General features: G+C 60.0%; 47 protein-coding genes, 1 tRNA gene and 1 pseudogene (1 of these 49 running past the window's edge). 22 read left to right on the forward strand and 27 right to left on the reverse strand.

Going from position 1 to position 57,671, the window contains the following annotated elements; genetic code table 11:
• From ACCD00_RS10255 to ACCD00_RS10280, 6 genes and pseudogenes are all read right to left on the reverse strand, one after another.
• A pseudogene (locus ACCD00_RS10255) lies at positions 1 to 97 on the reverse strand (pyrroloquinoline quinone biosynthesis protein B); the annotation flags it as partial.
• A gap of 81 nt (positions 98 to 178) precedes the next feature.
• A complete protein-coding gene (gene pqqA / locus ACCD00_RS10260) occupies positions 179 to 253 on the reverse strand; it encodes a pyrroloquinoline quinone precursor peptide PqqA (protein ID WP_003444522.1) in 75 nt (24 codons plus the stop codon).
• A 158-nt stretch (positions 254 to 411) separates the two neighbouring features.
• Positions 412 to 2,841 carry a pyrroloquinoline quinone biosynthesis protein PqqF gene (pqqF, locus tag ACCD00_RS10265; protein WP_413424134.1) on the reverse strand — a complete coding sequence of 810 codons (2,430 nt, stop codon included), beginning with the start codon at positions 2,839 to 2,841 and terminating at the stop codon, positions 412 to 414.
• A 48-nt stretch (positions 2,842 to 2,889) separates the two neighbouring features.
• Complete coding sequence (locus ACCD00_RS10270) at positions 2,890 to 3,684, reverse strand: carbon-nitrogen hydrolase family protein (protein WP_413424136.1); 795 nt, start codon at positions 3,682 to 3,684, stop codon at positions 2,890 to 2,892.
• A gap of 12 nt (positions 3,685 to 3,696) precedes the next feature.
• Positions 3,697 to 5,379 (reverse strand): flavin monoamine oxidase family protein, encoded by a 1,683-nt coding sequence (locus tag ACCD00_RS10275; protein WP_413424138.1) that lies wholly within the window; start codon positions 5,377 to 5,379, stop codon positions 3,697 to 3,699.
• A gap of 170 nt (positions 5,380 to 5,549) precedes the next feature.
• Positions 5,550 to 6,011 carry an Lrp/AsnC family transcriptional regulator gene (locus ACCD00_RS10280; RefSeq protein WP_413424140.1) on the reverse strand — a complete coding sequence of 154 codons (462 nt, stop codon included), beginning with the start codon at positions 6,009 to 6,011 and terminating at the stop codon, positions 5,550 to 5,552.
• A 185-nt stretch (positions 6,012 to 6,196) separates the two neighbouring features.
• On the opposite strand from ACCD00_RS10280, the gene ACCD00_RS10285 reads away from it, so the two are divergent.
• Together ACCD00_RS10285 and ACCD00_RS10290 are read left to right on the forward strand one after the other, a co-directional pair.
• A complete protein-coding gene (locus ACCD00_RS10285; protein WP_413424142.1) occupies positions 6,197 to 8,551 on the forward strand; it encodes a glucose/quinate/shikimate family membrane-bound PQQ-dependent dehydrogenase in 2,355 nt (784 codons plus the stop codon).
• A gap of 210 nt (positions 8,552 to 8,761) precedes the next feature.
• Positions 8,762 to 9,379, forward strand: a complete 618-nt coding sequence (locus ACCD00_RS10290; RefSeq protein ID WP_413424144.1) for a peptidase M41 — start codon at positions 8,762 to 8,764, stop codon at positions 9,377 to 9,379.
• A 164-nt stretch (positions 9,380 to 9,543) separates the two neighbouring features.
• Here ACCD00_RS10290 and ACCD00_RS10295 read toward each other — a convergent pair whose 3' ends face one another.
• The 6 genes from ACCD00_RS10295 to rpsU form a co-directional block, all read right to left on the reverse strand.
• Complete coding sequence (locus ACCD00_RS10295) at positions 9,544 to 9,840, reverse strand: DUF3077 domain-containing protein (RefSeq protein WP_413424146.1); 297 nt, start codon at positions 9,838 to 9,840, stop codon at positions 9,544 to 9,546.
• Positions 9,841 to 10,223: 383 nt separating this feature from the next.
• Positions 10,224 to 10,300, reverse strand: a tRNA-Ile gene (locus ACCD00_RS10300).
• A gap of 15 nt (positions 10,301 to 10,315) precedes the next feature.
• Entirely contained in the window at positions 10,316 to 14,062 is a 3,747-nt protein-coding gene (locus ACCD00_RS10305) for a bifunctional diguanylate cyclase/phosphodiesterase (RefSeq protein ID WP_413424148.1), read from the reverse strand.
• A gap of 124 nt (positions 14,063 to 14,186) precedes the next feature.
• A complete protein-coding gene (gene rpoD / locus ACCD00_RS10310) occupies positions 14,187 to 16,034 on the reverse strand; it encodes an RNA polymerase sigma factor RpoD (RefSeq protein ID WP_413424149.1) in 1,848 nt (615 codons plus the stop codon).
• A 67-nt stretch (positions 16,035 to 16,101) separates the two neighbouring features.
• Positions 16,102 to 18,069, reverse strand: coding sequence for a DNA primase (gene dnaG / locus ACCD00_RS10315; protein ID WP_413424151.1), 1,968 nt, complete (start codon positions 18,067 to 18,069; stop codon positions 16,102 to 16,104).
• A gap of 480 nt (positions 18,070 to 18,549) precedes the next feature.
• On the reverse strand, positions 18,550 to 18,765 hold the full coding sequence (gene rpsU, locus ACCD00_RS10320) for a 30S ribosomal protein S21 (protein ID WP_002551877.1): 216 nt from the start codon (positions 18,763 to 18,765) through the stop codon (positions 18,550 to 18,552).
• A gap of 199 nt (positions 18,766 to 18,964) precedes the next feature.
• On the opposite strand from rpsU, the gene tsaD reads away from it, so the two are divergent.
• On the forward strand, positions 18,965 to 19,990 hold the full coding sequence (gene tsaD, locus ACCD00_RS10325) for a tRNA (adenosine(37)-N6)-threonylcarbamoyltransferase complex transferase subunit TsaD (RefSeq protein WP_008017404.1): 1,026 nt from the start codon (positions 18,965 to 18,967) through the stop codon (positions 19,988 to 19,990).
• A gap of 23 nt (positions 19,991 to 20,013) precedes the next feature.
• Here the strand turns inward: tsaD and plsY are convergent, their stop codons facing one another.
• Positions 20,014 to 20,583, reverse strand: coding sequence for a glycerol-3-phosphate 1-O-acyltransferase PlsY (gene plsY / locus ACCD00_RS10330; protein WP_007993197.1), 570 nt, complete (start codon positions 20,581 to 20,583; stop codon positions 20,014 to 20,016).
• A 74-nt stretch (positions 20,584 to 20,657) separates the two neighbouring features.
• Between plsY and folB the strand changes: the two genes are divergently transcribed.
• A complete protein-coding gene (gene folB, locus ACCD00_RS10335) occupies positions 20,658 to 21,014 on the forward strand; it encodes a dihydroneopterin aldolase (RefSeq protein WP_008017405.1) in 357 nt (118 codons plus the stop codon).
• Positions 21,005 to 21,523, forward strand: a complete 519-nt coding sequence (gene folK, locus ACCD00_RS10340; protein WP_413424154.1) for a 2-amino-4-hydroxy-6-hydroxymethyldihydropteridine diphosphokinase — start codon at positions 21,005 to 21,007, stop codon at positions 21,521 to 21,523. Before folB ends, folK begins: the two co-directional genes overlap by 10 nt.
• Positions 21,524 to 21,604: 81 nt before the next feature.
• Here folK and ACCD00_RS10345 read toward each other — a convergent pair whose 3' ends face one another.
• From ACCD00_RS10345 to ACCD00_RS10395, 11 genes are all read right to left on the reverse strand, one after another.
• Positions 21,605 to 22,834, reverse strand: coding sequence for a multifunctional CCA addition/repair protein (locus tag ACCD00_RS10345; RefSeq protein WP_413424156.1), 1,230 nt, complete (start codon positions 22,832 to 22,834; stop codon positions 21,605 to 21,607).
• 63 nt (positions 22,835 to 22,897) lie between these two features.
• On the reverse strand, positions 22,898 to 24,460 hold the full coding sequence (locus ACCD00_RS10350; protein ID WP_413424158.1) for a SpoVR family protein: 1,563 nt from the start codon (positions 24,458 to 24,460) through the stop codon (positions 22,898 to 22,900).
• Positions 24,457 to 25,728, reverse strand: a complete 1,272-nt coding sequence (locus tag ACCD00_RS10355) for a YeaH/YhbH family protein (protein WP_413424160.1) — start codon at positions 25,726 to 25,728, stop codon at positions 24,457 to 24,459. Before ACCD00_RS10355 ends, ACCD00_RS10350 begins: the two co-directional genes overlap by 4 nt.
• Before the next feature lie 206 nt (positions 25,729 to 25,934).
• Positions 25,935 to 27,857 carry a PrkA family serine protein kinase gene (locus ACCD00_RS10360; RefSeq protein ID WP_008051612.1) on the reverse strand — a complete coding sequence of 641 codons (1,923 nt, stop codon included), beginning with the start codon at positions 27,855 to 27,857 and terminating at the stop codon, positions 25,935 to 25,937.
• 297 nt (positions 27,858 to 28,154) lie between these two features.
• Complete coding sequence (gene glpE, locus ACCD00_RS10365) at positions 28,155 to 28,484, reverse strand: thiosulfate sulfurtransferase GlpE (protein ID WP_413424162.1); 330 nt, start codon at positions 28,482 to 28,484, stop codon at positions 28,155 to 28,157.
• Between the two features lie 33 nt (positions 28,485 to 28,517).
• The gene (locus ACCD00_RS10370; RefSeq protein WP_413424164.1) at positions 28,518 to 29,399 is read right to left on the reverse strand and encodes a symmetrical bis(5'-nucleosyl)-tetraphosphatase; all 882 of its coding nucleotides are present in this window, start codon (positions 29,397 to 29,399) and stop codon (positions 28,518 to 28,520) included.
• Complete coding sequence (apaG, locus tag ACCD00_RS10375; protein ID WP_413424166.1) at positions 29,399 to 29,779, reverse strand: Co2+/Mg2+ efflux protein ApaG; 381 nt, start codon at positions 29,777 to 29,779, stop codon at positions 29,399 to 29,401. Before apaG ends, ACCD00_RS10370 begins: the two co-directional genes overlap by 1 nt.
• Positions 29,780 to 29,894: 115 nt before the next feature.
• Complete coding sequence (rsmA, locus tag ACCD00_RS10380) at positions 29,895 to 30,713, reverse strand: 16S rRNA (adenine(1518)-N(6)/adenine(1519)-N(6))-dimethyltransferase RsmA (RefSeq protein ID WP_413424168.1); 819 nt, start codon at positions 30,711 to 30,713, stop codon at positions 29,895 to 29,897.
• Entirely contained in the window at positions 30,710 to 31,699 is a 990-nt protein-coding gene (pdxA, locus tag ACCD00_RS10385; protein ID WP_413424170.1) for a 4-hydroxythreonine-4-phosphate dehydrogenase PdxA, read from the reverse strand. Before pdxA ends, rsmA begins: the two co-directional genes overlap by 4 nt.
• Entirely contained in the window at positions 31,696 to 33,012 is a 1,317-nt protein-coding gene (surA, locus tag ACCD00_RS10390) for a peptidylprolyl isomerase SurA (protein WP_413424172.1), read from the reverse strand. Before surA ends, pdxA begins: the two co-directional genes overlap by 4 nt.
• The gene (locus ACCD00_RS10395; protein ID WP_413424174.1) at positions 32,993 to 35,791 is read right to left on the reverse strand and encodes an LPS-assembly protein LptD; all 2,799 of its coding nucleotides are present in this window, start codon (positions 35,789 to 35,791) and stop codon (positions 32,993 to 32,995) included. The genes surA and ACCD00_RS10395 overlap by 20 nt, the downstream gene beginning before the upstream one ends.
• A 130-nt stretch (positions 35,792 to 35,921) precedes the next feature.
• Here ACCD00_RS10395 and ACCD00_RS10400 point away from each other — a divergent pair, with 130 nt between their 5' ends.
• From ACCD00_RS10400 to ACCD00_RS10410, 3 genes are read left to right on the forward strand one after another with little or no spacing between them, the layout of a single operon-like run.
• The gene (locus tag ACCD00_RS10400; protein ID WP_413424176.1) at positions 35,922 to 36,941 is read left to right on the forward strand and encodes an aminoglycoside phosphotransferase family protein; all 1,020 of its coding nucleotides are present in this window, start codon (positions 35,922 to 35,924) and stop codon (positions 36,939 to 36,941) included.
• Entirely contained in the window at positions 36,938 to 37,609 is a 672-nt protein-coding gene (murU, locus tag ACCD00_RS10405) for an N-acetylmuramate alpha-1-phosphate uridylyltransferase MurU (RefSeq protein ID WP_413424178.1), read from the forward strand. The genes ACCD00_RS10400 and murU overlap by 4 nt, the downstream gene beginning before the upstream one ends.
• A 1-nt stretch (position 37,610) precedes the next feature.
• Positions 37,611 to 38,378: a TerB family tellurite resistance protein gene (locus tag ACCD00_RS10410; protein WP_413424180.1), complete on the forward strand. Its 768-nt coding sequence runs from the start codon at positions 37,611 to 37,613 to the stop codon at positions 38,376 to 38,378.
• A gap of 39 nt (positions 38,379 to 38,417) precedes the next feature.
• Here ACCD00_RS10410 and ACCD00_RS10415 read toward each other — a convergent pair whose 3' ends face one another.
• A complete protein-coding gene (locus ACCD00_RS10415; protein ID WP_413424182.1) occupies positions 38,418 to 39,407 on the reverse strand; it encodes an alpha/beta hydrolase family protein in 990 nt (329 codons plus the stop codon).
• Positions 39,408 to 39,480: 73 nt separating this feature from the next.
• Between ACCD00_RS10415 and ACCD00_RS10420 the strand changes: the two genes are divergently transcribed.
• From ACCD00_RS10420 to trpE, 10 genes are all read left to right on the forward strand, one after another.
• The gene (locus ACCD00_RS10420) at positions 39,481 to 41,877 is read left to right on the forward strand and encodes a PAS domain S-box protein (RefSeq protein ID WP_413424184.1); all 2,397 of its coding nucleotides are present in this window, start codon (positions 39,481 to 39,483) and stop codon (positions 41,875 to 41,877) included.
• A gap of 46 nt (positions 41,878 to 41,923) precedes the next feature.
• The gene (locus ACCD00_RS10425; RefSeq protein ID WP_413424186.1) at positions 41,924 to 42,577 is read left to right on the forward strand and encodes a response regulator; all 654 of its coding nucleotides are present in this window, start codon (positions 41,924 to 41,926) and stop codon (positions 42,575 to 42,577) included.
• Positions 42,578 to 42,920: 343 nt separating this feature from the next.
• On the forward strand, positions 42,921 to 44,045 hold the full coding sequence (locus ACCD00_RS10430; RefSeq protein ID WP_413424188.1) for an ABC transporter ATP-binding protein: 1,125 nt from the start codon (positions 42,921 to 42,923) through the stop codon (positions 44,043 to 44,045).
• A gap of 48 nt (positions 44,046 to 44,093) precedes the next feature.
• On the forward strand, positions 44,094 to 45,137 hold the full coding sequence (locus ACCD00_RS10435; RefSeq protein ID WP_413424190.1) for an ABC transporter substrate-binding protein: 1,044 nt from the start codon (positions 44,094 to 44,096) through the stop codon (positions 45,135 to 45,137).
• 182 nt (positions 45,138 to 45,319) lie between these two features.
• Positions 45,320 to 46,567 (forward strand): ABC transporter permease, encoded by a 1,248-nt coding sequence (locus ACCD00_RS10440; protein WP_057396328.1) that lies wholly within the window; start codon positions 45,320 to 45,322, stop codon positions 46,565 to 46,567.
• Positions 46,568 to 46,579: 12 nt separating this feature from the next.
• Entirely contained in the window at positions 46,580 to 47,404 is an 825-nt protein-coding gene (locus ACCD00_RS10445; protein WP_008017428.1) for an ABC transporter permease, read from the forward strand.
• A 242-nt stretch (positions 47,405 to 47,646) separates the two neighbouring features.
• Positions 47,647 to 48,795, forward strand: coding sequence for an iron-containing alcohol dehydrogenase (locus ACCD00_RS10450; protein WP_413424193.1), 1,149 nt, complete (start codon positions 47,647 to 47,649; stop codon positions 48,793 to 48,795).
• Between the two features lie 90 nt (positions 48,796 to 48,885).
• Positions 48,886 to 49,560, forward strand: a complete 675-nt coding sequence (gene rpe, locus ACCD00_RS10455; RefSeq protein ID WP_413424195.1) for a ribulose-phosphate 3-epimerase — start codon at positions 48,886 to 48,888, stop codon at positions 49,558 to 49,560.
• Positions 49,557 to 50,375 (forward strand): phosphoglycolate phosphatase, encoded by an 819-nt coding sequence (locus ACCD00_RS10460; RefSeq protein ID WP_413424197.1) that lies wholly within the window; start codon positions 49,557 to 49,559, stop codon positions 50,373 to 50,375. Before rpe ends, ACCD00_RS10460 begins: the two co-directional genes overlap by 4 nt.
• A 69-nt stretch (positions 50,376 to 50,444) precedes the next feature.
• Complete coding sequence (gene trpE, locus ACCD00_RS10465) at positions 50,445 to 51,926, forward strand: anthranilate synthase component I (RefSeq protein ID WP_413424199.1); 1,482 nt, start codon at positions 50,445 to 50,447, stop codon at positions 51,924 to 51,926.
• 71 nt (positions 51,927 to 51,997) lie between these two features.
• On the opposite strand, the gene estP is transcribed toward trpE, so the two are convergent.
• Positions 51,998 to 53,908, reverse strand: coding sequence for an esterase EstP (gene estP / locus ACCD00_RS10470; protein WP_413424201.1), 1,911 nt, complete (start codon positions 53,906 to 53,908; stop codon positions 51,998 to 52,000).
• 408 nt (positions 53,909 to 54,316) lie between these two features.
• On the opposite strand from estP, the gene ACCD00_RS10475 reads away from it, so the two are divergent.
• The 4 genes from ACCD00_RS10475 (at position 54,317) to ACCD00_RS10490 (ending at position 57,650) form a co-directional block, all read left to right on the forward strand.
• Positions 54,317 to 54,910 (forward strand): aminodeoxychorismate/anthranilate synthase component II, encoded by a 594-nt coding sequence (locus ACCD00_RS10475; protein ID WP_007980194.1) that lies wholly within the window; start codon positions 54,317 to 54,319, stop codon positions 54,908 to 54,910.
• 9 nt (positions 54,911 to 54,919) lie between these two features.
• Positions 54,920 to 55,969 (forward strand): anthranilate phosphoribosyltransferase, encoded by a 1,050-nt coding sequence (trpD, locus tag ACCD00_RS10480; protein ID WP_223548332.1) that lies wholly within the window; start codon positions 54,920 to 54,922, stop codon positions 55,967 to 55,969.
• A complete protein-coding gene (gene trpC / locus ACCD00_RS10485) occupies positions 55,966 to 56,802 on the forward strand; it encodes an indole-3-glycerol phosphate synthase TrpC (RefSeq protein ID WP_008017435.1) in 837 nt (278 codons plus the stop codon). The genes trpD and trpC overlap by 4 nt, the downstream gene beginning before the upstream one ends.
• Positions 56,803 to 56,948: 146 nt before the next feature.
• Positions 56,949 to 57,650: a biotin/lipoate A/B protein ligase family protein gene (locus ACCD00_RS10490; RefSeq protein WP_413424204.1), complete on the forward strand. Its 702-nt coding sequence runs from the start codon at positions 56,949 to 56,951 to the stop codon at positions 57,648 to 57,650.
• A gap of 10 nt (positions 57,651 to 57,660) precedes the next feature.
• On the opposite strand, the gene crp is transcribed toward ACCD00_RS10490, so the two are convergent.
• Positions 57,661 to 57,671, reverse strand: the end of a protein-coding gene (gene crp / locus ACCD00_RS10495) for a cAMP-activated global transcriptional regulator CRP (protein WP_322615055.1). 634 nt of this gene lie beyond the right edge of the window; only the last 11 of its 645 coding nucleotides appear in the window; its start codon lies off the right edge, out of view; its stop codon occupies positions 57,661 to 57,663.

Genomic DNA, 57,671 nt, shown 5'->3' on the forward strand with positions numbered 1-57,671 from the left:
GCAGGCTGCCGTCGCGAAAGCCTGCGCAGTTCACGCAGTTGCAGTTCCACTGGGGAAAACCGCCGCCGGCGGCGGAACCTAGAATCTGGACAAACATGGGCGCTCCATCGTTTCAACGCTGAAAATAAAACGCCTCGGATAACCGAGGCGTTGTGCTGCACATCTGCCAAAGCAGAGATTAGCGGCTTGCGAAGTACATGGTGACTTCAAAGCCGATACGCAGGTCAGTGTAAGCAGGTTTGGTCCAGGCCATAAATCGAACTCCTTCAGTTAGGGTGGGATAGCGCTATCTATAGATATAGTCCACCTCAAGTCAGAGATGTTCCAGATAGTTAGGTTGCTATGTTACTCAAAATTTCAAAGAAATTGCCCGTGAAACTTTGAGAAAGCTCCTTGCAGCCCCGGTAATGATCATTTTGCCGCTTGCCATGGCTCACCCGGGCTGGCGGCACTGGCCAGGCAGCGCCAGCCGCCCTCGGCCTGATTCAGACGTCGGGCCATGGCCAGTAGAGCAGCCCGGTCGATTTGCACAATGGACTGGGGTAATTGCGTCAAATATTCCGACGAACGGCCGGCCAGCTTGCCCTGCCAGAGCAATTCGGCCGCTTGAGCGGTAGTGAGTGCGGTGCTGGAAAATTGATCCGCCAGAGCCTGGCGTTGAACGCTGAAGGTGCTGTCGTCGAGTGCCTGGATCAGGTCCGGCAATCGATTCAGGAATTGCTCGATGTGTTGCAGCAACTCCATCGGCACAACACTTGGCGATTGCACACCGAACAGCAGCCCGGTCTGCCCGTGGATCTGCCGCAGGGCGCTGAACACCGCATAACCCAATTGCAATTCCACCCGCAGGCGCTGGTAGAACGGCGTCTGGGAGAGGTGCGCGAGCAAACGCCACGCGGCTTCGTCGGCTATCGCCTGGGTGGCTGTCGGACAGAACAGCAGCAGCGCGTGCTCGCTGGAGGCGGTATCGACATGGCTCCACAGACGTTGTGAATGGATCGAAGCGGGTGGCGTCAGTTGATTGTCCGGCGTGCCGGGTACACGGCTCAAGGCCAGGCTCATGGCCGCTTGAGTCTGAGCTGATAACCCGATGGCCAGCCCGTCCCATCGCGCACTCGACCAGAGCTGCTGCAGGTTATCCGAGTTTGCGGAGTGCTCAAGGCTGTGATCGGGCAATGCCTTGAGCAGTTGCCGAATCGGTATTAGCGCCACGCTCGTCGGTTCGGCTTGTGAGACAGCGGCATCAGGTTGTGTCAGTTCTTTCAGCGCATGCTCCAGGACGCTGGGCATCGGCTCTTGTAGGCCGTTCAACTTCAGCAGCCATTCGTTGCCCGACGCACTGAAGGCAAAATCCACACCGGCCTGGCGCGCGTCTTCGCGCAACGGTTGCAGGTTGTTTTCCAGCCGTGATTGAAGGTAGCTGCCGGGAGTCGAGTCCAGTCGCCAGCGCAGATAAATCGCACCTTCAGCACCGTTGTCCGGCCATGCCTGGCTGAATTGCATCGGCGAGCGTTCACGGCGGCTGCGCGAACGGTCCTGGGCAAATGTGCGCAGGCCGCGGTGGGCACTGGTCTGGCCACGAATCAATCCGGCGTTGGGTGTCGGTGCTTCGGAGCGCAAGAACGGGTTGGGTGTCGGCAATTGCCATGGGCCGCTGAAGTTATCCACAGCGCCGATTTGTTTGAGGATCGGTTTGAGGGCTGTAACACCCGGCTCGGACAAGCCGACTTCGCGTTGTTCGCTGTCCAGTCGGGCCAGTTGCAAGGCGCTGCTGACTTGCTGCTGGCGCTGGAGCAGGGTGGCGTACTCTTCGCGCAATGGGCGCCAGTCTTGCTCGGCAAAGAAGCCAAGCCAGTCCATCAGGCGTTCGCGGATGCCCGTTACCGGGGACGCGGCGGGCAGGGTGAATTCGAAATGCAGCAAGGCCTGACCGGCGAATTGGTAAAGCGGCTCGGCCTTCAGGTTATCGGCCAGCCCGCGTTCGCGCAGGTCCGCCAACAAGCCGCCGGGTTTTGCCATGTTCAGCCAATGGCACAGGAACGCCAGCGCTTCGGCAGAGAAGTCGGGCAGGGCTTCAAGGGCAAACAGCAGATCCAGGCGTCGTTCGCCAGCCTGTTGATAACTGTTGGCCAAGGCATCCATCAGCGGCACTGGGGGCTGTTGAATGGCTGTTTCGCCTTTGGCAATGACGTTGCCAAAGGCTTCGGCCATAGCCTTCAATTCATCGAGGCTCTGCGGCCCGACCAGGCTCAAGGTCATTTGCCCGGTCTGGTAAAACCGCTGATAAAAGTCCTGCAACGCCTGCTGAAACTCGGGTTGCTGCAGCGGCAGACTGTCACGATTGCCGGCATGAAATCCCCGCAATGGATGAGCCTCGCCAAGCCCGCTGAACAAAGCAGACTGTTGCTGTGCTGCGGCATCCTGCGACCAGGCGACAAATTCCGCCTGCAACACTTCCCGTTCCCGCTGCTGGTCGTCCGGATTCATACGCGGATGGGCGAGCATGTCTGACAGACGCTCCAGCCCACCGGCAAATGCTTTGGGTGGCAGTTCGAAAAAGTAGTCCGTGGTGCGTTCGCTGGTCCGCGCATTCACTTGCCCGCCATGACTCTGGACGTAGGCCATCAACCCTTGCCCTGCGGGAAAACGCTCAGTCCCCAGAAACAGCAGATGCTCAAGAAAATGCGCAAGGCCGGGCCACGCCAGCGGCACATCATGGCTGCCCGCAGCGACCCGCAACGCTGCTGCGCAGCGCTTCAGATTCGGGGCATGACGCAGGGTCACCCGCAGGCCATTGGCCAGGGTTTCCATAGGGGGGCGAGGGTGATTCAGCGCGGGCATGGGCACTTCCAGAACAGTGAAGTGCCAATGCTAGCGGATTAGAGTGGTTTAGCGCTTGTTCAGGTCGCCGTAAAGCTCAGGGCGGCGATCGAGGAAGTAACGATTGGCGGCGCGGGAGTCGAGCATCAACTGCCGATTCAGCTCGCCGACGATCAATGCTTCATCCAGCCCGGCCTGAGCGATACGGCTGCCATCCGGCGCAGCGATGCTGCTCTGGCCGCAGTAGTGGATGTCGCCTTCGTGGCCGCAGTAGTTGGCGTAAGCCACATAGCATTGGTTTTCGAAGGCGCGGGAGCGCACGGTGACATCGGCGACGAAATCGAACGGAATCATGTTCGCGGTCGGCACCAGGATCAGCTCGGCACCGGCCAGGGCCAGGCGCCGGGCGTTTTCCGGAAATTCCAGGTCGTAGCAGATCAGGAAACCGAGCTTCCAGCCGTTGAGCTCAACGATGGGAAACTCGTCCGCTCCGGCGCTGAACATCGAGTGATCGAGATCGCCAAACAAGTGCGTTTTGCGGTAGTTGCACACGCGCTCGCCATGGGCGTCGATCAGTTGCACGGCGTTGTAGATCTGCCCCTCGGCGGTGCGCTCGGGATAGCCATACAAAATGGCGATCCCGGCAGTCTTGGCAATGCGCGCGATCTGCTGCGCCGACTCACCGTTGTACACCTCCGCAAGCACACTGACGGCATCGACGCCGATGTTGTAGCCGGTCAGGAACATCTCCGGCAGCACCAGCAGGTCCGCACCTTTGGCTTCCTGTGCAAGCTGCTGCATGCGTTGCAGGTTGCCGGCGACGTCCAGAGGCAGCGGCGGACATTGGTAAAGGGCTACGCGCATTTCGGATTCCTCTTACTCGGGCAGGGCGATCGGACCGATCTCGTTGAACACATCTCCTGGACCCGGATTTTCGGCGTGAGTTGCACCGCCGAAGTGTTTCATGATGCCCCACACCGCGTTGAGCGACGTCTGCACCGCGCCCTCAACCCAGGCCGGCGTCCACGAAACGTCGTCGCCGGCAATGAAGATCCCGCGCTGCTCGGGCGGCATGTCATCCTGCATGAAGTGCGCGTACATGCGCTGGTTGTAGCGGTAGTGGCCGGGCAGGGCGCCTTTGAATGCACCAAGGAAATGCGGGTCGGCTTCCCAGGACACGGTAATCGGATCGCCGATGATCCGCGCGGCGATGTCGACTTTCGGGTAGATCTTTTTCAGTGCATCCAGCGCCAGCTTCACGCGTTTTTCCACTGGGTGCGGGAGCATTTTCAGCGCGTCGCTCATCCACGAGTACGACAGGCAAATCACCCCCGGCTTGTCGTCACCGTTGTCGAACAGGTAGGTGCCGCGGGTCAGGCGATCGGTGAGGGTCATGCTCATCAGGTCGCGGCCGGTTTCCGGGTCCTTGTCCTTCCAGAACGGGCGGTCGACCATCACGAAGGTTTTCGACGACTGCATGTAGCGGGTGCGGTCCAGGGCCATCCACATCTTTTGCGAGAACAGGGTTTCGTCGCATTCGATCTGGGTGGTCAGCAGCCAGCTTTGGCAGGTGGTCAGCACCGCGGCGTATTCGCGGGTGTCGCCGTTGTTGTCGGTGACCGCAAAGCGGCCATCCGGCGCGTGGGCGATTTTCTTCACCCCGGAGCGTGGAGCGCCATTGTGCAGCGACTTGAGGCTGGTGCCTTGCGGCCAATGCACGCAGCGCTCCGGTACATGGCGCCAGATGCCTTGCGGGACTTGTTCCACGCCACCGACCACCAAATGCTGGTGATCGTCACAGTTGGTCATCACTACGCGGAAGATTTCCAGCATCGAGTTCGGGAAATCGGAGTCCCAGCCGCCTGTGCCGAAGCCGACCTGACCGAACACTTCGCGGTGATGGAACGACAACTTCGCGAAGGCTTTGGAGGTGGCGACGAAATCGTAGAAGGTGCGGTCGTCCCACAGCGGAACGAGGGTGTTCCACAGCTCCTTGAGGCGTGGCACATCGCGGTCGCGGATTGCTTGCTGGATATCAGAGAATTGTGAACCGGCCTCCAGGGCGTCGGCCCAGGCGTCAGCCACTTCCTGAAAGAGTGCAGGAAGATCCGCCAGTTTTTGTGCGTAATGGGTTTTGCCTTCCAGATCGATGACGGTGCTGCCGGAAGCAGGTGTCAGCGGGTTGGGGAAGGGTTTGGTCTCAAGACCCAGCTTGTCGACGTAGTGATAGAACGCGGTGGACGACACCGGAAAACGCATGCCACCCAACTCCGCGACAATGCCATCGGTGCCGTTGAACGCTTGGGAGCGCAGGCGGCCGCCCAGCTTCGAGGCCTCATAGACCACCGGTTTCAGGCCAAGCTTCATCAGTTCGTATGCGGCCACCAGCCCCGCGATACCGGCGCCGACAATCGCCACTTCGGCGCCGTGATTGTGCTCGGGAATGCTGCCCAGGCCGACCGGGTGTTCGATCCAGTCGTCGAAGGCGAAGGGAAAGTCCGGGCCGAAAATGGTGACTGGTTTTTTACCGTCTGCAGGATGGCGATTGTTCTTGTTCATGGCTGACCTTGCTGGCGACCCGACGCGGAATGCGCATCTGAGTATAGGAAAAGATGCCAGCCATTCTAGAGAGCACAGAACACGTTAATAAGACGCAAAGTGTCGTCGTTTTGCCATTTTACTGGTCAATATGACTATATTGGTGTGCACACTGTCCAGTGTGGGAGTATTCAAACCGGCTGCCCCCGATCAATCTTGCTGCTCAAGATGATCGACGTCGTGGTCTTCTCCACCCCATCCACACTGCCAATCTGATCCAGCAACTGATCCAGCTGCTCCGGCGAGTCAGTGCGCAACCACGCCACATAATCAAATTCGCCACTCACCGCACACAGCTGCTGCACCTGCGCCATCGCGCTCAGGCGTCGCAACACCTCCCTGCCGGAACGCGGTTGCACAGTGATCCCGACATACGCCTGCAACCCGCCATCCACCACCCGCTGCCCGAGGCGCACGCCGTAACCGGTGATCACTTTGGCCTTTTCCAGCCGAGCCAGGCGCGAGGTGACCGTGGTGCGAGCGATGCCCAGATGCCGGGCAAGCATGGCCACGCTCTCGCGGGCGTTGATCTGCAGGGCGGCAATCAATTGGCGGTCGATTTCATCGAGAACGGGGGGGCGAGTGTCAGGCAAAGGGTTATCTCCAGCGGTATGGATCAGTGCGCAAGCATGTTACAGGCAGATTCTGTACGACGCTCGCGACGGATCCCGGATCTAGTCTGAGTACCGTTCATGCCATTTCTGCCTGCGACAAATTGCCATAAGTAACTAGTTAGTACATTATTCGCGCCTTGTCACAAATGGGGAAAATTTCCGACATGAACAATTCTGGGGCTGCCGCCGGCAGCAAATGGTTGCTGGCGGGGCTGGGTGTGCTGATTGCACTGATCGGGCTCGGCCTGGCCGGTGGCGGTGGCTATCTGATCGCGCTCGGCGGCAGCTGGTATTTCCTGCTGATGGGCCTGGCGATGCTGGTGTCCGGGTTGATGATCGCCCGGCGCAAACCGCTCGGTGCATGGCTGTATGGTGTGGCGCTGATCCTCACGGCGATCTGGGCGGTATGGGATGCTGGTCTCGAATACTGGCCGCTGGTCTCGCGGGTACTGACATTCGCCGTGATCGGTCTGGTTGTGGCGCTGATCTATCCGACCCTGGTCCGCGCCTCGGGTGCGACCGGCGGGCGTGGTGCTTACGGTCTGGCCGGCATTCTGGGTGTGGGAGTCGTTGCGACGATGGCCTATATGTTCGTCCCGACCCACGTGGTCAAGGCTGTCGTTGAGCCTGCGGTAACGCCGGTCGCGCCGGGCACCGAGCAGAAAGACTGGGCTCACTGGGGCAACACCACCGCCGGTAATCGCTTTGCCGCGCTGGACCAGATCAACAAAGGCAACATCGACAAGTTACATGTCGCCTGGACCTTCCGCACCGGCGACATTCCGCAAAGCACCGGCGCCGGTGCCGAAGACCAGAACACCCCGCTGCAAATCGGCGACACGGTCTACACCTGCACCGCCTACGGCAAAGTCTTCGCCCTGGATGCCGACACCGGCGCCCAGCGCTGGAAGTTCGACCCGCAAGGCACCGCGCCCAACTGGCAGCGTTGCCGTGGCCTGGGCTACTCCGAAACCCCGGCTTCTTCGGACAATCAGCCAACTGCCTGTACGAAGCGTCTGTTTCTGCCGACCGGCGATGCGCGCCTGATCGCCATCAATGCCGACACCGGCAAACCCTGTGAAGAGTTCGGCAACAAAGGCACCGTCGACCTGACCACCGATATGGGCGAAGTGAAGCCCGGTTACTACCAGCAGACCTCGACCCCGTTGGTCGCAGGGGATGTGGTGATCGTCGGTGGCCGCGTGGCCGACAACTACTCCACTGGCGAGCCGCCGGGCGTAGTTCGTGCCTACGACGTGCGCAGCGGTGAGCTGGTATGGGCATGGGATCCGGGCAATCCGAACACCACCAAACGTCCGCCGGAGGGTGAGACCTACACCCGTGGCACGCCGAACGTCTGGTCGGCCATGTCCTACGACGCCAGACTCGGTCTGGTGTACCTGCCGACCGGCAACGCGACGCCAGACTTCTTCGGCGGCCAACGTACCGGGTTCGACGACAAGTGGAACTCGTCCATCGTCGCCATCGACGTAAAAACCGGCCAGGTACGCTGGCACTTCCAGACCACCCACCACGACCTGTGGGACTTTGACCTGCCGGCGCAACCGCTGCTGTACGACGTGCCGGACGACAAGGGCGGCACCCAGCCAGCCTTGGCACAAGTCACCAAGCAGGGTGAGATCTTCCTGCTCAACCGCGAGACCGGCGTGCCGATTGCCCGCGTCGAGGAACGCCCGGTGCCGCAAGGCAAGGTCCCCGGCGAGCGCTATTCGCCCACCCAGCCGTTCTCGGTCGACATGCCGTCAATCGGCAACAAGACCCTGACCGAATCCGACATGTGGGGCGCCACACCGTTCGACCAGTTGATGTGCCGCATCCAGTTCAAGGGCATGCGCCACGAGGGTGTCTATACCCCGCCGGGCATGGACCGCGCCCTGCAATTCCCGGGTTCGCTGGGCGGCATGAACTGGGGCAGCGTCTCGGTCGATCCGAACACCAACTACATGTTCGTCAACGACATGCGCCTGGGGCTGGCCAACTACATGATCCCGCGCGACAAGATCGGCGCCGGGGCCAGCGGCATCGAAATGGGCGTGGTACCGCAGGAAGGCACGCCATTCGGCGCCATGCGCGAGCGTTTCCTCTCGGCGGTCGGCATTCCGTGCCAGAAACCACCGTTCGGCACCATGTCGGCCATCGACCTCAAGACCCACAAGCTGATGTGGCAGGTGCCAGTCGGCACCGTGCAGGACACCGGCCCGCTGGGCATCCGCATGCACTTGCAGATCCCGATCGGCATGCCGACCCTCGGCGCGTCACTCGCCACCCAGTCGGGCCTGCTGTTCTTCGCCGGCACCCAGGACTTCTACCTGCGCGCCTTCGATACCGGCAACGGCAACGAAATCTGGAAGTCGCGCCTGCCGGTGGGCAGCCAGTCCGGGCCGATGACATACGTTTCGCCGAAAACCGGCAAGCAGTACATCCTGCTGACGGTAGGCGGTGCGCGTCAGTCGACTGATCGTGGGGATTATGTGATTGCCTATGCTTTGCCTGATTAAGACTCTGCGACTGCTGTAGGAGCGAGCTTGCTCGCGATGGACGTTAACGATAATGCGTACTTGCTGAATAAACGCGTCGTACTTGAGTTCATCGCGAGCTCGCTCCTACAGAGGCTGCCTGATGCCTTGACTGATCAGCCTTACGCCGTAGCGCGGCTTTTTGTAAGGCATCGACTAGGATTGAGGCAGTCGAGGTGCGAGGTGAAAGACATGGCCACAAAGCTACCTGCCGCTGTACGGGACCGCGCCCTGCAGATCGCCCATCACGAAATGGGCCACTACGTCGTGGCCCGCGCCCTGGGCTTTGCCACGGGCGGGGTGACCCTGACGGTGACCATGGATTTGCGGCACCAGGGTGGAGCCTGCATTACGCTGGTGCGCCCGATTTCGTCGATAGAAGCCATGAAAGAGCATCTGGAAGCCCGGATGATGGTGCTCCTGGCTGGTGCAATGGCGCAGACACTGCCTTCGCAGCCCTCAGCCGGAAAACGCGTCGACAAGCCGAGAGCCACAGCCATCCTCAAAGGCGAGCAGGGGGCGGAACAGGACTACGCAAAAATCAGGGAGCTTCAGTATCTGTTGCGCAACATCGCCTACCCGGATACGGATCCCGTGTCGTCGGGCAGCATCACGACCGAGATGAAAGCGATCAATGATCGCCTGTGGATGCGGACGCAGGAAATCGTCGAGGCGCTCTCCGAGACCATTACTGAACTGGGAGAGACGCTGGTAGACCGCATGGTCCTCGTGGAGCAATGGGGCAGACCGGCGGACACCTATGAGGTCGTATTGACGCGTGAAATGCTTGAACGGTTGAATCCCCTGTAGGAGCGAGCTCGCTCGCGAAGGTCGTGAACGATCACGCGTAAAGCCAGATTCCCAGCGGTGTCCTTGGGTTTTTCGCGAGCAAGCTCGCTCCTACAGGTTCCTTCGCTGACTGGCAGAACTCTTTTTCGGCGTTTTCAATGCTGCTGCAATTACACGTTGCTCAGTCAGGTGGCTTCTTGTTGCGTTCCAACTGAACGTCGCGTCAACACCTTCACCACATCATCAATCACCGCTTTGCTCATCGTCGTCAGGTAGTGCGCAGCCCAGGCGTGTCGGTCGGAGTCTTGGGCGTAGGCGGCGTCCACGGTCAGGGACTTGGCGAGGAATAGCAGGTCGGAGGCTTGGGTCAAGGCGTCGGCGATGGGGACGTCGCGGCAGACGTGGAACAGGGGTTGATTCGAGAGATACAGGAAGGGCGTGAAGCCGACGGTTTTTAGTTCTGAAGTTGTGGAGGTGGTCATGTTCAAACTCCTAATTTTTTAAGGAGCTGTCACATTCGTTTCCAAGCGAATGGGTGGCAGCTGCGCGCAGGTTGGAAAACCGGGAAACTAGGAAACCGGCACGCCCGAGGGCGTCCCACGCACAGCCGCCATATCTCGAGATTGAGGTAGGCAAACTGTTGCGTCTAATTTCGTCGGGTTTCCAAGCCCGATCACTGAATGGTCAGCGACGTCCGGAGACTATCCCGTCGAAGAAAGGCGCAACAAGGCGGTAAAGTGCCCAACCGCAAGATTCGGAGTTTGCCTACAAGGTCGTTCGGCGTCATCCGATAAAACGACACCTTAAGTAAACGAAACTAAACGCCAGACGAAAAAAAGCCGCGTAAGAACGCGGCTTTCTTGTTTGGTGGGCCCACACGGACTTGAACCGTGGACCAAAGGATTATGAGTCCTCTGCTCTAACCAACTGAGCTATAGGCCCTCAGTAGGCCGCGGATTATAGCGACGGTTTCGCGACTGTGCCATCCGAAAAAGCCATTACGGTTGTACGAAGAAACGTCGCGGCATATTCGTCCGGGGGGAGTGGCGGGCTGACGATGTAGCCCTGGATTTGCTCGCAACCCGCGGCGGCGAGGAATTGCTGTTGCGCCTGGGTCTCGACGCCTTCGGCAATCACGGTGAATTGCATGCTGCGCCCGAGCGCGATGATGGCGCGTACGATAGCCGCATCGTGGGGATCGTCCGGCAGGCCGCGGACGAAGGATTGGTCGATCTTGAGGATGTCCAGTGGCAGTCGCTTGAGGTAACTCAGGGATGAGTAACCGGTGCCGAAGTCATCGATGGCCAGTTGCACCCCCAGATGTTTGAGTTGATGCAGTACTGCCAGCGCTTCTTCGGCCTGGCTCATGATGAAGTTTTCGGTGATTTCCAGTTGCAGGAAACCCGGGTTGAGGCGGTTGTCCTTGAGCAACTGTTCGATACGGCCCAGCAGGTTGGGTTGGCGCAATTGGGCGCCGGCAAGGTTGACTGAGAGCGGGCCGGGATTTTCGTACAGCCGGTGCCATTCGGCCATCTGCCGGCAGGCGGTTTCCAGGACCCAGTCGCCGATTTGCAGGATCATGCCGTTCTCTTCGGCCAGCGGGATGAAGTGTTCCGGTGGCACGTCGCCAAAGGTCGGATGGCGCCAGCGGATCAGGGCTTCGGCACCGACCAGGCTGTAGTCTTCGAGGCTGATTTTAGGTTGGTAGCACAGGTGCAACTCGTTGCGTTCGATGGCGCGGCGCAGTTCGTGTTCCAGTGCCACGCGTTCGCTGGCCTGGGCAGTGAGGTCTCGGGTGTAGCTTTCAACACGGTTGCGGCCCTTGGCCTTGGAGCTGTACATCGCGGCGTCGGCGTTCTTGATCAGTGTGGCAACGTCGCAGCCATCCTTCGGATAGAGGCTGGTGCCGATGCTGGCGCTGATGAAAAACTCGTGTTCACCGGCCTGGAACGGCGCGGCGAAACAATTGAGCAGCTTGGTGGCAATGTGGTCGGCATCGCTGGGTTGTTGCAGGCCCGGCAGCAGGATAATGAACTCGTCACCGCCCAGGCGCGCCACGGTATCGATGTCACGCAACTGCTCTTTGAGACGCACGGCAATGCCCTTGAGCAACAGGTCGCCGACCGGGTGGCCCAGGCTGTCATTGATGTGCTTGAAGCGGTCGAGGTCAAGGAACAGCACGGCACCCTGGCCACCATTTTCCTTTTGGCTATTGAGCGCGGTGAGCAAGCGGCTTTCAAACAAAGTGCGGTTGGGCAGGCCGGTCAGCGGATCGTGATGCGCTTGATAGTCGAGTTTGGCCTGGGCGTGTTTTAGGCTGGAAATATCGGCGAACACCGCAACAAAGTGGGTGATGAAATTTTCGCGGTTGCGTACGGCGCTGATGGTCAGCCAACTCGGGTAGAGCTCGCCGTTCTTGCGTCGGTTGGATATCTCGCCTTGCCAGTGACCCTCGGCAGTCAATTGATGCCACATGGCCGCGTAAAACGCACTGTCGTGCAGGCCCGAGGCGAGCAGGCGCGGCGTATGGCCCAGGGCTTCGCTCTCGCTGTAGCCGGTGATTTCAGTGAACGCACGATTGACCGCGCTGATGTGTTGCTGGGTATCGGTGATCAATACGCCTTCGGCGGTGCTCTCGAACACGGTGGCAGCCTGTTGCAGTTTTTCCTGCATCAGGTGTCGCTCGGTGATGTCCCGGGCGATGGTCAGCATGCAGTCGTCATCGCCAATCGGCAGTGGGCGACTGGACACTTCGCAGAGGCGGATCTGCCCGTCACTGCGGCGGATATGGCAGCTGAAGTCGCGGACGAAACCGTCCCGGTGCAACAGATCAAGCATCTGTTTGCGTTCGTTAAGGTTGACCCAGATGCCGAGCTCCAGCGCTGAACGATCCACCGACATCGCGCTGTTGAACCCGGTAATGCGGCTGAAGCCGTCGTTGACCTCCAGCAGCAAGCCATCGCTTTGTCGCGACAGCAGCAAGCCGTCGGGGGAGGCGTGGAAGGCTTTGGCGAATTTTTCTTCGGAGGTTTGCAGTTGTTGCTGGGTTTCCTTGAGCTGGGTGATGTCCCGCACCACGACCACCAGCGCCGATGTCATGTCGAGATTGAACGGTTCAGCTGAGATCAGGCCGGTAAACACGTGGCCATTGCTGCGACGAAAGGGCATTTCCAGGTTGCGGATGCTGCCGGCCTGCAAGCGTTGCAACAGGCCTGGCCCAACGCCGGGTATTCCCCAGATGTTCAGGTCGGTGGCGGTGTGGCCAATGACGTCCTCGGCCTTGAGGCCGATCTGTTCTTCGAACGCTTCGTTGACTTCCAGCAGGCAACCGTCGCTCAGGCGCGCGATCACCAGAATGTCCGGGCATTGCTGGAACACCGAAGCGAACTTCTGTTCTGACAGGCGCAGCGCTTCTTCGGTGCGCTTGGCGTCGGTGATGTCGATCATCAGCCCGCGCAACACCGGCTCATGTCCGTGTTCGATCAGGCTGACGATATCGCGCACCCAAAGACAGCGGCCGTCGGCGGTGATCACCCGGTAATCGAGGCGGTGATCGCGCCCGGCCAGTATTTCGTGGTCGCAGAAGTTCTGGGCGCGGGTCAGGTCGGCGGGGTGAATGATGTTGCGCCAGAAGCCCGGAATCAGCCAATGGGACAGGGGATAGCCGAGAAGGTCTTCGGCGTGGGGCGATACATAGCTGTAGGTGTAGTCGGTGACCTTTGCTTCCCAGGCGATGGCCGACAGGCTCTCCACCAGGCCTCGGTAGTGGTATTCGCTGCTGCGCAGTTCCTGTTCAAGATCGACCCGGCGGGCGATTTCCGAACTCAGGCGGCGGTTGATGCGGATAACCGACGCCAGCACGATGGTCAGCAGCAGCAATCCGGGCAGGCCATACATCAACAGGTCACTCCAGAACGTCCGATGATCGAGGACGTTGCCGACCCAATGCTCCTGAATGGCGCTGATTTCGGCGGGGCTCATGTCCGCCAGGACTTTGTCGAGAATACCGACGAGCATTGTATTGTTGCGAGGCACCGCCATGGCCAGTTGATAGCGATAGGGGGTTTCACCGCTGACATACAACCCATCGAGCTTGAGCTGGCGCAAGCTCCAGACGCTGGACGCCAGATCGCCCACCACGGCGTCCACTGCGTCGGTGGCCAGTGCCTGCAACGCTGAGCTGACGTTGGGCATCGCCACCAGGTTCAGGTCGGGGTGGTGGGTGCGCAGCAGTTCGTGGGGGGCGTAGTTTTCCACCACAGCGATTTTCAGGCCGTACAGTTCTTTCAGGTCATGTGGCTGGGGGCCCCCCACATGGGCCAGGATGACAATCGGAAAGTCCAGATAGGGACGGGTGAACGACAGGTATTTCTGGCGTTCCGGGGTCGACATGATGCCCGGCAGCAGGTCCAGCTTGCCCTTTTTGGCTTGTTCCAGGACGGCGGTCCAGCTCACCGGCTCGATGGGCGTGAGCCGGGTTGCCAGCCTTTTGCGGATGACCTCGATGTAATCCGCGGCAAGGCCCTGGTAGCGGCCTTCATCGTCGCGAAACTCGAAGGGCGGCCACGACGCATCGACACCCAGGCGCAAGTCCGGGTGAGCCGCCAGCCAGCTACGTTCATCGTCGGTTAGAGTCAGCGCGCCAGCCGTTGCGGTCCAGGTCATCAGCGACAGCAAAAAAAGCACGGTCGGCAGTCTGGGCATAACGGTCTCGTTATGGCTCTGGGGAATGTTTCGAGTGTAGACGGGCTACGGAGTGGAGGGGGAGGTGCTGAGATATTAATCTGCCATAAAACAAAACCCCCGGCCTGGGCCGGGGGGTCTGGTATCACTCGTCGAGGAAGGAGCGCAGATGCTCGCTTCTCGTCGGGTGGCGCAGCTTGCGCAACGCCTTGGCTTCAATCTGACGAATCCGCTCACGGGTCACGTCGAACTGTTTACCAACCTCTTCGAGAGTGTGGTCGGTATTCATGTCGATACCGAAACGCATGCGCAGTACCTTGGCTTCACGGGCAGTGAGGCCGGACAGCACTTCGCGAGTCGCTTCCTTGAGGCTCTCAACGGTTGCAACATCGATTGGCGACTGCATGGTCGAGTCTTCGATGAAGTCACCCAGATGGGAGTCTTCGTCATCACCGATCGGGGTTTCCATGGAGATCGGCTCTTTTGCGATCTTCAATACCTTGCGGATCTTGTCCTCAGGCATTTCCATGCGTTCGCCCAGCTCTTCCGGGGTCGGTTCGCGACCCATTTCCTGCAGCATCTGGCGGGAAATGCGGTTGAGCTTGTTGATCGTCTCGATCATGTGCACCGGAATACGGATGGTGCGGGCCTGGTCGGCGATCGAGCGAGTGATCGCCTGACGGATCCACCAGGTGGCATAAGTCGAGAATTTGTAGCCGCGACGGTATTCGAACTTGTCTACCGCTTTCATCAAGCCAATGTTGCCTTCCTGGATCAGATCGAGGAACTGCAGGCCACGGTTGGTGTACTTCTTGGCGATCGAGATCACCAGACGCAAGTTGGCTTCAACCATCTCTTTCTTCGCGCGGCGGGCCTTGGCCTCACCGATCGACATGCGACGGTTGATGTCCTTGATTTCGGCGATGGTCAAACCGGTTTCGGTTTCCAGCGCGGTCAGCTTCTGCTGGCAACGGATGATATCCGGCTGCAGGCGGCCAATGGCTTCAGCGTATTTGCCTTTGCCTTTGGCCAGGGCATCACTCCAGCTTTCGTCGACTTCGTTGCCCGGGAACTGGCGCAGGAAGTCCGCACGCGGCATGCGCGCATCACGAACGCAGAGCTGCATGATTGCGCGCTCTTGCTGACGCAGGCGATCCAGGGCACTGCGAACACGCTCGACCAGGGCTTCGAATTGCTTCGGCACCAGTTTGATCGGCATGAACAGATCGGCCAGGGCCAGCAACTCGGCAATCGCTGCCTTGTTGTGACGACCGTGCTTTTTCAGTGCCTTGCGGGTGATTTCCATCTGATCGGCCACGGCGCCAAAACGCTGGGCGGCGATGATCGGATCCGGACCGCTTTCGGCTTCTTCCTCGTCATCCGAGGCTTCACCGTCTTCGTCGTCGGAATCGTCATCCGCCTTGACGGCTTTCGCGTCAATCGGCGGCGGCACTTCTGCCGCAGGCGGCGCAATGCCGTCGTCCGGGTCGATATAACCGCTCAGGACGTCGGACAGGCGACCACCTTCGGTGGTGACGCGGGTGTACTCGGAGAGAATATGATCAACCGTGCCAGGGAAGTGCGCGATTGCGCTCATCACTTCACGGATGCCCTCTTCAATACGCTTGGCGATTTCGATTTCGCCTTCACGTGTGAGGAGCTCCACCGTACCCATTTCGCGCATGTACATGCGCACCGGGTCGGTAGTGCGACCAATGTCGGTCTCGACCGCAGCCAACGCTGCAGCGGCCTCTTCGGCTGCGGCTTCGTCGGTATCGGCGTCGGCCAGCATAAGGGAATCCTTATCTGGCGCAACCTCGAATACGTTGATCCCCATGTCATTGATCATGCGGATGATGTCTTCCACCTGTTCCGGATCTGAAATATCCTCCGGCAGGTGGTCGTTGACCTCCGCGTAAGTCAGGTAGCCCTGCTCACGACCAAGTGTGATCAACTCTTTGATACGAGACTGCTGTTGCGCTTTTCCGGACATAACACCCTATCCACTGAAGGTCTTGGCGGGCAAAAAACAAGCCGAGGATTATACCTGAGCTATGACCTCACGCGCCAGTTGAGGTCGGGTTTGATGCGGAAACATTGCGACTCAAGAGGTCGCGCAGTTGATTTTTCTCTTCGCTGGTCAATTCGCTTTGACGCGCTTTTCTAAGAAGTTGTTCCAGGTTTCGCTCGCGTTGGCGGGCTGACAAGCTAGTAATGGTGTCGAAAAACTGTTGTTCAAGGTTGTCTCCATCAATCAGCCACTCCTTTTCCGCCAGGGCTTTGAGCAGGCGGCCTTGTTCTGTGCCGTGCCAGCGCGCAATCAGCTGAATTGAGTTTAGCTTGGGATTCTTCTGCACGGCTTCGAGTAGCGCCACCAGCAATTGTGTGTTGGTGTGGTCCTCGGCGGCGAAGTGCCCGGCATCCTCGACTTTTTCGGCCAGTTGCGGGTGGTGCAGTAGCGTGCGCAAGGCGGCGAGGGTCGGCGGTTCTACGGCGGCGGGCACTCGTGGCGCGCGGGGTTGGTCGCGATCACCGCCCCGTTTGCCATTCTTGTCCCACGGTTTCTTGTCCCATTTCTTGCCTCCTGCACCGGGTTTCTTCGGCGTCCATTCCTGCTGCGGCACATACATTTCCTGTGCCTGCGGCTGATGATAGTCGCTGTAATCGGGCATTGCGTCGTAATCGATGCCCGGATCGTAGGCCGGCGGTGCTTCTTGCGGGGCGCTTTGTGCCAGCTGGCTCACCGCTTCGCCGCTCAGGCCGGTGATTTCACTCAAGCGCTGACGCATCAAGGTGCGCAGGTTGGCGCCCGGGACCTTGTCGATCAACGGCGCTGCGAGGGTAGCCATGTGGGCCTTGCCCTCAAGCGAGCGCGGGTCGGCTTCTTCTGTCAGTTGCTGGAAGAAGTAATCGGCCAAAGGCTGCGCGTGCTGGTTGATGCGTGCGCGGAAGGCATCGGTGCCTTCGGAGCGGACCAGGGTGTCCGGGTCTTCGCCCTCGGGCAGGAACAGAAAGCGTGCGCGACGACCGTCCTGCAAGCTCGAAAGTGTCGCCTCCAGCGCCCGCCATGCAGCATTGCGACCGGCCTGGTCGCCATCGAAGCAGAACAGCACGTTGGGTACGACGCGAAACAGCCGCTTGAGGTGTTCCTCGCTGGTGGCGGTGCCCAGGGTCGCGACGGCGTTGCGCAAGCCTTGCTGGGCCAGGGCAATGACGTCCATGTAGCCCTCGACGACGATGATTTCGTCGAGGTTGCGGTTGGTCTTGCGCGCTTCGTACAGGCCGTAGAGTTCCTGGCCTTTATGGAAAACCGTGGTTTCCGGGGAGTTCAGGTATTTCGGCTTGTCGTCGCCCAATACCCTGCCGCCAAAGGCGATGACGCGCCCGCGACTGTCGCGGATCGGGAACATTACGCGGTCACGGAAGCGGTCGTAACGTTTACCGCTTTCGGCGTTTTCGATCAGCAGGCCGGCATCGATCATGGCTTTTTGTTGCAGGGTATCGCTGCTCAAGTGCTTGAACAGGTTATCCCAGCCGGGCGGAGCAAAGCCGAGACCGAAGTCCCGGGCGATTTCGCCGGTCAGCCCGCGACCTTTCAGGTAATCCACGGCGGCCTTGCGCGATGGATGGCTTTTCAGGGCCTGGCGATAAAAGTCGGCAGCGGCGCTGAGTAGCGGATACAGCGGCGAATCGGTCGGCTGTCGCGGTTTGTGCGGCCGGCCGCTTTCTTCGCGGGGGATTTCCATGCCGGCGGCTTTGGCCAGTTCTTCGACGGCCTGGACGAAATCCAGGTTGTCGTGGTCCATGATGAAGCCGAGGGCATTGCCGCCAGCGCCGCAGCCGAAGCAGTAATAGAACTGCTTGTCGGGGCTGACGCTGAACGACGGAGTCTTTTCTTTGTGGAACGGGCAGCAGGCGGTGTGGTTCTTGCCGGCTTTTTTCAGTTGCAGGCGCGAGCTGACCACGTCGACGATGTCGGTGCGGTTCAGAAGGTCGTCAATGAAGCTCTGGGGAATTAGCCCGGCCATGGCGTTCTCGTCATCTGCGCTGAAAGGAACCCGAAACGTACGGCGACCGAACGCGGTCATTGTTTGAGGCGCGCAAAGTGTGCGGCTCGACCAGTGTCGTCTGCGTAATCGCTGTCGGGAAGTGTATCTGCCGAAAATCCACTGACGTTAATGCCAATCAGTATTCGACTGTTTGAATGTGTTGCGCTGAATCCGCTGTGGCCAATCATAGGCCCCGGATAGCTCATCATCTGGCACGCAAGCAGGTGCCTTGGGCTGATCGTCGTAAGAGGAATCAGTGGGTGTGCTCGTCAGTAGCCTTGAAAGGCTCGTCAGAAAAGACGTGCACCGCTGGCAAAAGAGCCAGGTCTGACGCGGTGAAGCAGATTTGTCTCGGTCGCGTCTGCGGCTTTGACAGTGAAGCATCAAGCGTTTTACGCAAATGCCATAAGCCCGGCTGAGGGCCGGGCTTGGCAGAAGCTTGCTACGATCGTCTGTGTATTAGTACAGACGAACGGCGCGGCGCTGTTCGCGCTGAACTTTCTTGGCGTGACGCTTGACAGCGGCTGCTGCTTTGCGCTTACGCTCAGAAGTTGGCTTCTCGTAAAATTCGCGGCTACGAACTTCAGCCAGTACACCGGCTTTTTCGCAGGAGCGCTTGAAACGACGCAGAGCTACGTCGAAGGGTTCGTTCTCTTTTACTTTGACGGCTGGCATCCAGAGCTACCTTCATTCATTACCGGGGTCAACATCCTCGCGGCAAAAGAGCACTTGAAGACGTCGGTTTTTAAGGGTTGCGGATGTTAACCCCTCATCGCTCGGAATGCAAAGCCTCTGATCGAAAACCGCTGGTCGGGGCATCACGCGACGACTATTATGCGCGCCTTCGAATTCAGCCTAAACAAGGCGCAAACCCATGCTAGTACTGGGATTAGAAACCTCCTGCGACGAAACCGGTGTCGCACTTTACGACAGTGAACGCGGCCTGCTGGCCGATGCGCTGTTCAGTCAGATCGACCTGCACCGCGCCTATGGCGGTGTGGTGCCGGAGCTGGCTTCGCGCGATCACGTCAAACGCATGCTGCCCTTGATTCGTCAGGTGTTGGCCGAGGCCGACTGCGTGCCGACCGAGATCGATGCGATCGCCTACACCGCTGGTCCTGGCCTGGTTGGCGCGTTGCTGGTAGGGGCTTCCTGTGCCCAGGCGCTGGCCTTTGCCTGGGGCATTCCGGCCCTTGGCGTGCATCACATGGAAGGCCACTTGCTGGCACCGATGCTGGAGTCGCAACCGCCGGAATTTCCGTTCGTCGCTTTGTTGGTCTCAGGTGGCCATACGCAACTGGTTCAGGTCGACGGAATCGGTCAGTACACACTCTTGGGCGAGACCCTGGATGACGCTGCCGGTGAAGCTTTCGACAAGACGGCCAAGATGATGGGCCTCAATTATCCGGGCGGACCGGAGATCGCTCGCCTTGCGGAGCAGGGCGTTGCAGGACGTTTCGTTTTCCCGCGTCCGATGTGCGACCGCCCGGGCGTTGATTTCAGCTTCAGTGGCCTGAAAACCTTTGCGTTAAATACCTGGCAGCAGTGCGTCAGCGCCGGGGACGACGGCGAACAAGCCCGTTGCGACATCGCGCTGGCGTTCCAGCAGGCCGTGGTGGAGACTTTGACCATCAAGTGCAAGCGTGCCCTGAAGGCCGCCGGCATGAAGCGCCTGGTGATCGCGGGGGGCGTCAGTGCCAACAAGGCGTTGCGCACTTCTCTGGAGAAAATGCTCGGCGACATGAAGGGCGATGTGTTCTATGCCCGTCCGCAGTTCTGCACCGATAATGGCGCAATGATCGCCTTTGCCGGCTGCCAGCGCCTGCAGGCCGGACAGCAGGAGAGCCTGGCGATCAGCGTCCAGGCGCGTTGGCCGATGGAGCAATTGTCGGCGTTGTGATGAGCGGCGCTCATGTCCGGCAGCTAAAAATGCCGTTCGCGCCCGGCAAACAGGTCGCGTAGATTGCCGCGATGACGCCAGACGATCAGCCCGGTGAGCGTGCTCATGGGCAGTAGGGCTGCCGGTTCTTGCCAGGCCAGCAAAGGCAGGGTCAGCGGCGTGGCGATCAGGGCGGCCAGGGAGCTGGTGCGGGTCAGGTAGAACGTCAAGAGCCAGGCGCAGACCGCCAGAAGGGCTGCGGGCGGGTACAGTCCCAGTAACATGCCGGCAGCGGTTGCGACACCCTTGCCGCCGCGAAAGCGGAAGTACAACGGAAACAGATGGCCGATGACGGCATAGACGCCGATCCAGGCTTGCTCCTGCTGCGAAAGGCCCGCAAGACGCGCAATCAGTACCGGCAGCAGGCCTTTGCAAAGGTCGCCGAGCAGGGTCAGGATGGCGAGTTTCTTGCCGGCCAGGCGCAACATGTTGGTGGCGCCGGCATTGCCCGAGCCACTCATTCGCGGATCGGGGTTACCGGTCAGGCGGCTGAGCAAAATGGCGAAGGACAGAGAGCCGAGCAGGTAGGCGAGGATCGCCAATAACCAAAACATGCTAACTATTCCGGGCGAGGAAGCCCTGATTCTAACGGCGCATTGCGCCCTTGTCGTGTAGCGGAGAGAAGTGCTTGGACAGAGTGTTTATCGAGGGCCTGGAAGTCGACACGGTGATCGGTGCCTACGACTGGGAACGAGGCATCCGACAGTGCTTGCGTCTTGATCTGAGCTTCGCCTGGGATAATCGCCCGGCCGCAGCCGGTGATGACCTGACCTTGGCGCTCGACTACGCCAGTGTTTCCTCGCGCATCCAGGCATTTGCCGAGCAGGCGCAGTTCCAGCTGGTCGAGACCTTTGCCGAGCGTCTGGTTGAAGTGCTGATGAGCGAATTCAAGATCACCTGGATGCGCCTGAAGCTGACCAAGCCCGGTGCCATCCCGGCTGCCACTGGCGGTGTGGGCGTGGAGATCGAGCGCGGATGTCGCTGACTCAGGTATACCTCGGGCTCGGTAGCAATATCGAGCGTGAAACCCATTTGCGGGCGGGGCTCGATGCATTGGCGGGCTTTCTTGTCGATATCCGCTGTTCGGCGGTGTTCGAAAGTCAGCCGGTGGGTATCAAGAGCGGGCCGTTCTTCAATTTCGTGGTGTCGGCGTATACCGATCTGCCGCTCATGGAACTGGATCGCCGGTTGAAGTTCATTGAGGCCGATAACGGCCGATATGCACCGGATCGCCGAGGTTTGCCGCTGGATATCGACGTATTGTTGTTCGGTGATCTGGCGGGCAACTTCGATGGCTTGATCTTGCCGCGGGCAGAAATTCTGAAAAATGCTTTTGTTCTGTGGCCGCTGTCATTGATAGCGCCGGATCGCGTGCACCCGGGCGTAGGCAAAAGTTTCGCCACGTTGTGGGCTGAATCGCAGATCGATCAGGTGCTGGCGCCAGTGGCTTTCGAATGGCGCGGTGAGCAACTGACACCTTTGAATTTGTTGTGATTTGACTGACGCCTTCGCGAGCAGGCTCGCTCCTACAGGTGCGATGCAATCCCTGTATGAGCGAGCCTGATCGCGATTTTTTCAAGCTGACGCCGCTTCCTTGTAGGCCTTCAGCGCTTTCAGTCGCTCGCGCTTGATCGCCTCCCCCAGTTCCGGTCCCTTGAAGCCTTTCTCCAGCAACGGCTGAACCGCCACGCTGCGGGCAGCGGTTGCCGCGCCGCGCAAATAATCCGCCTGTGGATAACTTCTTTCTTCCAGCCCTTTGCGCCCACGCGCATCCATCTCGCATGCCGCGATGAACTCCTCGAACCGCTGTGGCCGACGGTAAACGTCGAAGCTTTGCAGCAATTCCAGCAATGTCGATGGCTTCAGTTCAAGGGCGCGATGCCCGTGGGTGTGATACTCGCCCACCAGCAGGGCCAGTTCCTGGCAGTCTCTGGGCACCTTGAAACGTTCATTGACCGCTTTGATCAGCTTCAGGCCCTTGAACTCGTGGGCAATGTGTTGCGGCCACTCCTCCTCCAGCGTCAGGCCCTTGCCCAGGTCGTGCAGCAGGCAGGCCCAGCGCACGGTCAGTGGCTGTTTGTGTATTGCGGCCTGCTGCAAAACGCTCAGGGTATGTGCGCCTGTATCGATTTCCGGGTGGTGGGCTGGTGGTTGCGGTACGCCAAACAGCGCGTCGACCTCTGGCATCAGTACCTTGAGGGCGTCGCATGCGCGCAAAACCTCAACAAACACCTGTGGCTGATCTTCCATCAGGGCGCGGGAAATTTCCTTCCAGCTGCGCTCCGGGGTCAGCGCCTCAAGCTCGCCTGACGCGCTGAGTTGGCGCATCAGTTCCAGGGTTTCCGGGGCGACGGTAAAGCCCAGCGCCGCATAGCGCGCCGCAAAGCGGGCAACACGCAGGACCCGGAGCGGATCTTCGGCAAATGCCGGGGAAACATGGCGAAGCAGGCGTGCTTCGAGATCGCGCTGGCCGTGGTAGGGGTCGGTCAGGTTCTGCTGATCGTCTTCGGCCATGGCGTTAATGGTCAGGTCGCGACGGATCAGGTCTTCTTCGAGGGTGACTTCAGGGCTGGCGTGAAAAGTGAACCCGCCGTAGCCTCGTCCGCTTTTGCGCTCGGTGCGGGCGAGGGCGTATTCCTCACCGCTTTTGGGATGAAGAAATACCGGGAAATCCGCACCTACCGGGCGGAAACCCTTGGCGAGCATTTCTTCGGTGGTGGCGCCGACCACGACCCAGTCGATGTCGGTGACCGGTTTGCCCAGCAAGCGATCGCGTACCGCGCCGCCGACTTTATAGATCCGCATAAAAAACCTCCGTTAGCCCGACAGGATAACCGTTGCGTCGGGCTTTCGGAGGCCGGAACAGTATCAAAGATGAATGACAGCCAGGTCCAGGCGGCCATAATCGCCTTCGCTGTGCTCGCTTCTGGGTGGAACATGATGGGTTTTCATCACCTGGTCTCCTTGCAGGGTCTCCAGGTGAATGTCGAAGCCCCACAGGCGGTGCAGATGCTTGAGCACTTCCTCGGTGGAGTCTCCCAGCGGTTTGCGGTCGTGTTGCTGGTGACGCAGGGTCAGAGAGCGGTCACCGCGCCGGTCAATGCTGTAGATCTGCACGTTGGGTTCTCGATTGCCCAGGTTGTACTGCGCTGCGAGGGTTTCCCGGATGATGCGGTAGCCGCCTTCGTCGTGAATGGCGGGTACCAGCAGGTCGTCCTTCTGGTCGTCATCGAGAATGCTGAACAGCTTCAGGTCACGGATCACCTTGGGTGACAGGTACTGCAGGATGAAGCTCTCATCCTTGAAGCTGCTCATGGCGAACTTGATGGTCGACAGCCAGTCGGAGCCGGCAATTTCCGGGAACCAGCGGCGATCCTCTTCCGTAGGGTGTTCGCACATGCGCCGGATGTCGCGGTACATGGCAAAACCCAGTGCGTACGGATTGATACCACTGTAGTAGGGGCTATCGAAGCCCGGCTGGAACACTACGCTGGTGTGGGACGTCAGGAACTCCATCATGAAACCGTCGGTGACCAGGCCCTCGTCGTACAGGTCGTTCATCAGGGTGTAATGCCAGAACGTGGCCCAGCCCTCGTTCATCACCTGGGTTTGACGCTGTGGATAAAAATACTGGGCGATCTTGCGCACGATGCGCACGATTTCCCGCTGCCATGGCTCCAGCAGCGGCGCATGTTTTTCGATGAAGTACAGGATGTTTTCCTGAGGTTCGGCGGGAAAGCGTGCGCTGTCCTTGTCGCTGAACTTGTCCGCGCCCTTGGGAATGGTTCGCCACAGATCGTTGATCTGTTTCTGCAAATGCTCTTCCCGGTCCTTTTGCCGGCGGCGCTCTTCTTCCGCGGAGATCGGATACGGGCGTTTGTAGCGGTCGACACCATAGTTCATCAGCGCATGGCAGGAGTCGAGCAAGTCCTCGACTGCGTCGATACCGTGGCGTTCTTCGCATTGCATGATGTACTGCTTGGCAAACACCAGGTAGTCGATAATCGAGCTGGCGTCGGTCCAGGTGCGGAACAGGTAATTGCCTTTGAAAAAGCTGTTGTGGCCGTAGCAGGCATGGGCCACCACCAGCGCCTGCATGCAGATGGTGTTTTCCTCCATCAGGTAGGCGATGCACGGGTCGGAGTTGATCACGATCTCGTACGCCAGACCCATCTGGCCGCGAGTGTAGGATTTTTCAGTACTGAGGAAATGTTTGCCGTAGGACCAGTGGTGATAACCCAGCGGCATACCGACGGAGGCATAGGCGTCCATCATCTGCTCGGCGGTGATTACTTCGATCTGGTTAGGGTACGTATCGAGGGCGTAGCCGGCCGCAATACGACTGATTTCGCGGTCATACGCCTGAATCAGCTCGAACGTCCATTCGGAGCCGGTGGAAATGGGTTGGCGCTTCTGCTCTTTGGCGGTCATGTCACTAACCTGCGCTGGAAGAGTTCACGGAAGACCGGATAGATATCGCCGGCCGAGACCAGTTGTTGCTGGGCAAACGTGTCGGAAAAGGCTTCGGCTATGCGCTCGTATTCGAACCACAGGGCCTGGTGTTCGCGAGGGGTGATCTCAACGTAAGTGTAGTACTGCACGAATGGCATGATCTGGTTGATCAGAATGTCGCGGCAGATCGGAGAGTCGTCGTTCCAGTTGTCGCCGTCGGAGGCCTGGGCGGCGTAGATGTTCCACTCGTTGCTCGGATAACGCTCGGCCATGATCTCCTGCATCAGTTTCAAGGCGCTGGAGACGATGGTGCCACCGGTTTCCCGGGAGTAGAAAAACTCCTCTTCATCCACTTCGCGGGCGCTGGTGTGATGGCGGATGAACACGACGTCGATCTTTTCGTAGTTACGCTTGAGGAACAGGTACAGCAGGATAAAGAAGCGTTTGGCGATGTCCTTGGTCGCCTGGGTCATCGAGCCGGACACGTCCATCAGGCAGAACATCACGGCCTTGGAGCTGGGGTTCGGTTGCTTGATGAGCAAGTTGTACTTGAGGTCGAATGTGTCGAGAAACGGTACGCGGTGAATGCGTGCGCTGAGTTTTTCGATTTCGGCTTCTATTTCCTGAATATCGCCGAAGTTGTCCGGTTCTTCCTGCTTGAGTCGCAGGAGTTCTTCCTTGGCTTCGCGCAGTTTTGCCCGGCTGCTGCCGGACAGGGCGATACGCCGGGCGTGGGCTGAACGCAGGGTGCGGATGATGTTGATCCGCGACGGGTTGCCCTCGTTGCTGATCCCGGCACGTACGGTCTTGAAGGTATCGGTGCCGGTCAGGTTGCGCTTGACCAGGTTTGGCAGTTCGAGATCCTCGAACATGAACTCGAGGAACTCTTCCTGGGTGATCTGGAAGACGAACTCGTCCATCCCTTCACCGGAATTGCCCGCCTTGCCAGGGCCTCGACCACCACCGCCTCCCGGTGGACGGGCGATATGCTCGCCGCTGGTGAACTCCTTGTTGCCCGGGTGCACGATCGTCTGCTTGCCGCCGCGACCGTGGTGAAGCACCGGTTCGTCGATGTCGCGGCCGGGAATGCTGATTTGTTCGCCGTGTTCCATATCGGTAATGGAGCGCCGGCTGACCGCCTCTTCGACAGCCTTTTTAATGTGATCACGGTAGCGCCGCAGAAACCGCTGGCGGTTCACCGTGCTCTTGTTTTTGCCATTGAGACGTCGGTCGATCACATAGCTCATGACTGCTCCTTAGAAGCTGTCCTGAAAGGGGCGAGCGGTGATACAGCATCGAACCGAGAAGCCGAGGGATATTTGAACGCTCCCCCAAGCGCCTTGGATGCTGCCTGAACTCGCTACCGACTTTCGAACACCTTCCAGAGGCCTGTGTATCAGAAAAAGCGCACACAGGTCTCTGGCTGACGACAACCGGTCTGACCGGCAGCGGGTTATTGTGATTTTCTGACCCGCAGGTACCACTCGGACAGCAGTCGTACCTGTTTGTCGGTGTAGCCCCGCTCGACCATCCGTGTGACGAAGTCGTTGTGTTTTTGCTGGTCCTCCTTGCTGGCCTTGGCGTTGAAACTGATGACCGGTAGCAGGTCTTCGGTGTTGGAGAACATTTTCTTCTCGATGACCACCCGCAGTTTTTCGTAGCTGAGCCAGGTCGGATTCTTGCCATTGTTGTTGGCCCGGGCACGCAGGACGAAGTTGACGATTTCGTTGCGGAAGTCCTTCGGATTGCTGATGCCAGCCGGTTTTTCGATTTTCTCCAGTTCTTCGTTCAAGGCTACGCGGTTGAGGATTTCTCCGGTTTCCGGGTCGCGGTATTCCTGGTCCTGGATCCAGAAGTCGGCGTACAGCACATAACGATCGAAGATATTCTGGCCGTACTCGCTGTAGGACTCGAGGTAGGCAGTCTGGATCTCCTTGCCGATGAATTCGATATAGCGCGGTGCCAGGTACTCCTTGAGGAAGCGCAGGTAGCGTTCGCGGGTTTCCGCCTGGAACTGTTCCTGTTCGATCTGTTGTTCCAGTACGTAGAGCAGATGCACCGGGTTGGCGGCGATTTCGTGTGGATCGAAGTTGAACACCTTCGACAGGATCTTGAACGCGAAACGGGTCGATAGGCCGTTCATGCCTTCGTCGACACCCGCATTGTCGCGGTATTCCTGGATCGACTTGGCCTTCGGATCGGTGTCCTTGAGGTTCTCGCCGTCGTACACGCGCATCTTCGAGTAGATGTTGGAGTTTTCCGGCTCCTTGAGGCGCGAGAGCACGGTGAACTGGGCCAGCATCTTCAGGGTGTCGGGCGCGCAATGGGCCTTGGCCAGCGAGCTGTTGAACAAGAGCTTGTCGTAGATCTTCACTTCGTCGCTGACCCGCAGGCAGTACGGCACTTTGACGATGTAGATCCGGTCGATGAAGGCTTCGTTGTTCTTGTTGTTACGGAAGGTGTGCCATTCCGATTCGTTCGAGTGGGCCAGCAGGATCCCGGTAAACGGAATCGCTCCCAGACCTTCGGTACTGTTGTAGTTGCCTTCCTGAGTGGCGGTCAGCAATGGGTGCAGCACCTTGATCGGCGCCTTGAACATTTCGACGAATTCCATCAGGCCCTGGTTGGACCGGCACAGTGCGCCCGAATAGCTGTAGGCGTCGGCGTCGTTTTGCGGGAATTCTTCCAGTTTGCGGATATCGACCTTGCCCACCAGTGCCGAGATGTCCTGGTTGTTTTCATCGCCAGGTTCGGTCTTGGCCACGGCGATCTGGTTGAGGATCGACGGGTAGAGTTTCACCACGCGGAACTGACTGATGTCGCCACCGAACTCGGCCAGGCGCTTGGTCGCCCATGGCGACATGATGGTGTTGAGGTAGCGCCGTGGAATGCCAAAGTCTTCCTCGAGGATCGCTCCATCTTCAGTGGAGTTGAACAGACCCAGGGGGGACTCGAAAACCGGCGAGCCCTTGATCGCATAAAAGGGCACTTTTTCCATCAGTTGCTTGAGCTTTTCGGCCAGGGAGGATTTACCGCCACCGACAGGGCCGAGCAGGTACAGGATCTGTTTCTTCTCTTCCAGGCCCTGAGCGGCATGGCGGAAATACGACACGATCTGGTCGATGCATTCTTCCATCCCGTGGAAGTCTTCAAAGGCCGGATAACGGCGTATCACCTTGTTGGAGAAGATGCGTGACAGTCTCGAGTTGGTCGAGGTGTCGAGCAGTTCCGGTTCACCGATGGCCAGCAGTAGACGCTCGGCGGCGGAAACGTAGGCGCTGCGGTCCTTTTTGCACAGCTCAAGATACTCTTGCAGAGAGAGTTCTTCCTGGCGTGTGGACTCGAAGCGTTGTTGGAAGTGGCTAAAGATACTCATGACGTCACCTCGCTCGATACGTGGAGCCGACGCCGGATCACTCAGTCGATGCTGGCAGCAACCGAACAGGCGATTGCTGTTTACCCCCCAGAACTCTCCCGGAGCTGACTACTCCGAAAGCTACTCCCGATGACCCGTGCGCCGGTGTACCGGCTCTCCCCTGTTTTGGATGGCCTGGGCTTAAGGATAGTTGGGAATTCGGGAGGTAAAGGCAAGATACGTAATTAGTTGTGGCAGACCGTTCGTCTGCCACCGCGCTAGCCCGCGGGAGCCGGGGCCTGCAACGTTACAAAAAAATTATTCGGAGGTGCCTTGCGCCGTTTCCGCAGGAAAGGTCGTACGCCACAACTCGAATCCGCCGTCCATGCTGTAGACGTCGGAAAAGCCTTGGCTGATCAGGTAGGCGGCCGCGCCCTGGCTGGAATTGCCGTGGTAGCAGACCACTACGGTCGGTGCATCGAGGTCGGCGCCCTGGATGAAAGCGTGCAGGGAATGATTGTCCAGATGCTTCGAGCCTGCGATGTGCAGGGCGGCAAAAGTGGCCGGGTCGCGGACGTCGACCACTACTGCGCCTTGTTCGCGCAGGGCCTGAGCCTGTTCGGGGGGGATACGTTTGAATTCGCTCATGGCGGGCTCCTGTGGCTCGGCAGAATGGGCAGTCTAGCGCGGGGCGCTGGCTGGCGATGATTGTGGAATGGATGAGGCGACTGGCGGCACGGCATGACCGTGTTCGTCGCATTTGCAGGACAGGCGCTCAAAGTTGTCGACGTTCATCAGGGTCAGGGCGCCGCCCCAGACGCAACCGGTGTCGAGGGCCGAGATACCCGGCTCGTCGCACTTGCCTTCCAGTGCCGCCCAGTGACCAAAGAGGATTTTCACATCCCTGGTCTTGCGTTCCTTGTGCTGGAACCAGGGCTTGTAGCCAGGTGGTGCAGTACCGAGGCCTTCCTTGCTCTTGAGGTCGAGTTTGCCTTCGGCAGTGCAAAAACGCATGCGGGTGAAATAGTTGGTGATCACCCGCAGGCGCGTGACGCCTTTGAGGTCGTTGTCCCATTTCGCCGGATCGTTGCCATACATGCCATCGAGGTAGGGCGGCAACAGGTTGTCGTCGCGCAAGGCAGTCTCGACTTCGGCAGCACATTTCAAGGCTTTGCGCAGCGACCACTGGGGTGGAATGCCGGCATGGACCAGTGCGACGTTGCGCTGTTCGTCGTAGTGCATGAGCTTTTGCTGGCGCAGCCATTCGAGCAGCTCGGCACTATCTGGCGCTTCGATGATCTCGCGCAGGGTATCGGCCTTCTTCAGGCGTTCGATGTTGCGTCCGGCCGCCAGCAGGTGCAGGTCGTGGTTGCCGAGCACGCACACCAGCGATTCGCGGATGCTAAAGAGGAAGCGCAGGGTTTCCAGAGATTGCGGGCCGCGGTTGACCAGGTCGCCCACCAGCCACAGGCGATCCCGTTGTGGGTCGAACGCAACTTGTTTGAGCAGGCATTGCAGGGCTTGAAGGCAGCCTTGCAGGTCACCGACCGCGTACGTTGCCATCAGTGCAGGGCTCCGGGCACCGCCAGGCGGAAGGGCGCGATGATGGCATCGAAATGTTTGCCGTCGTCGGAAAGCATCTGATAGGTGCCTTGCATGGTGCCGACCTTGGTGGTCATGACCGTGCCGCTGCTGTAGGTGTGGCTCTTGCCGGGGTCGATCAACGGCTGCTGGCCTACCACGCCTGCGCCGCGCACTTCTTCGACATGCCCGTCACCATCGGTGATGACCCAGTGCCGTGAAAGCAGTTTGACGGGTTTTTCGCCATTGTTTTGCACGGTGATGGTGTAGGCAAAGGCAAAGCGGTCGTGCTCGGGTTGCGATTGGTCTGCCAGATAGCGGGTGACGACGCTGACGTCGACCTGATAACGAGGATCGGACATGCAAGGGGCCTTAAAAACGAAGCGGGACGCGGGGCGTAGCTGATGGAGTTCAGTCTAGGCCAAGTATCGGGTAGTAGACCAGAGTGGCGTCCTACCCGATAGCGTTCATCGCCTGTCAGTCAGCGGCGGGCTTTAGTGTTGCTTGTTCACTGAGCTTATCGGCCAGGCGCACGAAGGCGGCCAGGTCGAGTTGCTCGGGGCGCAGGCTGCCATCGACGCCGGCGGCTTCGATTTCGGCATTGCTCAGCAGCAGCTTGAGGGTGTTGCGCAGGGTTTTGCGGCGCTGGTTGAACGCTTCGCGAACGACGCGCTCCAGCAGGCGGTGATCCTTGGCCGGGTGCGGCAGTACCGCGTGAGGCACCAGGCGCACGATGGCCGAGTCGACTTTCGGCGGCGGGTTGAACGCGCCCGGGCCGACGTTGAACAGGTGCTCGACCCGGCAGTGGTACTGAACCATGATCGACAGGCGGCCCCAGTCACCACCACCCGGGCCGGCAGCCAGGCGCTCGACCACTTCCTTTTGCAGCATGAAATGCATGTCACGGATCAGGTGCGAGTTGTGCAAGAGGTGAAAAATCAGCGGCGTGGAGATGTTGTACGGCAGGTTGCCGACCACCCGCAGGCTGCCTGGCGCGGCATTCAGGCTGTTGAAGTCGAACTTCAGTGCATCGCCCTGATGCAGGTTGAAGTTGCTCTTGCCGGCAAACTGCTGGTTGAGGATCGGGATCAGGTCCTTGTCCAGTTCCACCACGTCGAGTTGCGCGCCGCTGCTGAGCAGGCCTTGGGTCAGTGCACCCTGGCCCGGGCCGATTTCCAGCAGGCGGTCTTCTGCCTTGGCATGAATGGAACGCAGGATGCGGTCGATAACGCCGGCATCGTGCAGGAAGTTCTGGCCAAAGCGTTTGCGCGCCTTGTGTTGGTAGTGCTCGGTCATAAACGGGTCTCGGCCATCTGGTAGGCGGTTTCCAGGGCGACTTGCAGGCTGCCGGTGTCGATCTTGCCGCTGCCGGCCAGGTCCAGGGCTGTGCCGTGGTCGACCGAAGTGCGGATGATCGGCAGGCCGAGGGTCACGTTGACTGCCGCGCCGAAGCCTTTGTATTTCAGCACCGGCAGGCCCTGGTCGTGGTACATCGCCAGCACCGCGTCGCAGTGCTCCAGATATTTGGGGGTAAACAGAGTGTCGGCGGGCAGGGGGCCTCGAAGGTCCATGCCCTCGCCGCGCAAGCGCTCTAATGTGGGTTCGATGATATCGATTTCTTCATGGCCCAGGTGTCCGCCTTCGCCGGCGTGGGGGTTGAGCCCGCAGACCAGGATGCGTGGCCGGGCGATGCCGAATTTGTTTTGCAGGTCGGCGTGCAGGATTCGCGTGACGCGTTCCAGGCGCTCCGGCGTGATTGCATCGGCAATCTCGCGAAGGGGCAGGTGAGTGGTCACCAGGGCCACCCGCAAGCCGCGTGTGGCCAGCATCATCACCACTTGCGCCGTGTGAGTCAGGTCGGCGAGGAATTCCGTGTGCCCGGAGAAGGCGATACCGGATTCGTTGATCACGCCTTTGTGCACCGGCGCGGTGATCATGCCGGCAAAGTCCCCGTTCAGGCAGCCTTGACCGGCCCGGGTCAGGGTTTCCAGAACGAAGGCAGCGTTGGCCTTGTCCAGTTGCCCGGCGACGACCTTGGCATTGAGCGGTGTATCCCAGACATACAGGCTGTTGGCTGGCGCGGGTGCATCCGGCCAGTTGTCCGGCGCGACCGGCAGCAAGTCGACAGCCACGCCCAGTTGCGCGGCCCGCTCAATGAGCAGGTCGCGGCTGGTAATGGCAATCAGGGGGTGGGGCTGTGCTTGCGAGGCGAGCAGCAGGCACAGGTCGGGACCTATGCCGGCTGGTTCACCGGGTGTCAGCGCGAAACGTTGCGGTTTCACTGCGCTGCCTGGTCGGCGCCAGGGAGTTTGATTTCCACGTACGCTTCGTCACGGATCTGACGCAGCCAGGTTTGCAGCTCTTCGTCGTATTTGCGGTTACGCAGAACGGTCATTGCTTGCTGCTCGCGGGCCTGTGTGGTGCTGTCGGTGGCGCGACGACCAAGAACTTCCAGGACGTGCCAGCCGTATTGAGTCTGGAACGGCTTGGACAGCTGACCTTGCGGGGTCTTGGCCATCACTTCGCGGAACTCGGGCACCAGTGCGTTCGGGTCGATCCAGTTCAGGTCGCCGCCGTTGAGGGCGGAGCCCGGGTCTTCCGAGTAGCTTTTCGCCAGTTCGCCGAAGTCTTCGCCAGCCTCGATACGGCTGTAGAGCGACTGGGCCAGGGCCTTGGTTTTCGCTTCGTCGCGGATCGGGCTTGGTTTGACCAGGATGTGGCGCACATGCACTTCATCGCGCATCTGGGTCTCGCCGCCACGCTTGCCGAGGATCTTCAGGATAATGAAGCCGCCTGGCGTGCGCATTGGCTGGGTGACGTCACCCACTGGCATGGTGCTCAACAGGCGATCGAACGGCGGTGGCAGTTGAGCGGCCTTACGCCAGCCCATGTCGCCACCTTCCAGAGCGGTTTCGCTGGCGGACTTGGCGATTGCCAACTGACCGAAGTCAGCGCCTTGCTTGAGCTGCTGGTAAATCGCATCGGCCTGTTTGGCTGCATTCTGAATCGCGTCGGAGTTGGCGCTTTCCGGTGTAGGAATCAGGATGTTGGCCAGATGGAACTCTTCGGACAGCTGCATTTTGCCCAGGTCGGAGGCCAGGAAGTTCTTCACTTCCTGCTCAGAGACCTGAATGCGCTCGGCAACCCGACGCTGACGTACACGGCTGATGACCATTTCGCGGCGAATCTGCTCGCGTGCGTCGTCATAAGACAGGCCGTCGCGAGTCAGGGCGGCGCGGAATTGCTCGACCGACATGTTGTTGCGCTGGGCAATGGTGCCGACCGCCTGGTTCAACTCTTCATCGGTAATGCGGATACCGGAGCGCTCGCCGATCTGCAGTTGCAGGTTTTCGACAATCAGGCGCTCAAGTACCTGCTGCTCCAGCACGCTGGCCGGCGGCACGGCGGAACCACGCTTGGCAATGGTTTGCTGAACTTCACGAACGCGATGGTCCAGTTGGCTCTGCATGACCACGTCGTTGTCGACGATGGCCACCACTTTATCGATGGACTGTACGGCGGCACCGGCCGCCGTACTCAGGAACAGCGCGCCCAGCATCAGCGGGCGCAGACAATCAGAAAGCTTGGTCTTCACGTTCACGATAACCTTGAATGCCTTTGTCGAGGAAGCTCTCTACCTTGGCGCCAGTCAGGCCGCCGAGTCCCTTCAGAACAATTTGGAGGAAGACGCCATGGTCGCCTTTTTCGTTTTGCGGTGCTTCCTGACTGAACTCGTCATAGGAAACAAAGTAACGGTTGATCAGGCGCAGTTTCCAGCAGCAGTTGTCGTACTCAAAGCCACCGAAGGCTTCCAGGGTACGGCTGCGGTTGTAGTCATACTGCCAGCGGCTGATGGCGTTCCATTGCGGCACGATCGGCCAGATCACCGAGAAGTCGTGCTGTTTGATCTTGTAGTAATCCTTCACAAAACCAGGCTGGCCGGGGACGCCGTAATCGCCCCCACCCACGGTCCACTTACCAGTGTTCTGGTCATAACGGACCTGGTCATTTCGATAGCGATAGCCGGCGTTGATGACCTTGTTCGGGTTGTCTTCAGGTTGGTAGTGAAACATCGCGCTGCCCGAACGAGGGCTGCGGCTGTCCGGGTCCCAGTTATAGTCGGCCGTGGTGCGCCAATCTCGGTTCCAGCGGTATTCGTATTCCAGTGCGTACGGCGAAACGTTGGCTTGCGTATCCTTGCGGGTCTTGGCATCGATACCCGGCAACTGAACTTCGCGGTCCTTGAAGTACATGGCCTGACCGACGCTGACACGTTGACGTTCGAAACCGTTGTCTTCGATCCACCGACTGGTCACACCCAGGGACAGTTTGTTCTCGTCGCCGACACGGTCGGAGCCGGAGAAGCGGTTGTCACGGAACAGCGACGTGTAGTTGAAGGTGGATTCGCTGGTGTCGAATACCGGGATATCTTCCTGGTCGACTTCAGGCACGTACAGGTAGAACAGGCGCGGCTCGAGGGTCTGGCGGTAGTTCTTGCCGAAATACTGGGTATTGCGATCGAAGTACAGGCCGCTGTCGATGCTGGCGATTGGTACGCCGCGGTTCTGGTTGCTGTCGAACGTTCCCAGGAGCTTGTCCTGTTCTGCGGTCTGATTGGCAATCTGACCTTTGCCAGTGCTGTCCAGGTCCAGTTGGTACTGGGTGTACTGGTACTTGAGCTTCGGTGTCAGGAAACCGTACGTCGTGTTCATCGGCAAGCTGATGGCGGGCGCGAGATTCAGGCGGTCACCCGTGGCGCGTGCCAGACCTACAACGTTGGTGTCCAGGCGTGGGGTTACAACACCGTCTTCATCGGAGTAATTGCCGTTCTGCAGATCCCGGTCAAACCGCACGATTTCGGTGTTGTACGAAAAACTCAGACCGTTCGGATGATACGGCAGTGCACCATCAAAGGTGATCTGCGGTAAGCGGTCATACGGCGTAATGTTCGACACGGTCGCCAGCTGATAAGCCTGAGCATTCACGCGAGCCACATAGCTGTCGCCACGATAGCTGACGGAACCCTGCTGGTTCACGAAGTCAGCACTTTTCACGCCGATCTGGTCAGTTTGCAGATCCTGGAAGTAATACGGATCGCTGATTTTGGTGTAGTCGACTTGTGTGTAGACACGTGAGTCGAGGCCACCCTTGTGCTGCCAGTTGTACATGTAGCGGGTTTTTTCGGCGTCGGACTGCTTGTCGCGCTCGTCGCTTTCGTCGTTGAGGTACGACGCACCGAACTGGCCTTCGCTGGACTTGGTCAGGTAGCGGAATTCGCCTTCCATCAACAAGCCGTGCTTTTCCATGTAGCGCGGGTACAACGTGGCATCGTAGTTCGGCGCCAGGTTGAAGTAGTACGGGGTAACCAGCATGAAGCCAGTATCGCTGCCGGTGCCGATGCTCGGCGGCAGGAAGCCGGACTGACGACGGTCGTCGATCGGGAAATAGATGTACGGCGTGTACAGGACCGGAATGTCCTTGACCCGCAGCGTCACGTTGGTCGCCGTACCGAAACCGGTGGCCGGGTTAAGGGTGATGTTGTTGCCCTTGAGCTGCCAGGCGTTGCTGTTCGGTTCGCACGTGGTGTACGTACCATCCTTGAGGCGGATGATCGCGTTCTCGGCACGCTTGGCGTACAACGCATTACCGCGGATGCGCGATTTGTGCATCACGTATTCGGCGTTGTCGACCTTGGCTTCACCGGTGTCGAGCTGCACATCGGCGTGGTCGCCGACGATCAGGGCGCCGTTGTCGCGAATGCGCACGTTGCCGTTCAGGTCGCCACGGCTCTCGGCCTGGTACAGGTTGGCTTCGTCGGCTTCGACCTGCATGCTGCCCTGACGCATGACAACGTCGCCGGCCAGGGTCGCAACCTGCTCATCCTGCTTATAGCGGGAGGCTTTTGCGCCGATAAAGGTTGGAGCGTCACTTTTATTCGTCTTGTCATTCATGCCAGGACGAATCGGTTCGACATAGGAACCAGAGCAATAAGGACCGGTTTCGGCCAATTGTGCGGCGGTGAGCTGCTCGCGGGGAACCCAGTCGAGGTGACTGTAGTCTGCGCTACGCGACTTCAGGCCACGGCCTTTGGATTCGGTGACCAGCACTGGCTTGGCGCCGGTGTCTTCGCTGGAACCGTTCTCGGCCGGGGTTTCGCCGGTAGCGGAGACTGCGCTGCCCTCATGGACGGGACGCGGTGGCAATGCAGCCGCCGGCGTCTTTGGCGCGCAGTCCCAGGAACCCGAAGCAGAGACTGAGCAGTCAAACTGTTCCGCAGCGACCACGTAGGAAGTGGCAAGGGGTTGCAGCGCCAGCAAACTGCCGGTAACCAACAACGGAAATTTTTTACGAAACGCGGGGGATTTCAATGCCATCTTATTAGTCCGGGCTTCCTGCGTGCCATCTGCCCGCGGTGTGGGCCGCACGCCTCTCGATGGTCTGAAAAAGATGCTGGATAATAAAGCATGACCCGCTTGACGGCTAGCGCCGTCGGAGACCCTTGCAATGCCTGATCAAGATGTACGCTTGCAACACCTGAAAGTTTGGCTCGATGAGCAATTGACAACCCTTTTTGCCGAGCAGGGTTGGGGCACAGTCCCCCCGGCCACGTTGACTGCGGCCAGTAGCGACGCGAGTTTCCGGCGGTATTTCCGCTGGGAAGGCGATGGCAGAAGTTTCATCGTGATGGACGCGCCGCCGCCCCAGGAAAATTGCAAACCCTTCGTGGATATCGCCTTTTTGCTGGCGAAATCCGGAATAAACGTGCCGAAAATTTATGCCGAAGACCTCGAGCGCGGTTTTCTTTTGCTCAATGACCTGGGCAACAAGACCTATCTGGACGTCATCGACAGCGAAAACGCCGATGATTTGTTCGAGGATGCCCTGCAAGCATTGCTGGCTTTCCAGCAGTTGCCGATGGTTGCGCCGCTGCCGAGCTATGACGTGGCGTTGCTGCGACGTGAACTGGAACTGTTCCCCGAGTGGTACGTGAAGCGCGAATTGGGTATCGAGTTCGACGCGGCGCAGCAAGTACTCTGGCAGCAGGTCAGCGATCTGTTGATCGACAGCGCCCTGGCACAACCCAAAGTTCTGGTGCATCGCGACTACATGCCGCGCAACCTGATGCTCAGCGAGCCCAATCCCGGCGTGCTGGATTTCCAGGATGCGGTGTATGGCCCGGTGACCTACGACGTGACCTGCCTGTTCAAAGACGCTTTCCTCAGCTGGCCCGAGGAACGAGTGCATGGCTGGCTCGAAAGCTACTGGCGGCGGGCGGGCGCCCTCGGTATTCCGGTTCAACCCGGGTTCGAGGACTTCCTGCGTGCCAGTGACCTGATGGGTGTGCAGCGGCACCTGAAAGTGATCGGCATCTTCGCCCGTATCTGTCATCGCGACGGTAAACCGCGCTATCTGGGCGATGTGCCGCGTTTCTTTGCCTATATAGATGCAGTGATCGCTCGCCGTCCTGAACTGGCCGAGCTGGATGTGCTGTTGGCCAGTCTGCGTGCCGGAGTGACAGCATGAAGGCAATGATTCTGGCCGCGGGCAAAGGCGAGCGCATGCGCCCCTTGACCCTGACCACCCCCAAACCGCTGGTTCGTGCCGGCGGGGTGCCGCTGATCGAGTATCACCTGCGTGCGCTGGCGGCTGCAGGGTTTACCGAGATCGTGATCAACCATGCCTGGCTCGGTCAGCAGATCGAAGACTATCTTGGCGATGGATCTCGCTATGGCGTGAGCATCCGGTACTCGGCGGAAGGTGAGCCCCTGGAGACCGGCGGCGGGATTTTTCGCGCATTGCCGTTGTTGGGGGATGAAGCGTTTGTCGTGGTCAACGGCGACATCTGGACCGATTACGACTTCAGCGTGTTGCACCAGCCCATCGTCGGGCTAGCTCATTTGATTTTGGCGGACAATCCGGCGCATCACCCGAGCGGGGATTTCACCCTGGTCGATGGCCATGTGCAGGATAGTCAGCCGGATACATCAACCCTGACCTACAGCGGCATCGCCGTGTTGCATCCGCAGCTGTTCGACGGTTGCGCCGCGGGTGCCTTCAAGCTCGCGCCGCTGTTGCGTAAAGCCATGGCTGACGGCCAAGTGACCGGCGAGCAACTGAAAGGGCACTGGGTCGATGTCGGCACCCACGAGCGTCTGGCCGAAGTTGAATCATTAATAGAAGCGAGCCGCTGACATGCTGTGGCCAGGGACTCTGATTGGAGCCGGAGCAGGCTATGCCATAGCCAGCATTCCGGGGGCCTTGCTCGGCGCGTTGTTGGGGCAGGCGCTGGACCGGCGCCTGCACCTGCAGAGCTGGGGGCACTTGCGGGAAAAGCTGGGCGGTCGCCCGGTGTTGCGTAACGATGAATTGCTGTTTGTCCTGTTGGGGCGCCTGGCCAAGTGCGACGGCCAGGTGACGGCCGGGCACATCGATCAGGCCCGAGCGGAAATGCGCGCGCTGGACATGCCCGAGTCGGCCCGGCGTCGTGCGATTGCCGCGTTCAATCGCGGCAAGTCGGGCCGCGACCGGCTTCGCGGTTATCTGCGTCGCCTGAGTGCCCAACCCCATGCGGCGGAAGGTGTGTTGCGCGCCTGCTGGCGAATGGTGTGGGCCGATGGTCGTGCCGGCAGCAGTGAGCGTGAATTGATCGGCCAATGGGGCAAGTGGCTGGGCTGGACGCCCCATCAGGTGCAGGCACTGGCTCACGACTATGAGCCGCAGAAGCGGCCATTGGCCAACAACGTACCAAGTTATCAGGATGCGTTAAGGCTTCTGGGGGTGTCGGCCACCACTGAACCGGCACAGATCAAGCGTGCTTACCGGCGCCTGCTCAGTCGCCATCATCCGGACAAGATTGCCGGCAGTGGCGCGACGGCGACGCAGGTTCGTGAGGCCACCGAGCGAACGCGTGAACTGCACAACGCCTATACGCTGATTCGGGAGCGGCGCGATTTTCGCTAGCTCTGGCTGAGGTGTTGTTTGTGATGGCGCCTCGGTCTGTCAGTCCGCCGGGGGCTGCGGATTCAACCAGCCCCGCACCCGCCGGAAAAGTTGCTCCTGTTCTGCCTTGGTATCCGGCAACGCCTTGAGCGCGACCTGGCTGAATGCCGATGACTTCAAGCGCTTGCTGGCTTGCAGGCGTTCCAGTGCCGCGTTGCGGTCCGGCGCTTTGTCTTTGTAGTAAATATCGGCGGTCGGCAGTTTCAGGGTCGAGGTCAGTTCCGTCAGCTCGGGCTTCACTGTCACCGGTGTCCGGGCGGCAACCATCACCAGCTTTTCGACTTGCGACGGCTGCTTCTCGCTCAGGTAGCGCGCGGCCCAATAAGCACCGGTGCCGTGCCCCAACACCACGATGCTGCGGGCGTTTTGCTGTTCGGCGAAGGCGAGCGCGGCGTCGATCCGGGCGAAGATGCGCTCGGCATCTGCCCTGGATTGTTCTTCGGTGGTTTCGGCGACGGCCTTGTCGGTCACTTCGGCCTCACCACCGGCCGCCTGCTCGATGGGGGCAGCGGTGGTCGAGTCTTTACTGCCGGTTTCGGGAGCCTTGGGAGCCGGCGCTGCTTCCACGATTCGTGGCGCAATGGCATCGCTTTGCAGGTCCGGCAAGGTGATACTCAGGCTGCTCCATTCGGCGTCCGGCAATTTGCGCCGCAAAGGACCGACCGCTTGCGGCCAGTCAACGGTTTCGCCGGCGCCCGGGATGATAATCACCGCACCTTTGGGTTCGGCGGTATTGGCCGGTTTCCACAAGGCCAGAAACGTGTCGGTGCCCGCTTGCAGTTGTTGCTGTTCCAGAGCCGGGACTTTTCGCTCAAGTGCAGTCGCTTCTTCCTGACTACGCTCAGGCAGCGGCTGACGTTCGAGTGGTTTTGCTTCGGCAGTTTTTTCTGCTGCGCCAGGTGCCGGGTCGGCCGCCTCGACGGAAAAAGCGCAAGGCAGGATCAGCGACAGGCACAATGCTGGCAGTGCCAGGCGGTAGACAGGGGGCATTGGATATTCCAGGCCAGAAGTTGTTCCGGCAGCCTAATGGGTTGGTGAGTATTTGTCTGTGTGTGAGAGTTCAATGATGCGTTTTCGCTGCCTGTGGGTTATCGGCTGTTTGTGGTTTCCCTTGATGGGTTGGGCGGCGCCCGCGCCCCCGGCGCATGTTGCGCAGCTGACCCCGAAACAACAGCACTGGCTGACGCAGCAGAGCGAGTTGCGGGTCGGTCTGGTGTTGCAGGCGCCCTATGCGCAATACGATCGCCGCTTGCAGCGCCTGTCCGGGGTGAATGTCGATTTGATGAAGTGGCTGGCAAAGACCCTCAACGTCGAACTGAGCTGGCGCAACTTTCCCGACCTTGAACAATTGGAAGCCGCGGCCCGCGAGGGCGAAATCGACATCGCCCCGGGGCTGACCCAAACCCCTGGCGGGTTGCGCCTCTGGCAGTTTTCCGACCCCTACATGCGGGTGCCGCAACTGGTGGTCAGCGACCAGAAAAGCGCCGGCGCGGTCGAGCTGGAAAAGCTCGACAACCAGACCCGCGTTGCTGTGCGCATGCCCAGCGCCATCGCTGATTACCTGCACGGCAACTATCCGCACCTGAACCTGCAAGGCGTCCCGATGGAGCGCCAGGCATTACAGTTGCTGACGGGCCAGCAGGCGGCTTATGCGGTGGTCGATGAGGCGCAATTGGGGCGCCTGTCCGTCGAGCCGGAGTTCGCCGGGTTGGTGGTGGTCGGGGATGTCGGCCTGCCGCAGCTGCTGCGGGTAGCCACGCGCCGCGACAAGCCGGAACTGGCGGGCATCGTCGAAAGTGCATTGCGGGCGATCCCGGCCAAGGATCTGGAACAACTGCACAATCAATGGCTGCAACCCAAGTATCCGCGGCTCACCGAGTCCCCCGGGTTCTGGCAAAACCTCTGCCTGTTACTGGTCGTGCTGACGATGAGCTGCATGGCTATCGTGTTCTGGCAGCGCCGCCAGCAGCACAACCTGGAGCAACGCTTGATGGCCGCGCAGGAAGACATTGCCTTGCGTGCGGCCAGCGAAGAGGCGCTGCGGCTCACCCAGTTTTCCATTGACCAAAGCACCGTCGGCATCCTCTGGGTCAACTGGGACAGCCACGTGCGCTATGCCAACCGCGCGGCGGAAAGCATGCTCGGCTATCCACCCGGCGGGATCATCGATCGGCCCTTGATCGATTTCGAACCCGGTCTGCACATGGACCGCTGGCTCAATCTGTGGAAGCGCGCCAGGGCCAGTGAAGAGGGCCCGCAAAGCTTCGAAACCAACTGTGTGCGCGCCGACGGCAGCACTCTGCCGGCCGATGTCTCGTTGAGCTTTCTGCGCTTTCGCGATGGCGAATACCTGGTGGTCTACCTCAACGACGTCACCGAGCGGCGCCGCGCCCTGGCCGCCTTGCAGGAAAGCGAGGCGCGGCTGCAGGGTATCGCCGCCAACGTTCCGGGCCTGGTTTTCCGACTGGAGCGGGCGCCGGTGACCGGTCAGATCGACTTTGCCTACATCAGCGAAGGCAGTGAAAGCCTGGTGGGTTACTCGCCGGCCACGCTGGCGCATCGCGATAAAGGCCTGCGCAGCCTGGTGCATCCGGATGACAAGGCCAGCTATCACCAGACCCAGGATCATGCGCTGGATACCGACAGTGACTGGTCGTGGCAAGGGCGGATCCTCACCCGTCAGGGCGAGCAGCGCTGGGCGGAAATCAAGGCCATCACGCGTCAGCTGGAAGACGGCGCCTATGTCTGGGACGGGATCGTCTGGGACATCAGCGAGAGCAAGCGCATCGAACTTGAACTGGCCAGCTCCCGGGAACAACTGCGTGAGTTGTCCGCGCACCTGGAAAGCGTGCGCGAAGAAGAAAAGGCGCGCATCGCCCGGGAAGTTCACGATGAACTGGGTCAGATGCTGACGGTGCTCAAGCTGGAAACCTCCATGTGTGAACTGGCTTACGCGCAACTCGATCCGGGCCTCAACGAACGCCTGGGCAGCATGAAGCGCCTGATCGCTCAACTCTTCCAATTGGTTCGCGACGTGGCGACCGCATTGCGCCCGCCGATTCTCGACGCCGGCATTGCCTCGGCTATTGAATGGCAGGCCCGACGATTCGAGGCGCGTACGCAGATTCCGTGTCTGGTGCAGGTGCCGGATAATCTGCCGGTGCTCAGTGACGCCAAGGCCATTGGCCTGTTCCGGATCCTTCAGGAAGCGTTGACCAATGTCATGCGGCATGCCCAGGCGCATACTGTTGAACTGACGCTGACGCTGGAAGGCGACGAGTTGTGTCTGACGGTCAGCGATGATGGCGTAGGATTTGTCGCTGCGCCTGGCAGGCCAACGTCCTTTGGGATTGTCGGAATGCGCGAGCGGGTGTTGATCATGGGGGGTGAGTTATCCCTTGAGAGTGAGCCGGGTGAAGGCACGACCCTGAGTGTGCGCGTTCCGCTGGATGCAGCCTGAACAGGTTGTGTTGACTGTACCGACGCTTTCGCGGGCTTGCTCGCGAATGATCTTGAAACTGGAGAAAAACGTGATCCGTGTACTGGTAGCCGAAGACCACACCATCGTCCGTGAAGGCATCAAGCAGCTGATTGGCCTGGCCAAGGACTTGCTGGTGGTGGGGGAGGCGAGCAACGGCGAGCAGTTGCTCGACACCTTGCGTCATGTGCCCTGCGAAGTGGTGTTGCTGGACATCTCCATGCCGGGCGTCAATGGCCTGGAAGCCATTCCGCGAATTCGCGCCCTGAACAATCCGCCGGCGATCCTGGTGTTGTCGATGCACGACGAAGCACAGATGGCCGCCCGGGCGCTGAAGGTCGGGGCCGCCGGTTATGCAACCAAGGACAGCGATCCGGCACTGTTGCTGACGGCCATTCGCAAAGTGGCGTCAGGCGGGCGTTACATCGACCCGGAACTGGCCGACCGCATGGTCTTCGAGGTCGGCCTGACCGACTCGCGTCCATTGCATTCGTTGCTCTCCGAGCGCGAATTCTCCGTGTTCGAACGCCTGGCCCAGGGTGCCAACGTCAACGACATTGCCCAGCAGCTGGCACTGAGCAGCAAGACCATCAGCACCCACAAGGCGCGGCTGATGCAGAAGCTCAACATCACCTCGTTGGCGGAGCTGGTGAAGTACGCGATGGAACACAAACTCCTCTAAACCACACCAAAATCCAGTGTGGGAGCGGGCTTGCTCGCGAAAGCAGTATGTCAGTCGACATATCCGGGTCTGACACACCGCTTTCGCGAGCAAGCCCGCTCCCACAGGTTCTGTGGTGGCATATCCATTTACGACATCCTGCAAATCCGCTTTTGCCTTTGCTCATGGCTTGTAGCTGACCGCTCACCACTGCACTTGCCAAACCGCGCCATCCTTGTAGGGCAATCCCTACCCCCGGCCTTCCATCCGGCTGAGGCGAATCTCTCTTGCGCCCCGATTTGCGTGGTCCCCAGCGTCCACTAGGCTTAACCCCACAGCAGTCATCAATAACAAAGGTGTGGGTATGAGCCAGGTCGATTCAAGCGCAGGGGCCAATGATGTTCTGGTCAGCTTTCGTGGAGTGCAGAAGAGCTACGACGGCGAGAACCTGATCGTCAAGGACCTCAACCTGGACATTCGCAAAGGCGAATTCCTCACCTTGCTCGGGCCGTCCGGCTCCGGCAAGACCACCAGCCTGATGATGCTCGCCGGCTTCGAAACGCCGACCGCGGGCGAAATCCTGTTGGCCGGGCGCGCCATCAACAACGTGCCGCCGCACAAGCGCGACATCGGCATGGTGTTCCAGAACTACGCATTGTTCCCGCACATGACGGTGGCCGAGAACCTGGCGTTCCCGCTGACCGTGCGCGGCATGAACAAGAGCGACGTCAGCGCCCGGGTCAAGCGCGTGCTGAGCATGGTCCAGCTCGATGCCTTCGCCCAGCGTTACCCGGCGCAGCTTTCCGGCGGTCAGCAACAGCGTGTGGCATTGGCCCGCGCGCTGGTGTTCGAGCCGCAACTGGTGCTGATGGACGAACCCCTCGGCGCACTCGACAAACAACTGCGTGAACACATGCAGATGGAGATCAAGCACCTGCACCAGCGCCTGGGCGTAACCGTGGTCTACGTGACCCACGATCAGGGCGAAGCCTTGACCATGTCCGACCGTGTGGCGGTGTTCCATCAGGGCGAAATCCAGCAGATCGCACCACCGCGCACCCTCTACGAAGAGCCGAAAAACACCTTCGTCGCCAACTTCATCGGCGAGAACAACCGCCTCAATGGCCGTCTGCACAGTCAGACCGGCGACCGCTGCGTAGTCGAACTGGGGCGTGGTGAAAAAGTTGAAGCGCTGGCGGTGAATGTCGGCAAGACCGGCGAGCCGGTGACCCTGTCCATCCGTCCGGAGCGCGTGAGCCTCAATGGCTCCAGCGACCAATGCGTCAATCGCTTCTCCGGGCGAGTCGAGGAATTCATCTATCTGGGCGACCACGTCCGGGTTCGCATGGAAGTCTGTGGCAAGACCGACTTCTTCGTGAAGCAACCGATTGCCGAGCTTGATCCCGGGCTGGCGGTTGGTGATGTGGTACCGCTTGGCTGGCAGGTCGAGCACGTTCGTGCACTCGACCCACTTCTAGAGGCGAATTGATCGCCCCGGCTTCAACAACACCAACCCTGCACGTGGAGAGAACAATAAATGTTGAGATCCCTGAAATTCACCGCTCTGGCACTGGGCATGATGGGGGCAGCAAGCGCAATGGCTGCTGGCCCGGACCTGACCGTGGTGTCCTTTGGCGGGGCGAACAAGGCGGCTCAGGTCAAAGCCTTCTACGCACCGTGGGAAGCGGCAGGCAACGGCAAGATCGTGGCCGGTGAGTACAACGGCGAAATGGCCAAGGTCAAGGCTATGGTCGACACCAAGAGCGTGTCCTGGGATCTGGTAGAGGTTGAATCTCCGGAACTGTCCCGTGGTTGCGACGAAGACATGTTCGAGCAGCTTGATCCGAAGTTGTTCGGCAAAACCGAAGACTACGTCAAAGGCGCGATCCAGCCATGCGGCGTGGGTTTCTTCGTGTGGTCGACCGTGCTGGCCTACAACGCCGACAAGCTGAAATCCGCACCGACCAGTTGGGTGGATTTCTGGGACACCAAGCAGTTCCCGGGCAAGCGTGGCCTGCGTAAAGGCGCCAAGTACACCCTGGAATTCGCACTGATGGCCGACGGCGTTGCGCCGAAAGACGTCTACAAAGTACTGGCTGGCAAAGATGGTCAGGACCGTGCGTTCAAGAAGCTCGATGAGCTCAAGCCGAACATCCAGTGGTGGGAAGCTGGCGCACAGCCGCCGCAATACCTCGCTTCCGGCGACGTGGTCATGAGCTCGGCCTACAACGGCCGGATCGCTGCCGTGCAGAAAGAAAGCAACTTGAAAGTGGTGTGGAACGGCGGCATCTATGACTTCGACGCATGGGCCATCCCGAAAGGCCTGGACAAGGCGCGTGCCGAAGCAGCGAAGAAGTTCATCGCCTACTCGGTGCAGCCACAGCAGCAGAAGACCTACTCGGAAAACATCGCCTACGGTCCGGCCAACACCCAGGCCGTACCGCTGTTGGCCAAGGATGTCCTGAAAGACATGCCGACCACCCCGGAAAACATCGCCAATCAGGTGCAGATCGACGTCAGCTTCTGGGCGGACAACGGCGAGCAACTGGAACAGCGCTTCAACGCCTGGGCTGCCAAGTAAGCCCGCTCCGCGGGCTTACGCTGTAGGAGCGAGCTTGCTCGCGAAGACGTCAGCACATTCAGCATCGTTGATGACTGACACTCCGCCTTCGCGAGCAAGCCCGCTCCCACATTAGGGTTGTGTATTAAACGATCGAGGTGGTTTCCCGCCTCTGCAATGATCAAAGATTTCCGGAGTACGCCATGGCTATCGCCGTTCCCGTGAACGCGGGCACTGACCCCACCTTGAAGCAGCGGCTCAAGCACGCCGAGCGGGTCAACCGCTGGAAGGCCCAGGCGTTGATTGCGCCGCTGGTGCTGTTTCTGTTGCTGGTGTTTCTGGTGCCGATCGTGGCGCTGCTCTACAAAAGCGTTGGCAACCCGGAAGTGGTCGGCGGCATGCCGCGCACCGTGACGGCCATCGCCAGTTGGGACGGCCGCGGCCTGCCCGCTGAACCGGTTTACAAAGCGGCGGCCGAAGACCTCGCCGACGCTCGCAAGAATCAGACCCTGGGTGATCTGTCCAAACGCCTGAACATGGAGCTGGCAGGTTATCGCAGCCTGCTGACCAAAACCGCCCGCGCCCTGCCGCTCGCCACTGAGCCGGCTTCTTATAAAGAAGCGCTGGAAGGCCTCGATGAGCGTTGGGGCGACCCGGCCTACTGGCAAGCGGTGCGCCGCAACACCAGCAGCATCACCCCGTATTACCTGCTGGCCGCTGTCGATCATCGCATCGATGACCTCGGTGAAATCGCCCCGGCCACCCCGGATCAGGCGATCTACCTCGACATCTTCGCCCGCACCTTCTGGATGGGCCTGATCATCACGGTGATCTGCCTGGTGTTGGCGTATCCCCTGGCTTACCTGTTGGCGAACCTGCCGTCGCGGCAGAGCAACCTGCTGATGATTCTGGTGCTGTTGCCGTTCTGGACCTCGATCCTGGTGCGGGTCGCGGCGTGGATCGTGTTGCTGCAATCGGGTGGCCTGATCAACAGCGGCCTGATGGCGATGGGCATCATCGATAAGCCGATCGAGCTGGTGTTCAACCGCGTCGGTGTCTACATCTCCATGGTGCACATCCTGCTGCCGTTCATGATCCTGCCGATCTACAGCGTGATGAAAGGCATTTCGCCGACCTACATGCGTGCCGCGATTTCCCTCGGCTGCCATCCGTTCGCCAGCTTCTGGCGGGTGTATTTCCCGCAGACCTATGCCGGTGTCGGCGCCGGTTGCCTGTTGGTGTTCATCCTCGCCATCGGCTACTACATCACCCCGGCATTGCTGGGCAGCCCGAATGATCAGATGGTCAGCTATTTCGTCGCCTTCTACACCAACACCAGCATCAACTGGGGCATGGCGACCGCACTCGGTGGGCTGCTGCTGTTGGCGACCGTGGTGCTTTATCTGATTTACAGCTGGCTGGTAGGCGCCAGTCGCCTGCGCCTGAGCTAAGGAGAGAACGAAATGCTGAGTCCTTATATGTCGCCCATCGAACGGGTGTGGTTCTACAGCTTGCGGATTCTCTGCGGCTTGATCCTGTTGTTCCTGATTCTGCCGGTGTTGGTGATCATTCCGCTGTCGTTCAACTCCGGCAGTTTCCTGGTGTACCCGCTGCAAGGTTTTTCGCTGCACTGGTATCAGGACTTCTTTGCCTCGGCGGAATGGATGCGTTCGTTGAAGAACAGCATGATCGTGGCCCCGGCAGCGACCGTGTTGGCGATGATCTTCGGTACGCTGGCGGCGATCGGCCTGACTCGGGGAGACTTCCCGGGCAAGGCGCTGGTGATGGCGCTGGTGATTTCGCCGATGGTGGTGCCGGTGGTGATCATCGGTGTGGCCAGTTACCTGACCTTCGCTCCACTGGGATTCGGCAACAGCTATACCTCGCTGATCGTGGTGCACGCCGTGCTGGGCGTGCCGTTCGTGATCATCACGGTGTCGGCGACCTTGCAGGGGTTCAACCACAACCTGGTGCGGGCCGCTGCGAGCCTGGGTGCTTCGCCGCTGACCACGTTCCGCCGGGTGACCTTGCCGCTGATCGCGCCGGGCGTGATCTCGGGGGCGTTGTTTGCCTTCGCGACTTCGTTCGATGAGGTGGTGGTGACGCTGTTCCTCGCAGGTCCCGAGCAAGCGACTCTGCCACGGCAGATGTTCAGCGGCATCCGCGAAAACCTCAGCCCGACCATCGCCGCCGCCGCGACGCTGCTGATTGCCTTCTCGGTGATCCTGCTGCTGACCCTGGAATGGCTGCGTGGGCGTAGCGAGAAATTGCGTACTGCGCAGGTCTGAAGCCACACACCGATCGGCTGTAACTGTAGGTGTAGGAGCGAGCTTGCTCGCGATGTACCTTAGAGCGACGCGGGCATTCAGAAGGCCCGCGTTATCGTTGGCGACCATCGCGAGTAAGCTCGCTCCTACAGTGTTTTTTGGTGTCCCCGGAAACCTTGGTCATTCATGACCTGAATACCAGCCAACCCCAAATCCCCAGCTACTCTTGTGCCCAGCTCCCCTACCTATAAGAGGCTGCGCACATGAGTCTTTCCTCTTTCAAAATCGCTCACAAATTGATCACTGGCGCAGGTGCCATCGAGCAACTGTCCGCCGAGCTGGCACGCCTGGACATCGACAACCCGCTGATCGTCACCGATGCCGCCCTGGTCAAGTCCGGCACCGTGGAGCTGGCACTGGCGCAGTTGGGCGAACGCAGCTACGAGATTTTCGACCGGGTACTGCCGGACCCGGAAATCGCCATCGTCGAAGACTGCATGCAGGTCTATCGCGACGGCGGGCATGACGGACTGATCGGCCTGGGCGGCGGCAGCGCCATCGACATTGCCAAGAGCGTGGCGGCCTATGCCGGCTACCACGGCGCGCTGGAGGATCTGTTCGGTATTGATCAGGTTCCGCGCAAAGGCCCGCCGCTGATCGCCATCCCGACCACGGCGGGTACCGGCTCGGAGGTGACCAACGTCGCCATCCTTTCCGACAAGGTTGCGCAACTGAAGAAGGGCATTGTCAGTGACTACCTGCTGCCGGACGTGGCGCTGGTCAGCCCGCAAATGACCCTGACCTGTCCGCGCAGTGTCACCGCCGCCAGCGGCGTCGATGCACTGGTGCATGCCATCGAGTCCTATCTGTCGGTCAATGCATCGCCGATTACTGATGCGCTGGCTATCGGCGCGATCAAACTGATCGCCAAGGCTTTGCCAAAGGCCTATGCCAATCCTTCCAACCTGCAGGCCCGTGAAGACATGGCCACCGCCAGCCTGATGGCGGGCATGGCGTTCGGCAATGCCGGGGTTGGCGCGGTGCATGCGCTGGCGTATCCGCTGGGCGGGCGTTTCAACATCGCTCATGGTGTCAGTAATGCCTTGTTACTGTCCCATGTCATGACCTGGAACAAGATGGCCTGCATCGATCGCATGCAGGATATAGCCGAGGCCATGGGCGTGAAGACCGCGCATTTGAGTGCCAATGAAGCGGCCGACAAAGCCGTGGAGGCCATGAGCGCATTGTGCGCTGCAGTGGAAATCCCGTCTGGTTTGCGCAGTTTCGGGGTTCCCGAGGATGCAATCCCGGCCATGGCCATGGAAGCCGCGGAGATCGAACGTCTGATGCGCAATAACCCGCGCAAACTGAGTGCTGTCGATATCGAGAAGATCTACCGCGCGGCTTATTAGGCCACCCCAATCATCGCGGTCACGGTGCGCGCGTCAAAGCATGAGGTATACAATGCGCGCCATCGTGATTCTGCTCAGAAAAGGTGCGTCATGCAGCCCTTCGTAATTGCTCCGTCGATTCTCTCCGCCGACTTCGCCCGCCTGGGTGAGGAAGTGGACAACGTCCTGGCCGCCGGCGCCGACTTCGTGCACTTCGATGTCATGGACAACCACTATGTGCCGAACCTGACCATCGGCCCGATGGTCTGCTCGGCGCTGCGCAAGTACGGCGTGACCGCGCCGATCGACGCGCACCTGATGGTCAGCCCGGTGGACCGCATCGTGGGCGACTTCATCGAAGCCGGCGCGACGTACATCACCTTCCACCCGGAAGCCACCCGGCACGTTGACCGCTCCCTGCAACTGATCCGCGAAGGCGGCTGCAAGTCGGGCCTGGTGTTCAACCCGGCGACCCCGCTGGACGTGCTCAAGCACGTGATGGACAAGGTCGACATGATCCTGCTGATGAGCGTCAACCCGGGCTTCGGCGGGCAGAAGTTCATCCCCAGCACCCTCGACAAATTGCGTGAGGCACGGGCGTTGATCGATGCGTCCGGTCGTGACATTCGCCTGGAAATCGACGGCGGCGTGAACGTGAACAACATTCGCGAAATCGCAGCGGCCGGTGCCGACACCTTCGTCGCCGGCTCGGCCATCTTCAATGCGCCGAACTATCAGGAAGTCATCGAAAGGATGCGTTCCGAACTGGCGCTGGCTCGCCCATGAGTGGTTTTGAGCAGCTGTTCCCGGGCCGCCTGCCGCGTCTGGTGATGTTCGATCTGGATGGCACGCTGGTCGATTCGGTCCCGGATCTCGCCGCGGCAGTGGACAACATGCTGCTCAAACTCGGGCGCCAGCCTGTCGGCATCGAGTCGGTGCGTGACTGGGTAGGCAACGGTGTGCACATGCTGGTACGCCGGGCGCTGGCCAATCACATCGACGCCGAGGGTGTCGATGAGATCGAAGCCGAACATGCCCTGGAACTGTTCAACGGCTTTTATGAGGACGGTCACGAGCTGACGGTGGTTTACCCCGGCGTGCGCGATACTCTCAAATGGCTGCAAAAGCAGGGCGTCGAGATGGCGCTGATCACCAACAAGCCGGAGCGTTTCGTCGCGCCGTTGCTGGATCAGATGAAAATCGGTCGTTATTTCCGCTGGATCATCGGCGGCGATACCCTGCCACAGAAAAAACCCGATCCGGCCGCGCTGTTTTTCGTGATGAAAATGGCCAACATTCCGGCTTCGCAGTCGTTGTTCGTTGGCGATTCGCGCAGCGATGTGCTGGCGGCGAAAGCGGCGGGGGTCAAGTGCGTGGCCCTGAGTTATGGCTATAACCACGGCCGGCCGATTGCCGAAGAGTCGCCGGCGTTGGTGATCGACGATCTGCGCAAGCTAATTCCCGGTTGCCTGGATCCGGCCGCTGAGATAACGTTGGTCGACGCTGTCAAACCCCCTTCTGGAAACGCCATCGTGGTGGTCACTCGCAAACTCTGGATGAAAGTCATCAAGGCCCTGGCCCGCTGGCGTTGGCGCGCCTGACTTGATCCTGGCCGGTTTCCGGCGCGTTTGCATACCTGACTGTTCGACCCTCAAGCCACGAGGCACCTCATGATCCGCGAAGAATTCCTGCGTTTGGCCGCTGCCGGCTACAACCGCATCCCGCTTGCCTGCGAAACCCTGGCCGACTTCGACACGCCGCTGTCGATCTACCTGAAGCTGGCCGACGAGCCTAATTCCTACTTGCTGGAGTCTGTACAGGGCGGCGAGAAGTGGGGGCGTTACTCGATCATCGGGTTGCCGTGCCGCACCGTGCTGCGGGTTCACGACCACCACGTGAGCGTGACCGTCGATGGTGTCGAGACCGAAAGCCACGACGTGGAAGACCCGCTGGCCTTCGTCGAAGCCTTCAAGGCTCGCTACAATGTGCCGACCATTGCCGGCCTGCCGCGCTTCAATGGCGGCCTGGTGGGCTACTTCGGTTATGACTGCGTGCGTTACGTGGAAAAGCGTCTGGGCAAGTGCCCGAACCCGGATCCGCTGGGCGTGCCGGACATTCTGCTGATGGTCTCCGACGCCGTCGTGGTGTTCGACAACCTCGCTGGCAAGATGCACGCCATCGTACTGGCCGACCCGGCTCAGGAAGACGCCTTCGAGCAAGGTCGCGCTCGCCTGGAAGAGCTCCTGGAAAAGCTGCGTCAGCCGATCACCCCGCGCCGTGGCCTGGACTTCAGCAAGCAGCAAGCGGCTGACCCGGTGTTTCGCTCCAGCTTCACCCAGGACGATTACGAAAGAGCCGTCGACACAATCAAGGAATACATCCTGGCCGGTGACTGCATGCAGGTCGTGCCGTCCCAGCGCATGTCGATTGATTTCAAGGCAGCACCCATCGATCTGTATCGCGCGCTGCGCTGCTTCAACCCGACGCCTTACATGTACTTCTTCAACTTCGGCGACTTCCACGTCGTCGGCAGTTCGCCGGAAGTGCTGGTACGGGTCGAAGACAACCTGATCACCGTGCGTCCGATTGCCGGCACCCGTCCGCGCGGGGCCAACGAAGAGGCTGATCTGGCACTGGAAAAAGACCTGCTGTCGGATGCCAAGGAAATTGCCGAGCACTTGATGCTGATCGACCTCGGTCGTAACGACACCGGTCGCGTATCGGAGATCGGTTCGGTGAAGCTCACCGAGAAGATGGTGATCGAGCGTTACTCCAACGTGATGCACATCGTGTCGAACGTCACCGGGCAGCTGAAAGCCGGGCTGACGGCAATGGACGCGCTGCGAGCGATTCTGCCGGCGGGCACTTTGTCCGGTGCGCCGAAGATTCGCGCGATGGAAATCATCGACGAGCTGGAGCCGGTCAAGCGGGGTGTCTACGGCGGTGCGGTCGGTTACTTCGCCTGGAACGGCAACATGGACACCGCCATTGCGATCCGCACGGCGGTGATCAAGAACGGCGAACTGCATGTGCAGGCCGGTGGCGGCATCGTCGCCGACTCGGTGCCGGCGCTGGAATGGGAAGAAACCCTGAACAAGCGCCGCGCAATGTTCCGTGCCGTTGCCCTGGCCGAACAAACGCCGAACGCCTGATTCCACAAGGGTTACACCCCAATAAAAAACGCGGCGCCTGTGAGGGCGCCGCGTTTTTTATTGCCTGCACATCAGAAGTCCAGCGCAACACCTACGTTGATGCCTTGTTGGGTGAAGTCGTCGTCCTTGCGAATGTTGTAGCTGGCGCGCAGTGCCAGGTCCCGGGTGAGGTTGTGGCTCACGCCCAGGTTCAGGCGGCTCAGGTGCGATTGCGGGGTGTAGCCTTGCAGCGTGAACTGATTGTTCGGCAGGCTGTTGAGGTTGATGCCCACGTTCTGGGTGTCGTCGTTGTACTCGCGCTCGACAGCCACTTCGCCGAAGACCTGGGTTTGCGGGGTGAACTGGTATTTGCCCTGCAGACCAGCGCCCAGGCGGCGGGAAATGCGGTCCTGATCGGCGAAGGTCAGCGCCGTGGAGTCGTTGCCGTCTTCAGAGTAACCGTCGACTTGCACCTTGGCGAAATCGGCGCTGACAAACGGCGACAGATGCCAGGGGCTGCTGGCCTGTTGTGCAATGTCGTAACCCAGGCGAGCGCTGAAAGCTTCGACGTAGCCGCTGGTATCGCCTTTTTCGCCGCGTTCATTGACGCCCAACTGGAATTTGCGCTTGAGGCTGTCGTAATCCAGATGCCCGGCCGTCAATGCCGCGTCGGCCCACACACGGTTTTGCTGGTATTGGGCGAATACCGTGCCCAGGTAAGTGTTGAGCTTGTAGTCGGAATCGTTGCTGCCGGCTTCGAGCTTCTGGTTATAGAAGCCGGCCGCCAGACCGACGCGCCAGGCATCATCAAGACGATAACTGCCACCGATGTTCAGGTTGGCTCCGTTGCCGTCGGCACTGACCGCGCTGTCCTGACCGTCAAAGTCCTGATGCTGTCCGCCGCCGGCAACAATGGCTCGCCATTGGCCGACGCCTTGCCAGTTTTCCCAATCGGCCAGCCACTGATTGCGCAATTCATCCTGATGCGCGCGCACGGTGCCCTGGGCCATTTCCGGCAGCAAGGTCAGCTCCCACGGCGCTGCCAACAGGGAGTACGCGTAATCGGCAATCAGGCGTTGCCCGGCTTCGGTGGGGTGCACAGAGTCGTTGAAGATCAGCTTGGTCGGGTCCGGCGTGGCGCTGTTGATGCCGTATCGGGCATTCTCGGTGCAACCGTTGCCGCTGAAGCAGGTGGTGATGAGGTTCTGGTCGGTGGCCAGGCCAAACTGTGCCGGGTTGGCGAACGTCTCTTTGAGCAGTACCGGAATGTTGAGCGGGATGACTGAGGCATTGATGTTTTGCAGTCGGCTTACCAGTTCAGTGTTGAACTGGGTGCTGAGCTGGGACGTGAACGCTTGCAGCGGGGTGCCATTGAATGCCGGGGTAAAGCCGATATCGGGCAGCAACCAGACCATGACGTATTTGGCGCCGGCGGTTTGCAGCGCCTGCACGCTGTCGGCCAGTCTGTCAGCTGCGGCGCTGGCCTGGGGCAGGCTGGTGACGCGCCCCTGGAGGAAGTCGTTGCCGCCGCCTGACAGGTAATACAGCGCATTCGGGTCGGCGCGGAAGTTGTTCGACGGCAGGTATCCGGCTCGGGTGCGAGCGCCGGTGTCGGAAGTGCTGGTGATCGAATCCAGAATCTGATCCGTGCGGTAGCCGCCGACGGCCCAGTTGTTGCCATCCGGCTGGCCGTTGCTGGCGCGCACTGCCGAAGATGAGGACGCGGTCTGGTCCGCCGAGAATCCCAGTTTTCCACCCAGTATCTGCGTGGAGTTGAGCGAGCGGACTTCGCCGCTGCCATCCAGGTACACCGGCCCCGTACGGTTGGTAAAGCGTTGTGTCGCCCCGGCAGGCCCGCCAGTGTCGGCAAAGGTCCCGGCGTCGTTGAGGCTGTCCCCGAAGACAATGTAGCTTGTATAAGGATTGGGAGCGGCGTTCGCCTGGGCGCATGCCATAGCGAGCAAGCATCCTGCGAGCGGTACAAACAACGACTGTTTGATCATGAGCAAGTCCGTTTATTTATTGTTGTAGTGAACGAAACGACAGTACCAAAAACTTTCGGCCTTTTGCCATCTGTCGCGAAGCCTTTAAGAGTTTCGCGGGCAGTACCCCCGGCGATATTGCACGCTCTGCCCAGCTAAGTTACTGTGCCGGGACGTACGAATGAGACCTTCCCCGTGTTGATCATCAGTAAACTCCTGGATCAAGTCATCAAGGCACACGCCCGCTGGCGTTGGCGCGCCTGAATTCTTTTGCCGGCCTGGCCGGACCTGTACCGCTTTGCCTTCTTTACCTGTTTGAAATGCCGCTTTGCTGGCGCTACTCCGGCACCTGACAAAGTGCAGCGCTCTGCGGGTCAATCATTCGAAGGCCATCTTTAAAGTCAGTGAATTCAAGAGGTTCTTAACGCCATGTTGCTGATGATCGATAACTACGACTCCTTTACCTACAACGTTGTGCAGTACCTGGGCGAGCTCGGCTCCCAGGTCAAGGTCGTGCGCAACGATGAACTGACCATCGCTGAAATCGAAGCCCTCAATCCTGAGCGTATCGTTGTGTCCCCCGGTCCTTGCACCCCGACCGAAGCCGGTATTTCGATTGAAGCGATCAAGCATTTCGCCGGCAAACTGCCGATTCTTGGCGTCTGCCTTGGCCACCAATCCATCGGCCAGGCCTTTGGCGGTGACGTGGTGCGTGCCCGTCAAGTGATGCACGGTAAGACTAGCCCGGTATTTCACGAGGACAAGGGCGTATTCGCAGGCCTGAATCGCCCGCTGACGGTGACCCGCTATCATTCATTGATCGTCAAGCGTGAAACCCTGCCCGATTGCCTGGAGCTGACGGCCTGGACCCAGCTCGAAGACGGCTCGGTCGACGAGATCATGGGCCTGCGTCACAAGACCCTGAACATCGAGGGCGTGCAGTTTCACCCGGAATCGATTCTCACCGAGCAGGGCCACGAACTGTTCGCCAACTTCCTCAAACAAACCGGCGGCACGCGCTAAGGACTTTTCATGAACATCAAGACAGCCCTGAGCCGCATCGTCGATCACCTCGACCTCAGTACCGATGAAATGCGCGACGTCATGCGCGAAATCATGACCGGGCAATGCTCCGACGCGCAGATTGGCGCGTTCATGATGGCCATGCGCATGAAGAGCGAAAGCATCGACGAAATCGTCGGTGCCGTGTCGGTGATGCGCGAGCTGGCGGACAAGGTCGAACTCAAGACACTCGACGGTGTGGTCGATGTGGTCGGCACCGGCGGTGACGGTGCGAACATCTTCAACGTGTCGACCGCGGCTGCGTTCGTGGTTTCCGCTGCTGGCTGCACCGTGGCCAAACATGGCAACCGTGCAGTCTCGGGCAAGAGCGGCAGTGCTGATCTGCTGGAGGCGGCCGGCATTTACCTGAACCTGACGCCGGTGCAAGTGGCGCGTTGCATTGACAACGTTGGTATTGGTTTCATGTTTGCCCAGACTCATCACTCTGCGATGAAATACGCTGCAAGTCCGCGCCGTGAGCTGGGGCTGCGTACATTGTTCAACATGCTCGGCCCGCTTACGAATCCGGCCGGTGTGAAGCATCAGGTGGTAGGCGTATTCACCCAGGCCTTATGCCGGCCGCTGGCGGAAGTATTGCAGCGCCTGGGCAGCAAACATGTGCTGGTGGTGCATTCGAAGGATGGCCTGGATGAATTCAGCCTGGCAGCACCGACCTTCGTGGCAGAGTTGAAAAACGACCAGATCACCGAGTATTGGGTCGAGCCGGAAGACCTGGGCATGAAGAGCCAGAGCCTGCATGGCCTGGCGGTGGATAGCCCGGCGGCTTCCCTTGAGCTGATTCGTGATGCCCTGGGCAAGCGCAAGACGGAGAACGGTCAGAAAGCGGCCGAAATGATCATGCTCAATGCCGGTGCTGCGCTGTACGCCGCTGACCATGCCAGCAGTTTGAAAGAGGGAGTTGCACTTGCGCACGATGCGCTGCACACCGGTCTCGCTCGAGAGAAGCTCGAGGAACTGGGTGCGTTTACCGCGGTATTCAAAGTGGAGAATGAGGGATGAGTGTACCGACGGTTCTGGAAAACATTCTGGCCCGCAAGGTTCAGGAAGTCGCCGAGCGTAGCGCCCGTGTGAGCTTGAGCGAGCTGGAAAGTCTGGCCAAGGCGGCCGATGCACCCCGTGGTTTTGCCAAGGCATTGCTGGAGCAAGCCAAGAAAAAACAGCCAGCGGTGATTGCCGAAATCAAGAAAGCCTCGCCGAGCAAAGGCGTGATCCGCGAGAACTTCATTCCCGCCGATATTGCCAGAAGCTACGAAAAGGGCGGCGCGACCTGCCTGTCGGTACTCACCGACATCGACTACTTCCAGGGCGCCGATGCCTATCTGCAGCAGGCCCGTGCCGCGTGCAACCTGCCGGTGATCCGCAAGGACTTCATGATCGATCCGTACCAGATCGTCGAAGCCCGTGCGCTGGGCGCCGATTGCGTGCTGTTGATCGTCTCCGCGCTGGACGACGTGAAAATGGCCGAGCTGGCGGCCGTGGCCAAAAGCGTCAATCTCGATGTGCTGGTTGAAGTGCACGACGGCGACGAACTGGAGCGCGCGTTGAAAACCCTCGACACGCCGCTTGTCGGGGTCAACAACCGTAACCTGCACACCTTTGACGTCAGCCTGGAAACCACTCTTGACCTGTTGCCGCGTATCCCGCGTGATCGTCTGGTCATCACCGAGAGCGGCATCCTCAACCGTGCCGATGTCGAGTTGATGGAAATCAGCGACGTCTACGCGTTCCTGGTCGGTGAAGCGTTCATGCGTGCCGAAAGCCCGGGTACCGAGTTGCAGCGCCTGTTCTTCCCTGAGCGCGGTGTGCCCGTCAGCGGTTCTACACTCGACTGATTACCCGCAGATCGAGTTGACCCCTCCACGAGCAAGCCCGCTCCCACACAGAAATTTGCTAACACCAGAAATCCAGTGTGGGAGCGGGCTTGCTCGCGAAGGCGGCATAAGATGCACCACAGACTTCATGTCCTACGGAATAGCTTATGACCTCACCCATCCCCCTGACCATCGAAGCCGGCCTGCAAGCCGAGCAGGATCTGTTGGCCTCGGTCTGCGCCGGCGACGCCGAGTTCGGCCTGCTGTTCTGGCAGCCGACCGATCGGGCACTGGTCATGCCGCGCCGCTTGAATCGCTTGCCCGGTTTCGAAGCCGCGTGCGAAGTGTCGGCGGCGGCAGGTTGGCCGGTGCTGTTGCGTGAAACCGGTGGTGAGCCGGTGCCGCAATCGGCCTCGACCATCAACATCGCACTGGTTTACGCGCCGCCGCGCAGCGAAGGGGATTTGAACCGTATCGAGACCGGTTACCGGCGCTTGTGCGATCCGATCTGTCAGTTGCTCGATGAGTTGGGTGGCACTTCATCTCTGGGTGAAATCGAAGGCGCTTTCTGTGACGGTCGCTTCAACGTCAACCTCGATGGACGCAAAATGGTCGGTACCGCCCAGCGCTGGCGCCAGAGTCAGGGTGGGCAGCGTCCGGTGGGGCTGGTACATGGAGCGATGCTTCTGGATAACGAGCGAGAGTCGATGGTCGCCGCGGTCAATCGTTTCAATGAGGCCTGCGGTCTGGAGCAACGAGTCCGCGCCGAAAGTCACATTGCGCTGCATGAGAAGTTCAAGGCGCCCGATGCATTGGCGCGCCTCGATAAACTCTACCGGTTGATGCTGGCGCAGATGTTCAGCGGCTAGGTTTTCGAGCTTATCGCGTAC

Source organism: Pseudomonas sp. Pseusp3 (genome assembly GCF_047304225.1).
GTDB classification, from domain to species: domain Bacteria; phylum Pseudomonadota; class Gammaproteobacteria; order Pseudomonadales; family Pseudomonadaceae; genus Aquipseudomonas; species Aquipseudomonas fluorescens_CD.

Bases quoted from the DNA above. Each gene is read 5' to 3' on its own strand.
- pqqF (WP_413424134.1), bottom strand. From the start codon at position 2,841: ATGCCCGCGCTGAATCACCCTCGCCCCCCTATGGAAACCCTGGCCAAT.
- ACCD00_RS10270 (WP_413424136.1), bottom strand. From the start codon at position 3,684: ATGCGCGTAGCCCTTTACCAATGTCCGCCGCTGCCTCTGGACGTCGCC.
- ACCD00_RS10275 (WP_413424138.1), bottom strand. From the start codon at position 5,379: ATGAACAAGAACAATCGCCATCCTGCAGACGGTAAAAAACCAGTCACC.
- ACCD00_RS10285 (WP_413424142.1), top strand. From the start codon at position 6,197: ATGAACAATTCTGGGGCTGCCGCCGGCAGCAAATGGTTGCTGGCGGGG.
- ACCD00_RS10290 (WP_413424144.1), top strand. From the start codon at position 8,762: ATGGCCACAAAGCTACCTGCCGCTGTACGGGACCGCGCCCTGCAGATC.
- ACCD00_RS10295 (WP_413424146.1), bottom strand. From the start codon at position 9,840: ATGACCACCTCCACAACTTCAGAACTAAAAACCGTCGGCTTCACGCCC.
- ACCD00_RS10305 (WP_413424148.1), bottom strand. From the start codon at position 14,062: ATGCCCAGACTGCCGACCGTGCTTTTTTTGCTGTCGCTGATGACCTGG.
- rpoD (WP_413424149.1), bottom strand. From the start codon at position 16,034: ATGTCCGGAAAAGCGCAACAGCAGTCTCGTATCAAAGAGTTGATCACA.
- dnaG (WP_413424151.1), bottom strand. From the start codon at position 18,069: ATGGCCGGGCTAATTCCCCAGAGCTTCATTGACGACCTTCTGAACCGC.
- rpsU (WP_002551877.1), bottom strand. From the start codon at position 18,765: ATGCCAGCCGTCAAAGTAAAAGAGAACGAACCCTTCGACGTAGCTCTG.
- tsaD (WP_008017404.1), top strand. From the start codon at position 18,965: ATGCTAGTACTGGGATTAGAAACCTCCTGCGACGAAACCGGTGTCGCA.
- plsY (WP_007993197.1), bottom strand. From the start codon at position 20,583: ATGTTTTGGTTATTGGCGATCCTCGCCTACCTGCTCGGCTCTCTGTCC.
- folK (WP_413424154.1), top strand. From the start codon at position 21,005: ATGTCGCTGACTCAGGTATACCTCGGGCTCGGTAGCAATATCGAGCGT.
- ACCD00_RS10345 (WP_413424156.1), bottom strand. From the start codon at position 22,834: ATGCGGATCTATAAAGTCGGCGGCGCGGTACGCGATCGCTTGCTGGGC.
- ACCD00_RS10350 (WP_413424158.1), bottom strand. From the start codon at position 24,460: ATGACCGCCAAAGAGCAGAAGCGCCAACCCATTTCCACCGGCTCCGAA.
- ACCD00_RS10355 (WP_413424160.1), bottom strand. From the start codon at position 25,728: ATGAGCTATGTGATCGACCGACGTCTCAATGGCAAAAACAAGAGCACG.
- ACCD00_RS10360 (WP_008051612.1), bottom strand. From the start codon at position 27,857: ATGAGTATCTTTAGCCACTTCCAACAACGCTTCGAGTCCACACGCCAG.
- glpE (WP_413424162.1), bottom strand. From the start codon at position 28,484: ATGAGCGAATTCAAACGTATCCCCCCCGAACAGGCTCAGGCCCTGCGC.
- ACCD00_RS10370 (WP_413424164.1), bottom strand. From the start codon at position 29,399: ATGGCAACGTACGCGGTCGGTGACCTGCAAGGCTGCCTTCAAGCCCTG.
- apaG (WP_413424166.1), bottom strand. From the start codon at position 29,779: ATGTCCGATCCTCGTTATCAGGTCGACGTCAGCGTCGTCACCCGCTAT.
- rsmA (WP_413424168.1), bottom strand. From the start codon at position 30,713: ATGACCGAGCACTACCAACACAAGGCGCGCAAACGCTTTGGCCAGAAC.
- ACCD00_RS10395 (WP_413424174.1), bottom strand. From the start codon at position 35,791: ATGGCATTGAAATCCCCCGCGTTTCGTAAAAAATTTCCGTTGTTGGTT.
- ACCD00_RS10400 (WP_413424176.1), top strand. From the start codon at position 35,922: ATGCCTGATCAAGATGTACGCTTGCAACACCTGAAAGTTTGGCTCGAT.
- murU (WP_413424178.1), top strand. From the start codon at position 36,938: ATGAAGGCAATGATTCTGGCCGCGGGCAAAGGCGAGCGCATGCGCCCC.
- ACCD00_RS10410 (WP_413424180.1), top strand. From the start codon at position 37,611: ATGCTGTGGCCAGGGACTCTGATTGGAGCCGGAGCAGGCTATGCCATA.
- ACCD00_RS10415 (WP_413424182.1), bottom strand. From the start codon at position 39,407: ATGCCCCCTGTCTACCGCCTGGCACTGCCAGCATTGTGCCTGTCGCTG.
- ACCD00_RS10420 (WP_413424184.1), top strand. From the start codon at position 39,481: ATGATGCGTTTTCGCTGCCTGTGGGTTATCGGCTGTTTGTGGTTTCCC.
- ACCD00_RS10425 (WP_413424186.1), top strand. From the start codon at position 41,924: ATGATCTTGAAACTGGAGAAAAACGTGATCCGTGTACTGGTAGCCGAA.
- ACCD00_RS10430 (WP_413424188.1), top strand. From the start codon at position 42,921: ATGAGCCAGGTCGATTCAAGCGCAGGGGCCAATGATGTTCTGGTCAGC.
- ACCD00_RS10435 (WP_413424190.1), top strand. From the start codon at position 44,094: ATGTTGAGATCCCTGAAATTCACCGCTCTGGCACTGGGCATGATGGGG.
- ACCD00_RS10440 (WP_057396328.1), top strand. From the start codon at position 45,320: ATGGCTATCGCCGTTCCCGTGAACGCGGGCACTGACCCCACCTTGAAG.
- ACCD00_RS10445 (WP_008017428.1), top strand. From the start codon at position 46,580: ATGCTGAGTCCTTATATGTCGCCCATCGAACGGGTGTGGTTCTACAGC.
- ACCD00_RS10450 (WP_413424193.1), top strand. From the start codon at position 47,647: ATGAGTCTTTCCTCTTTCAAAATCGCTCACAAATTGATCACTGGCGCA.
- rpe (WP_413424195.1), top strand. From the start codon at position 48,886: ATGCAGCCCTTCGTAATTGCTCCGTCGATTCTCTCCGCCGACTTCGCC.
- ACCD00_RS10460 (WP_413424197.1), top strand. From the start codon at position 49,557: ATGAGTGGTTTTGAGCAGCTGTTCCCGGGCCGCCTGCCGCGTCTGGTG.
- trpE (WP_413424199.1), top strand. From the start codon at position 50,445: ATGATCCGCGAAGAATTCCTGCGTTTGGCCGCTGCCGGCTACAACCGC.
- estP (WP_413424201.1), bottom strand. From the start codon at position 53,908: ATGATCAAACAGTCGTTGTTTGTACCGCTCGCAGGATGCTTGCTCGCT.
- ACCD00_RS10475 (WP_007980194.1), top strand. From the start codon at position 54,317: ATGTTGCTGATGATCGATAACTACGACTCCTTTACCTACAACGTTGTG.
- trpD (WP_223548332.1), top strand. From the start codon at position 54,920: ATGAACATCAAGACAGCCCTGAGCCGCATCGTCGATCACCTCGACCTC.
- trpC (WP_008017435.1), top strand. From the start codon at position 55,966: ATGAGTGTACCGACGGTTCTGGAAAACATTCTGGCCCGCAAGGTTCAG.
- ACCD00_RS10490 (WP_413424204.1), top strand. From the start codon at position 56,949: ATGACCTCACCCATCCCCCTGACCATCGAAGCCGGCCTGCAAGCCGAG.